This is a genomic window from Mucilaginibacter sp. (genome assembly GCF_025359345.1).
Taxonomy (GTDB): Bacteria; Bacteroidota; Bacteroidia; order Sphingobacteriales; family Sphingobacteriaceae; genus Mucilaginibacter.
Map to the genome: position 1 here is coordinate 288,358 of NZ_JANYGQ010000022.1, position 57,671 is coordinate 346,028.

52 protein-coding genes (2 of these 52 only partly in view) are annotated in these 57,671 nt (G+C 43.9%); 24 read left to right on the forward strand and 28 right to left on the reverse strand.

Going from position 1 to position 57,671, the window contains the following annotated elements; genetic code table 11:
• The 3 genes from Q0R52_RS14405 to Q0R52_RS14415 all read right to left on the reverse strand — a co-directional run.
• On the reverse strand, nucleotides 1–423 hold the beginning of the coding sequence (locus Q0R52_RS14405) for a DUF692 domain-containing protein (RefSeq protein ID WP_295795469.1). Its footprint begins 519 nt before the window's first position; only the first 423 of its 942 coding nucleotides appear in the window; it begins with the start codon at nucleotides 421–423; the stop codon falls past the left edge of the window.
• 108 nt (nucleotides 424–531) lie between these two features.
• A complete protein-coding gene (locus Q0R52_RS14410; protein WP_295795471.1) occupies nucleotides 532–1,101 on the reverse strand; it encodes a hypothetical protein in 570 nt (189 codons plus the stop codon).
• A 24-nt stretch (nucleotides 1,102–1,125) separates the two neighbouring features.
• Entirely contained in the window at nucleotides 1,126–2,502 is a 1,377-nt protein-coding gene (locus Q0R52_RS14415; RefSeq protein ID WP_295795473.1) for a ferritin-like domain-containing protein, read from the reverse strand.
• A gap of 178 nt (nucleotides 2,503–2,680) precedes the next feature.
• Here Q0R52_RS14415 and Q0R52_RS14420 point away from each other — a divergent pair, with 178 nt between their 5' ends.
• The 5 genes from Q0R52_RS14420 (at nucleotide 2,681) to Q0R52_RS14440 (ending at nucleotide 7,924) form a co-directional block, all read left to right on the forward strand.
• Nucleotides 2,681–3,574 carry a DUF3078 domain-containing protein gene (locus Q0R52_RS14420; protein ID WP_295795475.1) on the forward strand — a complete coding sequence of 298 codons (894 nt, stop codon included), beginning with the start codon at nucleotides 2,681–2,683 and terminating at the stop codon, nucleotides 3,572–3,574.
• A gap of 280 nt (nucleotides 3,575–3,854) precedes the next feature.
• The gene (gene kaiC / locus Q0R52_RS14425) at nucleotides 3,855–5,618 is read left to right on the forward strand and encodes a circadian clock protein KaiC (protein WP_295795477.1); all 1,764 of its coding nucleotides are present in this window, start codon (nucleotides 3,855–3,857) and stop codon (nucleotides 5,616–5,618) included.
• Entirely contained in the window at nucleotides 5,599–5,895 is a 297-nt protein-coding gene (locus Q0R52_RS14430; RefSeq protein WP_252794024.1) for a circadian clock KaiB family protein, read from the forward strand. Before kaiC ends, Q0R52_RS14430 begins: the two co-directional genes overlap by 20 nt.
• Nucleotides 5,896–5,897: 2 nt before the next feature.
• Nucleotides 5,898–6,224 (forward strand): circadian clock KaiB family protein, encoded by a 327-nt coding sequence (locus Q0R52_RS14435; protein ID WP_252794022.1) that lies wholly within the window; start codon nucleotides 5,898–5,900, stop codon nucleotides 6,222–6,224.
• A gap of 8 nt (nucleotides 6,225–6,232) precedes the next feature.
• Nucleotides 6,233–7,924 carry an ATP-binding protein gene (locus Q0R52_RS14440; RefSeq protein WP_295795481.1) on the forward strand — a complete coding sequence of 564 codons (1,692 nt, stop codon included), beginning with the start codon at nucleotides 6,233–6,235 and terminating at the stop codon, nucleotides 7,922–7,924.
• Between the two features lie 145 nt (nucleotides 7,925–8,069).
• Here Q0R52_RS14440 and Q0R52_RS14445 read toward each other — a convergent pair whose 3' ends face one another.
• On the reverse strand, nucleotides 8,070–8,699 hold the full coding sequence (locus Q0R52_RS14445; protein ID WP_295795483.1) for a DUF2306 domain-containing protein: 630 nt from the start codon (nucleotides 8,697–8,699) through the stop codon (nucleotides 8,070–8,072).
• Nucleotides 8,700–8,944: 245 nt separating this feature from the next.
• Here Q0R52_RS14445 and Q0R52_RS14450 point away from each other — a divergent pair, with 245 nt between their 5' ends.
• The 3 genes from Q0R52_RS14450 to Q0R52_RS14460 are packed head-to-tail and all read left to right on the forward strand — an operon-like array spanning nucleotide 8,945 to nucleotide 11,914.
• Nucleotides 8,945–10,159 carry an acyltransferase family protein gene (locus tag Q0R52_RS14450; RefSeq protein WP_295795484.1) on the forward strand — a complete coding sequence of 405 codons (1,215 nt, stop codon included), beginning with the start codon at nucleotides 8,945–8,947 and terminating at the stop codon, nucleotides 10,157–10,159.
• Nucleotides 10,160–10,185: 26 nt separating this feature from the next.
• Nucleotides 10,186–11,223, forward strand: a complete 1,038-nt coding sequence (locus tag Q0R52_RS14455) for a histidine kinase (RefSeq protein WP_295795486.1) — start codon at nucleotides 10,186–10,188, stop codon at nucleotides 11,221–11,223.
• Entirely contained in the window at nucleotides 11,216–11,914 is a 699-nt protein-coding gene (locus tag Q0R52_RS14460; RefSeq protein ID WP_295795488.1) for a response regulator transcription factor, read from the forward strand. Before Q0R52_RS14455 ends, Q0R52_RS14460 begins: the two co-directional genes overlap by 8 nt.
• Nucleotides 11,915–12,028: 114 nt before the next feature.
• Here the strand turns inward: Q0R52_RS14460 and Q0R52_RS14465 are convergent, their stop codons facing one another.
• The gene (locus tag Q0R52_RS14465; RefSeq protein WP_295795490.1) at nucleotides 12,029–12,334 is read right to left on the reverse strand and encodes an MmcQ/YjbR family DNA-binding protein; all 306 of its coding nucleotides are present in this window, start codon (nucleotides 12,332–12,334) and stop codon (nucleotides 12,029–12,031) included.
• Between the two features lie 93 nt (nucleotides 12,335–12,427).
• Nucleotides 12,428–13,060 (reverse strand): LysE family translocator, encoded by a 633-nt coding sequence (locus Q0R52_RS14470; RefSeq protein ID WP_295795492.1) that lies wholly within the window; start codon nucleotides 13,058–13,060, stop codon nucleotides 12,428–12,430.
• Nucleotides 13,061–13,159: 99 nt separating this feature from the next.
• Here Q0R52_RS14470 and Q0R52_RS14475 point away from each other — a divergent pair, with 99 nt between their 5' ends.
• The 3 genes from Q0R52_RS14475 (at nucleotide 13,160) to Q0R52_RS14485 (ending at nucleotide 17,620) form a co-directional block, all read left to right on the forward strand.
• A complete protein-coding gene (locus Q0R52_RS14475) occupies nucleotides 13,160–13,939 on the forward strand; it encodes an enoyl-CoA hydratase/isomerase family protein (RefSeq protein ID WP_295795493.1) in 780 nt (259 codons plus the stop codon).
• A 162-nt stretch (nucleotides 13,940–14,101) separates the two neighbouring features.
• On the forward strand, nucleotides 14,102–15,679 hold the full coding sequence (locus Q0R52_RS14480; protein WP_295795495.1) for a PAS domain S-box protein: 1,578 nt from the start codon (nucleotides 14,102–14,104) through the stop codon (nucleotides 15,677–15,679).
• Nucleotides 15,680–15,937: 258 nt separating this feature from the next.
• Complete coding sequence (locus tag Q0R52_RS14485) at nucleotides 15,938–17,620, forward strand: hypothetical protein (RefSeq protein WP_295795496.1); 1,683 nt, start codon at nucleotides 15,938–15,940, stop codon at nucleotides 17,618–17,620.
• A 70-nt stretch (nucleotides 17,621–17,690) separates the two neighbouring features.
• Here the strand turns inward: Q0R52_RS14485 and Q0R52_RS14490 are convergent, their stop codons facing one another.
• Nucleotides 17,691–17,966, reverse strand: a complete 276-nt coding sequence (locus tag Q0R52_RS14490; protein WP_295795498.1) for a chaperone modulator CbpM — start codon at nucleotides 17,964–17,966, stop codon at nucleotides 17,691–17,693.
• A 71-nt stretch (nucleotides 17,967–18,037) separates the two neighbouring features.
• Nucleotides 18,038–18,952, reverse strand: coding sequence for a J domain-containing protein (locus tag Q0R52_RS14495; RefSeq protein WP_295795499.1), 915 nt, complete (start codon nucleotides 18,950–18,952; stop codon nucleotides 18,038–18,040).
• 257 nt (nucleotides 18,953–19,209) lie between these two features.
• On the opposite strand from Q0R52_RS14495, the gene Q0R52_RS14500 reads away from it, so the two are divergent.
• The 5 genes from Q0R52_RS14500 (at nucleotide 19,210) to Q0R52_RS14520 (ending at nucleotide 24,132) form a co-directional block, all read left to right on the forward strand.
• On the forward strand, nucleotides 19,210–20,382 hold the full coding sequence (locus Q0R52_RS14500; RefSeq protein WP_295795501.1) for a GAF domain-containing sensor histidine kinase: 1,173 nt from the start codon (nucleotides 19,210–19,212) through the stop codon (nucleotides 20,380–20,382).
• A gap of 2 nt (nucleotides 20,383–20,384) precedes the next feature.
• Entirely contained in the window at nucleotides 20,385–20,720 is a 336-nt protein-coding gene (locus Q0R52_RS14505) for a cupin domain-containing protein (protein ID WP_295795505.1), read from the forward strand.
• Between the two features lie 109 nt (nucleotides 20,721–20,829).
• Nucleotides 20,830–21,339: a GNAT family N-acetyltransferase gene (locus Q0R52_RS14510; protein WP_295795506.1), complete on the forward strand. Its 510-nt coding sequence runs from the start codon at nucleotides 20,830–20,832 to the stop codon at nucleotides 21,337–21,339.
• A 253-nt stretch (nucleotides 21,340–21,592) separates the two neighbouring features.
• Nucleotides 21,593–21,952, forward strand: coding sequence for a DUF1493 family protein (locus tag Q0R52_RS14515; RefSeq protein WP_252794160.1), 360 nt, complete (start codon nucleotides 21,593–21,595; stop codon nucleotides 21,950–21,952).
• Nucleotides 21,953–22,146: 194 nt separating this feature from the next.
• Entirely contained in the window at nucleotides 22,147–24,132 is a 1,986-nt protein-coding gene (locus Q0R52_RS14520; RefSeq protein WP_295795509.1) for a glycoside hydrolase family 97 protein, read from the forward strand.
• Nucleotides 24,133–24,325: 193 nt separating this feature from the next.
• Here the strand turns inward: Q0R52_RS14520 and Q0R52_RS14525 are convergent, their stop codons facing one another.
• The 4 genes from Q0R52_RS14525 to Q0R52_RS14540 form a co-directional block, all read right to left on the reverse strand.
• Complete coding sequence (locus Q0R52_RS14525; protein ID WP_295795511.1) at nucleotides 24,326–24,547, reverse strand: PspC family transcriptional regulator; 222 nt, start codon at nucleotides 24,545–24,547, stop codon at nucleotides 24,326–24,328.
• Between the two features lies 1 nt (nucleotide 24,548).
• Nucleotides 24,549–25,835, reverse strand: a complete 1,287-nt coding sequence (locus Q0R52_RS14530; protein WP_295795514.1) for a DUF2851 family protein — start codon at nucleotides 25,833–25,835, stop codon at nucleotides 24,549–24,551.
• Between the two features lie 144 nt (nucleotides 25,836–25,979).
• Nucleotides 25,980–27,089: a Gfo/Idh/MocA family oxidoreductase gene (locus Q0R52_RS14535; RefSeq protein ID WP_295795516.1), complete on the reverse strand. Its 1,110-nt coding sequence runs from the start codon at nucleotides 27,087–27,089 to the stop codon at nucleotides 25,980–25,982.
• Between the two features lie 70 nt (nucleotides 27,090–27,159).
• Nucleotides 27,160–27,804 (reverse strand): HAD family hydrolase, encoded by a 645-nt coding sequence (locus Q0R52_RS14540; RefSeq protein ID WP_295795518.1) that lies wholly within the window; start codon nucleotides 27,802–27,804, stop codon nucleotides 27,160–27,162.
• 369 nt (nucleotides 27,805–28,173) lie between these two features.
• Between Q0R52_RS14540 and Q0R52_RS14545 the strand changes: the two genes are divergently transcribed.
• Nucleotides 28,174–30,012, forward strand: coding sequence for an ABC transporter ATP-binding protein (locus tag Q0R52_RS14545; protein WP_295795519.1), 1,839 nt, complete (start codon nucleotides 28,174–28,176; stop codon nucleotides 30,010–30,012).
• Nucleotides 30,013–30,592: 580 nt separating this feature from the next.
• Here Q0R52_RS14545 and Q0R52_RS14550 read toward each other — a convergent pair.
• The 10 genes from Q0R52_RS14550 to Q0R52_RS14595 all read right to left on the reverse strand — a co-directional run bounded on the left by Q0R52_RS14550 (nucleotide 30,593) and on the right by Q0R52_RS14595 (nucleotide 43,425).
• On the reverse strand, nucleotides 30,593–30,745 hold the full coding sequence (locus Q0R52_RS14550; protein ID WP_295795521.1) for a hypothetical protein: 153 nt from the start codon (nucleotides 30,743–30,745) through the stop codon (nucleotides 30,593–30,595).
• A gap of 217 nt (nucleotides 30,746–30,962) precedes the next feature.
• The gene (locus tag Q0R52_RS14555; RefSeq protein ID WP_295795524.1) at nucleotides 30,963–31,865 is read right to left on the reverse strand and encodes a hypothetical protein; all 903 of its coding nucleotides are present in this window, start codon (nucleotides 31,863–31,865) and stop codon (nucleotides 30,963–30,965) included.
• Nucleotides 31,866–32,090: 225 nt separating this feature from the next.
• The gene (locus Q0R52_RS14560) at nucleotides 32,091–33,674 is read right to left on the reverse strand and encodes a M56 family metallopeptidase (protein ID WP_295795526.1); all 1,584 of its coding nucleotides are present in this window, start codon (nucleotides 33,672–33,674) and stop codon (nucleotides 32,091–32,093) included.
• A gap of 4 nt (nucleotides 33,675–33,678) precedes the next feature.
• Nucleotides 33,679–34,080, reverse strand: coding sequence for a BlaI/MecI/CopY family transcriptional regulator (locus Q0R52_RS14565; protein WP_295795527.1), 402 nt, complete (start codon nucleotides 34,078–34,080; stop codon nucleotides 33,679–33,681).
• Nucleotides 34,081–34,293: 213 nt separating this feature from the next.
• Nucleotides 34,294–34,626 (reverse strand): hypothetical protein, encoded by a 333-nt coding sequence (locus Q0R52_RS14570; protein WP_295795529.1) that lies wholly within the window; start codon nucleotides 34,624–34,626, stop codon nucleotides 34,294–34,296.
• A 230-nt stretch (nucleotides 34,627–34,856) separates the two neighbouring features.
• Entirely contained in the window at nucleotides 34,857–35,264 is a 408-nt protein-coding gene (locus Q0R52_RS14575; RefSeq protein WP_295795531.1) for a DUF983 domain-containing protein, read from the reverse strand.
• The gene (locus Q0R52_RS14580) at nucleotides 35,257–36,144 is read right to left on the reverse strand and encodes a helix-turn-helix domain-containing protein (protein WP_295795533.1); all 888 of its coding nucleotides are present in this window, start codon (nucleotides 36,142–36,144) and stop codon (nucleotides 35,257–35,259) included. Before Q0R52_RS14580 ends, Q0R52_RS14575 begins: the two co-directional genes overlap by 8 nt.
• A 180-nt stretch (nucleotides 36,145–36,324) precedes the next feature.
• The gene (locus Q0R52_RS14585) at nucleotides 36,325–36,807 is read right to left on the reverse strand and encodes a VOC family protein (RefSeq protein ID WP_295795535.1); all 483 of its coding nucleotides are present in this window, start codon (nucleotides 36,805–36,807) and stop codon (nucleotides 36,325–36,327) included.
• A gap of 114 nt (nucleotides 36,808–36,921) precedes the next feature.
• Nucleotides 36,922–37,155 (reverse strand): hypothetical protein, encoded by a 234-nt coding sequence (locus Q0R52_RS14590; RefSeq protein WP_295795537.1) that lies wholly within the window; start codon nucleotides 37,153–37,155, stop codon nucleotides 36,922–36,924.
• Nucleotides 37,156–37,416: 261 nt separating this feature from the next.
• The gene (locus Q0R52_RS14595) at nucleotides 37,417–43,425 is read right to left on the reverse strand and encodes a gliding motility-associated C-terminal domain-containing protein (RefSeq protein WP_295795539.1); all 6,009 of its coding nucleotides are present in this window, start codon (nucleotides 43,423–43,425) and stop codon (nucleotides 37,417–37,419) included.
• 186 nt (nucleotides 43,426–43,611) lie between these two features.
• On the opposite strand from Q0R52_RS14595, the gene Q0R52_RS14600 reads away from it, so the two are divergent.
• Both Q0R52_RS14600 and Q0R52_RS14605 read left to right on the forward strand, forming a co-directional pair.
• Complete coding sequence (locus Q0R52_RS14600; protein WP_295795540.1) at nucleotides 43,612–44,277, forward strand: Pr6Pr family membrane protein; 666 nt, start codon at nucleotides 43,612–43,614, stop codon at nucleotides 44,275–44,277.
• Between the two features lie 146 nt (nucleotides 44,278–44,423).
• A complete protein-coding gene (locus Q0R52_RS14605) occupies nucleotides 44,424–44,597 on the forward strand; it encodes a hypothetical protein (protein ID WP_295795543.1) in 174 nt (57 codons plus the stop codon).
• Nucleotides 44,598–44,672: 75 nt separating this feature from the next.
• Here the strand turns inward: Q0R52_RS14605 and Q0R52_RS14610 are convergent, their stop codons facing one another.
• From Q0R52_RS14610 to Q0R52_RS14620, 3 genes are all read right to left on the reverse strand, one after another.
• A complete protein-coding gene (locus Q0R52_RS14610) occupies nucleotides 44,673–45,542 on the reverse strand; it encodes a glycoside hydrolase family 16 protein (RefSeq protein ID WP_295795545.1) in 870 nt (289 codons plus the stop codon).
• Between the two features lie 423 nt (nucleotides 45,543–45,965).
• Nucleotides 45,966–46,343, reverse strand: a complete 378-nt coding sequence (locus tag Q0R52_RS14615; RefSeq protein WP_252794102.1) for a chorismate mutase — start codon at nucleotides 46,341–46,343, stop codon at nucleotides 45,966–45,968.
• Between the two features lie 137 nt (nucleotides 46,344–46,480).
• Nucleotides 46,481–48,043, reverse strand: coding sequence for a M20/M25/M40 family metallo-hydrolase (locus Q0R52_RS14620; protein ID WP_295795548.1), 1,563 nt, complete (start codon nucleotides 48,041–48,043; stop codon nucleotides 46,481–46,483).
• Between the two features lie 124 nt (nucleotides 48,044–48,167).
• On the opposite strand from Q0R52_RS14620, the gene Q0R52_RS14625 reads away from it, so the two are divergent.
• Nucleotides 48,168–49,622: a HAMP domain-containing sensor histidine kinase gene (locus Q0R52_RS14625; protein ID WP_295795551.1), complete on the forward strand. Its 1,455-nt coding sequence runs from the start codon at nucleotides 48,168–48,170 to the stop codon at nucleotides 49,620–49,622.
• Nucleotides 49,619–50,311: a response regulator transcription factor gene (locus tag Q0R52_RS14630; protein ID WP_295795552.1), complete on the forward strand. Its 693-nt coding sequence runs from the start codon at nucleotides 49,619–49,621 to the stop codon at nucleotides 50,309–50,311. The genes Q0R52_RS14625 and Q0R52_RS14630 overlap by 4 nt, the downstream gene beginning before the upstream one ends.
• 112 nt (nucleotides 50,312–50,423) lie before the next feature.
• Here the strand turns inward: Q0R52_RS14630 and Q0R52_RS14635 are convergent, their stop codons facing one another.
• Complete coding sequence (locus Q0R52_RS14635) at nucleotides 50,424–50,897, reverse strand: endonuclease domain-containing protein (RefSeq protein ID WP_295795554.1); 474 nt, start codon at nucleotides 50,895–50,897, stop codon at nucleotides 50,424–50,426.
• A gap of 378 nt (nucleotides 50,898–51,275) precedes the next feature.
• Between Q0R52_RS14635 and Q0R52_RS14640 the strand changes: the two genes are divergently transcribed.
• Nucleotides 51,276–53,084 (forward strand): DUF885 family protein, encoded by a 1,809-nt coding sequence (locus Q0R52_RS14640; protein WP_295795557.1) that lies wholly within the window; start codon nucleotides 51,276–51,278, stop codon nucleotides 53,082–53,084.
• A gap of 342 nt (nucleotides 53,085–53,426) precedes the next feature.
• Here the strand turns inward: Q0R52_RS14640 and Q0R52_RS14645 are convergent, their stop codons facing one another.
• Together Q0R52_RS14645 and Q0R52_RS14650 are read right to left on the reverse strand one after the other, a co-directional pair.
• Complete coding sequence (locus Q0R52_RS14645; protein ID WP_295795559.1) at nucleotides 53,427–54,116, reverse strand: hypothetical protein; 690 nt, start codon at nucleotides 54,114–54,116, stop codon at nucleotides 53,427–53,429.
• Nucleotides 54,117–54,726: 610 nt separating this feature from the next.
• Nucleotides 54,727–55,032: a GIY-YIG nuclease family protein gene (locus Q0R52_RS14650; protein ID WP_295795561.1), complete on the reverse strand. Its 306-nt coding sequence runs from the start codon at nucleotides 55,030–55,032 to the stop codon at nucleotides 54,727–54,729.
• 624 nt (nucleotides 55,033–55,656) lie between these two features.
• Here Q0R52_RS14650 and Q0R52_RS14655 point away from each other — a divergent pair.
• Both Q0R52_RS14655 and Q0R52_RS14660 read left to right on the forward strand, forming a co-directional pair.
• On the forward strand, nucleotides 55,657–56,736 hold the full coding sequence (locus Q0R52_RS14655; RefSeq protein WP_295795563.1) for an AAA family ATPase: 1,080 nt from the start codon (nucleotides 55,657–55,659) through the stop codon (nucleotides 56,734–56,736).
• Between the two features lie 69 nt (nucleotides 56,737–56,805).
• Nucleotides 56,806–57,671, forward strand: partial view of a DUF6371 domain-containing protein gene (locus Q0R52_RS14660; RefSeq protein WP_295795565.1) — the 5' portion only. 115 nt of this gene lie beyond the right edge of the window; the window shows 866 of its 981 coding nt (coding positions 1–866); it begins with the start codon at nucleotides 56,806–56,808; its stop codon lies off the right edge, out of view.

Consider the following 57,671-nt stretch of genomic DNA (forward strand, 5'->3'; position numbering starts at 1 on the left):
CACCTGGTTTATCCTCGTGCAAATATGTTTTAATGATTCATCGTTTAAAACTACCGGGAGCAAATCGTGTGTGTTCAGGCTATTTACGCCAGTCCAGCACAGGTGATCACTTATCCAGAGTGGTTTTACCTCGCCGGCAAGCCGTTTCAATTTGGTAAGATATTCTTTGTTCAGCGGGTCGGTGCTGCCTATAGAAAGCGACACACCGTGCATTACAACAGGGTAACGTTCCGCTATTTGCCGCAATACATAGCGCGGCCTGCCACCCGAATCCATAAAATTTTCGGAAATAACCTCTAACCAGTCGACCGCCGGGTTAAGTTCCAATATGTGGTTAAAATGTTTGCTGCGCAGGCCAAGGCCAAGCCCGGGATCAGGCAGGCTTTTTATTATATTGATATAATTGTCCCCGGTTTTATTCATTCACTACACTGTTTGACTCCGCCTGTATTAAGCGGTGAATAACCTCCATAGCGATGGGTTTTAAACCCATCGCTATAAATGAATTTGTCTCTTTTATTCGCACATCCGCTACTCCCTCTTCCCTTCACAAAGCCGCTTGGCATTATCTTCGGGGTCATTAAAACCAAACGAACATGACTTATCGCCGCTATTACCACACGAGTCATAGCCATCCAACCACCTTACCAGCAACGCTTGGGGCGGACCGCACTTATACGGAGACGGGCCGACATTTCTGTTTGCTTTTTCCATACGTTCTTCAAACAATTTGCGGGCCTGCAACCAAACGCTTTTACCTCGTTCGGGGCCAAGCGTACGAAAACGTTCCGCCTGTATAGGCACGGCACAACTGCCCTGCCACGCACACTCATTATTTCCCGGGTTGCTTTGCGCCTCTATATCGCCATAAAGTCCGCAGCCGCCCTGGCCCTTGCAATTGTTTAACGTTTGGCAGTTATGCCTTTCGGCAGTAGCACAATTTCCAGTGCCGGCACAGTTGTTTGTCCCCAGGCGGTCGTGTCCTTTACAGGCGTTTAGCCCCATACAAACGTGCAATTCAACTGGTACTTTTGCTGGTGTTGGGGTGGGTTTAGGGCCGCCGCACAAATTTCCTTCTGGTGAATATTTTATAGTAGCCATAGTATGCTGTATTTTTTCGTGTGATTAAAAACTGTTAGTTGAACTTACATTTGGAACGTCAGGCAAGTCATGTATACGCTGCCCCAGGTATTGTATTTTAGGGAAAACTGCCACAGCTTTGTTGAACAGTTCTATCATTTGCGCTTTAGGGCGCGACTTACCGTCAAATTTGTAGTCATTAAAAGTTGGCGCCACGACATATTCCTTGCCTTCATGTGTATATTTCAGCGACATGATATCGCCGCAAATAGAGTTAAGGATAAAAATCATGGATTTATGTATCCCGAACATAAATATCTCCCACTGGGTATTGCCGCTTTGGCGGTAACAGTCCTCAATCATTACAAATATGTAAGTGTATACCGCGTTCAGCAAATTTGCCACCGGGACTACATTTGCGGGATAATGCTCAATTTTAGGATTATCTGCAACGTTTACAACAAAATAATCATACATATCAGTAACCCCTATATCCAGGTTTTTAAACCTGTCGTTTAGGCTATTGTAGGTACAGTATATCTGAACAAATTTTTCGAAGTGCGATAGCTCCTTTTTTTCAGGATCATCAAAATCGCCCGGAACAAGGGCTGTGCAATTAACACGGTCACCGGGCTGTATTAAACCTTTATCGTCAAACCCCTCGCCCTGGTCAACAATACATTTTATCGCCTTTATTGCCGATGCTTTATCATGCACATGGCAAAGATCGCCGCTATCGTCCATGTTGGTAAAGTGCGGCCTGTGTTTTTTGTCGTAATAAACTGTATCGATGTTATTTTGCGCATAAAATGCCTTTCCTTCTATCAACTGCGGCCCATCCAGGTATTTTAAATCGTTTTTTTGAATACAATCTATAATCATCTGGTAAAACTTGCCGATGGTGGTATAGTTAATGGTTTTAAGCATACGCGGGTCAGGCAAATCGGTAGGGCTTTCAATTTTCAGGAAAGTTATCAGTTGGTCCTGCGAAAGCTTTGCCAGGTTGATAGGGAACGGAGGCTGATGGCCCGCAAGTGTTGCCGGAAACACCGGCGATTTGCCAACCAGGTCCGGCATGCCGGCAAGGGCTTGTTTTAAATTTGACGACAGTGCCATGTGCAGCATCTCCTCTATCGCAACGCTCATGATTAATGCACCCGCTTTGTTGGCGAATACCACAAGTTCGGCCGATAGGTCTATGGCCTCCTCCTCTGCCTCGATAGGCGGCCTGCCTTTGGCTACCAGCTTTTCTATTATCGACGTTTTAATAGCTTCCTGGTCAGGAGATCGATTAATGGAATAATAGGTATAAAGGTAAGTGGGGATGGTGGCAATTTCTATTTCAATTGCTTGCTGAATAGCTTCGCCGAGGTTGTCGGGGGTCACCGGGTCTGCTCCTTTTGCAAAAAAGTCTTGTGTCATGATGTAATAAGGTTTATGTGATAAATTTAGAATTAAGTTCTGATATAAAAAATTAAATATTCGGAAATTTAGCGGATGTTTTTCAGTCCCACGGAAAAACCAAACGATATTTTGATTCTGCCTTTAAACGCAATTTTATAGCTTTGCAGCAGGATAAATTATTAAAACCAATACCCTTATGAAACAAACATTACTTATTGCATCATTTTTGTTGATATGCATAGCCGGCTATTCGCAGGCAACTCCACCTAAAGACACTACAAAATACTGGACCATACACGGCCAAAACACTTTGCTTATAAACCAAAGTTCGTTCTCAAACTGGGCAGCTGGCGGCGTAAACTCTGTTGCTGCCAATATTGTGCTCGATTACGATTTTAACTACAAAAAAGGCGTATGGAGTTGGGATAACAAAGCCATAGCAGGCTATGGTATCAGCAAGCAAAACGGCACCGGCTGGCGTAAAAACGACGACCGGATTATCCTTAACAGCTTACTGGGCCGCCAGGCATCAAAATACTGGTTGTACACTTTTTATATGAACTTTCAAACCCAGTTTACAAAGGGCTATAATTATGATGCTGCCGGTAACCGCACGTTGATATCAGCGCCTTTTGCGCCTGCCAACGTTACTTTCGGGCCGGGTTTTGCCTATAAACGATCAGATAACTTCAGGATAAACATCTCACCTGCTGCTGCGCGCATTACCGTTGTACAAAACGATTCCCTTTCATCAATCGGTGCATTTGGTGTAACACCCGGCAAAAAAAGCCTGTTTGAGTTTGGCGCCTCGCTTGATGCCTACTACAAAGTTAACCTGGCTACAAATATCGCTTTCGAAAACATCCTTAAGTTGTATTCAAATTACCTGAAAACACCGGGCAATATCTACATGGACTATACCGCCAACATTTTCATGAAGGTTAATAAACTTGTTACTGTAAATGCCGGCCTGGAACTGATTTCGGACCCGAATACCAAGATTCCGGTGCAGAAAAATGGTATAACGGAATATCATTCGCTTTTGCAAACCAAACAGATATTTGGCGCGGGTGTAACGTACAAGTTTTAACATTATTTGAAGCGTATTTATATATAAGCAACACTTCGATGTGTTGCTTTCTTTGTTTTTTTTTATTTTATTATTAGCAAATATTCTATTACTAATAGTTAAAAATTCCGACGATTTTGTAACATTTTCCTTAAAAATCAAACTCTTAAAAACAATTTTCCTTAGTTTTTATTATTGCTCTTATTAATATCAGAAGCAATTTTTTAAATTAATTTTTAATATAAAAATTGTATTAGAAATTAATTTAAAACTATTTTTATGCGATTCATAAATTATCGTAATGGCTAAGGAAAGTAAAAAAAATAAAAAAGCAGCCGATTATCCGCAGATTGCAAAGACGCCAACGGGTATTACCGGTCTGGATGAAATAACCGGCGGCGGCATCCCTACAGGGCGCCCAACGTTAATATGTGGTGAAGCGGGTTGCGGCAAAACATTGGTTTCGCTGGAATTTATCGTAAGGGGCGCAATTGAGTTCAATGAGCCCGGTGTATTTATGGCTTTCGAGGAGAAAGCTGAAGAACTGGCCATGAATGTAGGCTCTCTGGGCTTTAACCTGGAGCAACTGCAAAAAGATAAAAAGCTAAAAATCGATTACGTACACATCGATCGCAGTGAGATTGAAGAGACCGGCGAGTACGACCTCGACGGCCTTTTTATCCGCTTGGGCTATGCCATCGACACTATCGGTGCTAAACGCGTAGTACTTGACACCATTGAGAACCTTTTTGCAGGGCTCTCTAACCAGGGCATACTTCGCGCCGAGTTGCGGAGGCTGTTCCAGTGGCTTAAAGAAAAAGGCGTTACAGCAATAATAACCGGCGAACGTGGTGAGGGACCATCACTAACCCGCCAGGGGCTGGAAGAATACGTGTCGGATTGCGTGATACTGCTCGACCATAGGGTTATTAACCAGATATCAACCCGCCGTTTACGTATCGTAAAATATCGCGGCTCGGTACATGGTACGAATGAGTATCCATTTTTAATTGATGAGGACGGCATTTCGGTATTGCCGGTAACTTCCTTACGTCTCGAAAAGGAAGTTTCATCCGAGAGAGTGTCATCAGGCATCCCTTCGCTCGATAAAATGCTGGGCGGTAAAGGCTTTTTTAAAGGCGGCAGCGTATTAGTTTCGGGCACCGCCGGTACCGGAAAAACCAGCATAGCGGCCTGCTTTGCCAACGAAATTTGCAACCAAAAACAACGCTGCCTTTATTTTGCTTTCGAGGAATCACCAAGACAGATTATCCGCAATATGCACTCTATCAGCATGGACCTGCAAAAGCACGTCGATAATGGCCTGTTGCAATTTATGGCGTCGCGCCCTACTTTGCACGGCCTGGAGCAACATCTTGTGGCTATGCACAAACTGATAAAGCGTTTTAAACCGCAGGCGGTTGTGCTCGACCCGATTACCAACCTGATTACAGTTGGTTCGGTTAGCGAGGTTAAAGCAATGCTAATAAGACTGATTGATTTTTTGCAGGAAGAGCAGATAACTGTAATGTTTACCGCCCTCACCCTTAACACCGTAGTTACCGAACAAACGGACGAAGGTGTGTCATCATTAGTTGATGCCTGGATTTTGGTGCGGGATATAGAATTTAATGGCGAGCGTAACCGTGGCATGTACATTATGAAATCGCGGGGTATGAAACACTCCAACCAGGTGCGTGAGTTCATTATAACCGACCGCGGTATTGATTTAGTGGAGGTTTATTTAGGGCCTGATGGCGTGCTTACCGGTTCGGCCCGCGAGGCGCAAAAATTGCAGGAGCAAACCGGCGAAGTGTTGCGTAGCCACGCCATAAGTGTGAAAGACCGTGAAGTGCTGCGTAAACGTAAAGTGCTCGAAGCTAAAATTGCTGGTTTGCAAAGCGAATTTGAATCAGCAGAGGAAGAACTCAACAAAATTTATATAGAAGAAGAACTGGTAAAAAAAGTGGCCGAAGGCAACCGCCAGGAAATGTTAAAATTGCGCCGGGGCGACCAGGGAGGCAACGACAGAAAGGTAAAAAGTAATGAAAACAAAAGAATATAAGTACGAGTTAAGGTTATACATAGCCGGTAAAACTGCAAAATCGCAGTTGGCGCTGGCAAACCTGAATAAATATTGTGAGGAGTATTTGGAGGGCGAATACAAAATTGAAGTGATTGATTTATTGATTAAACCACAGCTTGCGGAGGGCGACCAAATTTTTGCGGTACCCACGCTGGTACGTAAGGTACCGGAACCCATTCGTAAAGTTATCGGCGACTTATCGAACGAAGAAAAAGTGCTGGTTGGTTTAAATATACGCCCTGCTAACAAAAAATAATAATGACGGAGCAACCACAACAACCGCCTGCAAGTATTGATGATTTAGAAACCGGTGATTTATATCGCTTACGATTATTTGTAACTGGGGCAACTCCAAATTCAACAAGGGCAATATCAAACTTAAAAGAGCTTTGTGAAACCCACCTCGCAAACAAGTACGAGTTGGAGATAGTGGATGTTTACCAGCAGCCACTAATCGCCATCAGCGAGCAGTTAATTGCACTCCCCATGCTTGTGAAACTATCACCATTGCCTCAGCGCAGGTTAATTGGCGATATGTCGGATACCGGCAAAGTGCTTAGGGGGTTAGGCTTGCCGGCTATGTAATTTTTTCTATGGACCAATTGAATAACACATATAGTGTGCTTCTAAAAGAGAACGAAGAGCTTAAAATACAGCTGGAGGAGGCAAACGATACCATCGACGCTATCCGTACCGGCCAGGTTGATGCGCTTATAGTTAATGACGGCGACGGGCATCAGCTGTATACATTAAAAACAGCCGACCAAACCTACCGTGTATTTATCGAGAAGATGAATGAGGGCGCGGTTACCATAAACCGCCAAGGCCTTATTTTGTATAGCAACTCGCGATTTGCCAGTATGGTGGGTATGCCGCTCGAGAGAACTATAGGCCTTTTATTTGAAACATTTATAGCAGATCAATCGCGGGATGCCTTTGAGGATGTAATAGCAAATGCGTGGGAAGAGGATTGTAAAGAGGAATTGCTTTTAAAAAACACAGAGGGCCACTATGTGCCCTGCCTGCTATCGTGCAATACGCTCGAATTGGATGAGGGTGTTGCCTTAAGCTTAATACTAACAGACTTATCGATACTTAAAGAAGCTGAAAATCAGCTCAAAATTAAAAACCTGCAGCTTGCCGCTGCCCGTTTAGCCACCGAAAAGCTGAACAATGAATTAGAAGATACGGTAAAGGAACGTACCAACGAGCTTTTTTTAAGCCGCGAGCACTTTAAATACCTGGCCAACAACATTCCGCAAATGACATGGACCAACCTGCCCGATGGAGAGGTTGATTATTATAACCAGCAATGGTATGATTATACCGGGCTTGACCAGCAAGACACGAAAAAATGGGGCTGGCGCAAGGTTTTACACCCAGACGACCTGCAAGCTACTATGGACAGGTTTGCTGAATCGTTAAAAACGGGTGAAATATTTGAGATTGAAAATCGCTACAAGCGCGGTTATGATGGCGCCTATCGCTGGCATTTAAACCGTGCTATTCCACTACGTGACGAAAAAAACGAAATAGTTTTCTGGGTGGGCACAGCAACTGATATTGAGGACCAGAAAAAAGAAATGGAGCGGAAAGATGAATTTATAGGTATTGCCAGCCATGAATTGAAAACCCCGCTTACCAGCCTGAAAGGTTATTTACAGCTGATAGCATCCTATAAGCGCGACGAGTTGCCGTCAGTGGTAAAACAGTATATAGAAAAAGCCAATACATCATTAAACAAACTGCAACGACTTATAAACGACTTGCTGGACGTGAGCAAAATACAAGCCGGCAAACTTGAATATGCGTTTACAAAGTTCAATATAACCGACCTGATAAAGACGTGTATTGAAAACGCTGAGCACATTCATCCCGATAACAATTTCATTATCCGCGATGGCAAGGATTATACCGTAAACGGAAACCCCGAACGCCTTGAGCAGGTGGTAATGAACCTTATAAACAATGCTGTAAAATACTCGCCTCAAAATAAGGATGTAATCATACATATTACTGACCACGCCGATTGTGTGCGTGTTTCCGTTACTGATTTTGGAATTGGCCTTTCTGCCGAACAGCAGGAACGCATATTTGAGCGCTTCTATCGCGTTGAGGATAAAAAGTACACCACCAGCGGCCTGGGCATGGGCCTTTATATCTCTGCTGAAATTATCAGCTATCACAATGGCAGCATTGGTGTAGAAAGCGAGGTCGGCAAAGGCTCGACGTTTTATTTTGGATTACCGTTAATTAGAGATTATAGGCTGGAGACCAGAGATTAGAAAATTGGAGGAGTAAATTTTATAATTCTTTGATTCAAAACGTATCAGTCCAGCTTCTCATATATTAACGGGAATACTTTGTTCAAAAATGGCATCGAAGCTTTAATCTTGACAATAAAAACAGGAATATTTTTTTCATAATTAATTAGGCGAGAGTAAGCTGACTATTTTTTCTGCGGATAACAAGTTCGGCTATAATAAGATTAGGCACCCAACACAACCAGGATATAATTCGATACGAGGTTACAAACTCCATGTGCCCCAAACCGGTGGTCAGCGGCAGCCAGATGCGCAGGGTAACGGCCGCAAATGCCAGCGCGTAATTGCGTATCATCCATGCTTCGTGCTCTGAGATCCTTAATTTACGGATGCTAGTATAAGCCATCACATCGGTATAAAGCCAAAGGAGCGCAAGCGCGCCAAACCCAAGCGAACAAATGATGCCACCGCTTGCAAACAATGCAATATAAAGCCCGGCGCAGCTACTTATAAAAACAGATAACACATATATTTTACCCACCAGGCGATGTACCCTTAAGTAACGCCCGCGCAGCTTTTTACTAAATTGCGTCCACCCAATCAGTAGGGCAAGCCCACCAAATGATATATGCAGATAAAATACGGTGTGCCAAATGGGGTTACGCAATAATTCAGCGGGTTTACTTTGAAAGAGGCCCTTGTTATGCATATCAACAAAGTAATAAATTAGCGGATAAAGGCCGATAGCTATTGCGAACAGCGCAAAAGGTATCCAGGGTAGGTTTTTAAGTTTCATATATTTTTAGTTAGAGTCAAGAATCAAGAGGTTAAGAGTCAAGATGAATCTTCAGTTGCCAGTCATTCTTCTTATCTTGATTCCTGGCTCTTGACTTCTTGATTCTAATTTACGCCATTTTGACTTCACTTACCACCTCTTAGTTACAAGCCGTTTTCGTCCGGTGGTCACCAAAAATCGTCCACTGGTCAAAATAGTTTCCACAGGTTGCACAGGTGCAGTTCCTTTACAGAAAAAACAACCAAATGGAAACTTCACAACGACAAACCTACCTTGATTGGTTACGCATAATATCAATAGCAGGCGTGCTATTTTTTCATTCGGCCATGCCTTATGTAGCCGAGGATGGCTGGCATATCAAGAACCACGAAACCAGCAGCCTGCTGATGGAATCAAACCATTTTTTGCACCTTTTTCGCATGCCGCTGCTCTTTTTCATTTCAGGTACTGTAAGCTATTACATGATGCAGCGGCGATCTACTTTAAGCTTCATCGGCTTACGTTTCCGCAGGCTTTTTATACCCTTGCTGGTGGGCATGTTCATTATTGTGCCCCCGCAAATTTATATGGAACGCTTAAACAGTGGTTTTAAAGGCAGCTACTGGGATTTTTATAAAACCGTTTTCAATTTTGTACCATATCCCAAAGGCAGTTTTAGCTGGCACCACTTGTGGTTTATCGCCTACCTGTTTATCTACGATTTATTATTTGCGCCCATGTTTGCCTGGATGATCTCACCCAAAAGTGACGCCTTTAAACAAAAACTAGCTACACTGGCAAACGGCAAATGGGTTTATTTATTGATGTTTCCCGGCATTATATGGTTTACACTGCTGAGCGGGAAATTACCTGAAACCAACGACCTGGCGCATGACGGTTGCTACTTTGTTTACTGGTTATTGTTCCTGCTGGCTGGTTTTATCTGCATATTACAACCCAAACTGATGGACAGCCTGGAGCGCAACCGCCGATTTGCTTTGAGTGCAGGGTTTTTAACCCTGATGATATGGGAATGCATGAGGTGGAATAAAGTTGAGCCGGGGTATGCAAACTGGCCATTTCAAAGCAACTTATTCAATTATTTGTTTATAGCCTTAAGGCCCACCATTGCCTGGGGATGGGTACTGGCATTGGTGGGCTACGGTAAGCATTACCTCAATCGCAAGCATGCCATACTTAATTACCTGAACCAGGCAGTGTATCCGTTCTACATCCTGCATCAAACGGTGATTGTGCTGGTGGTTTATTATATCGTGCAAACTCAAAATGAAAGTATCCTGTCGAAATATATCTATACCGTTGGGATCACTTTCTTTGTAAGTGTGCTGATCTATCACCTGTTTATCCGTCCGTATGCTTTTACAAGGTTTTTGTTTGGTATGAAGCCAAAGGACAAACCGAAGCCGGCGATGCAGGTGGAAAAGGAAGATATTAAACCTGTGGTAGTGTTATCTGCATAAATTTGTAATTTAACAATATGAATTTTTTGAAAAAATGCATATTCCCTGCCTTGTACGGCTTGCTGGTATATTTTACAGTTAGGCTGCTACATGATACCGATATCCACCAGCGCTTTTGGGAAAGGCGGTTTTACATCAATGCGGTGGAGATGACCTGCTCGGCCATTGTGGGATATTTATCCATTTATATTTTTCAAAGATTATTTAAGTATTATGACAAGCGCTGGCCCGTACAGTTATCCTACTGGGGAGTGGCGAGGGAACTCGTGATATTGGTGGGCATTAACCTGGTATTGGTCAATGTGATATTCGTTCCGATGGATATGGCCCTGCACCAGGACGACTGGAAAGCCTGGTGGATACCCTGGGCTGACGTGGCAGATATCAACATGATCCCGACCTTATATGCTATTATTTATTATGGCATAGCGCGTAGCAGCACCTGGTTAAAGGCCTATGTTAGTAATAAGGTACAGTTAGAAAAGCTAACTAATGACCACCTGCAAACCGAGCTTAAATTCCTGAAAGCACAATATCACCCGCATTTTTTATTCAATGCACTTAACACCATCTACTTCCAGATGGATGATGACATTGAAGGTGCAAAAAACAGCATCGAAAAGTTTTCGGAACTGATACGCTATCAACTTTACGATCAGCAACAACAGGTGCCTGTAACAAGCGAGATTGAATACCTGCAGAGTTTTATCGACCTGCAAAAAATACGCAGCAGCGATAAGTTGCAGCTAAACGTCAATTTCGACCCTGCGCTAAACGGGCAATTGGTTTACCCCCTGTTGTTTTTGCCCTTTGTTGAAAATGCTTTTAAATTTGTAGGTGGCGAATACAAGCTTGATATTAAAGCTGAATTGGCCAATGGTGAAATTATTTTCGCCGTTCAAAACTCGCTGCCAAATTTTAAAGCGCCCCTTGTCGAAAGCAGCGGTATAGGATTGGAAAACCTAAAACGCAGGCTCGATTTATTGTACCCCGGCAAGTACACACTGTTTACCGAAGCCGCTGCTGATACTTTCACCGCCGAACTGAAACTACAATATGAATAACATAAGCTGCATAATAACCGATGACGAGCCATTTGCACGTAAAGGATTGCAGGGCTATGTAGAAAAAATAGGCTTTCTTGATTTAAAGGGAGTGTGCGAAGACGCACTGCAATTAAGCGATATGCTGCAGCGGCAACCTGTCGACCTGCTTTTCCTTGACATTCAAATGCCCCACATTACCGGTGTCGATTTTATTCGGGCATTGTCAAAGCCGCCGAAAGTTATTTTCACCACAGCCTTTGAGCACTATGCCCTGCAAGGCTTTGAGCTGGATATAATGGACTACCTGCTAAAACCCATCAGCTACGAACGTTTTTTAAAAGCCGCCTGGAAAGCCCGCGACTACTTTGCGTTGAAAGAAAACGCGCCAGCGGCACCGGCAGTCGCCTACATTTTTATAAAAGCAAACGGCAAACTGGAGAAAGTGAATTTTGATGAGATATTGTTTATAGAGGGGATGGAAAATTATGTAGCCATCCACTTACCCGGTAAAAAACTGATCACGCACAGTACTATAAAATCCCTGGTGGAAAAATTACCGGCAGGACAATTTCTGCAGACCCATAAGTCGTTTATTGTCGCCATTAGTAAGGTGGAAGCCATCGAAGGCAACACGCTGCATATTCAAAAGCACCAGGTGCCAATCAGCAAATATTTACGGGATGTTGTTTTGGGGCAGATTGTGAAATGAATTTGATTTGAAGATTTGGCAATTTGAAGATTTGACGGTTGAACAACTTGAAAATGTGGAAAATGAACGGGTACTACCATCTTCAAATTAAAAACTCATCTTCAAATTTTCAAATCATTTCCCCTTTTCCCAAGCCAGCGTCAAAGCATCCCTCAACATACCTTCCCTCACGTTATCGAGTTCAACGAATGTTGCACCCTTTAATCCCCATTTGTTGGGTACAGGATAAAAAATAGTTGGGTCAAATGAATGAAACACCGATTGGTCTACAGGCGACAAGGTCACCATCATCCGGCGCTCGGGTATCCAAAGGGTCGAGAATATCCGTTTTGCTTTAAATGCCGGTTTGCCAAAATGGTCCTGCTCAATAGTACCAGGTAAACTTAAGGCAATTTGCCGGGCAGTTTCTATATCAACCATGTTTTTAAGTCTTAAGTCGGGAGTCTTTAGTCTTAAGTCAGGAATATCCAAGCTCCATCTTTGGGCTTTAGACTATCGACTCTTGACTTAAGACTACTTTCTACTTGTCAAAGCAATTTTAACACCCAAGCCTATTAATATAAAACCTGTAATTTTCTCCTGCATGGCCCATATTTTAGGGTTTTTGCTGAAAAAATCTTTGGTTTTACCTAGAATACAGGCAACAACAATTAACACCAGTGTGCCCTGTATCGCAAACCACAGGCCCAATACCAGCAACTGCAATTTAAAAAATGGCGATGCAGCATTAATAAACTGTGGCAAAAACGAAAGGAAAAAGATGGCTACTTTGGGATTCAGTGCATTCGTTATCGCGCCTTGTTTAAACAATTTCCAATAATCAGCTTTCCCTTCACTGTCATTCTTTGTATTTATACTTTGTTTGGATAGCAACGCCTTTACGCCAAGATAAATGAGGTAAGCCGCACCCGCGTATTTAATCAACTGGAAAAGGTATGCCGACTTTGCAATAACAATAGACAAACCCAGAACTGCAGCCGCAATATGCACCGAGCAACCGGCAAATATGCCCACCGCCGATATTACACCTGCCTTTATTCCATATGATACACTGCGGGACGCGACATAAATCATATCATTACCGGGTGCCAGGTTAAGCAATAGCGAGGCAATAAAAAACAGGTACAAGTTTTGAAAACTAAACATAACCCTAAATTAAATAAAATCAGTCATTGTTAATTATCACTGCCTGCTATTTTCGCCGGAGTTTTAATTTAAATTTGACCACCATAATCTCCAACCAATATGCCAACCATAGAAAATGGAAGTGTAACTCTAAATATAAGTGATAGCGGTATTGCAACTATCACCTTTTACCATCCTGCACAAAACTCGTTACCGGCTGCTTTGCTTGATGAACTTGCCGAAAAAATAACAGCAGCGGGCAATGATGCGCAGGTCCACGTAATAGTTTTAAAAAGCGGCGGCGACCGTACCTTTTGTGCCGGCGCCAGTTTCGATGAGTTGCTACAGATAAAGGACAAAGAGGCCGGTGCTGTATTTTTCTCGGGCTTTGCAAAAATCATTAATGCCTGCCGCAAATCGTCAAAAATTGTAATAGCACGCATACAGGGCAAAGCGGTAGGAGGTGGCGTTGGCCTCGCAGCTGCGGCCGACTATTGCCTGGCCACTGAAGCCGCGTCTATAAAATTAAGTGAACTGGCGATCGGCATCGGCCCGTTTGTGATATCCCCTGCGGTTACACGCAAAATTGGCTTACCTGCTTTTTCGCAACTAACCATCCGCGCTACCGATTTCCAAACCGCTCACTGGGCTATGGAAAAAGGCTTGTACAACGAAGTATACCCTGATATTGCTGCATTGGATGCCGCAATGGACGCGCTTGCCGAAAAACTCGCCTCTTATCATCCTGAGGCATTAAAAGGCCTCAAAGAAATTTTATGGGAAGGTACCGCCGACTGGGACGAACTTTTAACCGAACGCGCAGCTATCAGTGGGCGGTTGGTGCTGTCGGAGTTTACCCAACAATCGCTGCACGGTTTTTTGAGCGGCAAGAATAAATAATACCTGTAATAATAAGAAATTCAAAGATACCCAAAGCTGATTGCTACCAAATTTCTTGTTTGTTTTCCATATCTATTATATCAACCATATATTACTGTCCGTTACTTTTTATTCCTATTTTTACTATAGCAAATTATTCATATCCTTTTAAAGTACGCACAAATGCATTTTACCGAAAAAGTGAAAGCCGTTACTGTGACAAGTTTAGTCAGTATTTTATCAGGTTTAGTGGTTATAGCCGGTTGGTTTTTTAGTATCCCCGTTTTTCAAACCGCTATTGCCAACCAGGTATCGATGAAGTTTAATGCAGCATTAAATTTCGTTTTATTGGGTTTTGCCTTGTTGCTTACACAAAGCCTTCCTAAAAGATTTTATAATTCGGCATTTGTTATACTTTCATTAACAATTCTAATAATTGGCCTTGTCTCACTGCTTCAAACCGTCTTCCATTTCAATTCAGGAGCTGACGAGCTTGTTATTGCCGACAAGTTATCCATTAAAAGTAAATCTCTTTACCCCGGACGCATGTCGGTCAACACCGCGATATGTTTTGTTTTATTCGGGGCGGCACTCTTGGGGTTAAGCGCAAAAAGCAGGTTAATCCATATGTTGTCCCAATACTGTTTAAATATTGTTACTGCTGTTTCAGGTGTAGCCCTGATTGGTTATTTGTATGGACTCCCGTTATTTTATAGTTTATACACTATCGGATCAATGGCATTTCATAGCGCTATATTATTTTTCGCGCTGTCAATCACAGCGTCGCTGCTACAGCCTGAAGTAGGCGTTACCAGTTTATTTACCGGCAACCTGGTAGGCAACAAGATGGCGAGGCGGCTATTTGTACTCATTATGTCTGTTATTGTCATTTTCGGCATATTCAGGGAGGAATTATTGCGCCGCCAGTTGTTTTCAATACAAACCGGCATATCGCTGTTCATATTTTGTTTGCTATGTGCAGGGCTTGGGCTAATATGGCATACTGTTAACTGGCTGAACAAAATTGACATACGCCGCCATGAGGCGGAAAAGAACGTATCGGTTTTGAACAATGACCTGGAAAAGATTGTTAAGGAGCGATCGGGCAAATTAATTTTAATGTTTCAGAAATTCAGGGAAAGCGAAGAGAAATTCAGGGCAGCCTTTGAATCTTCCGCAATAGGGATGGCTTTAATTTCGCTAAAGGGCAGCTTATTAAAGGTAAATAAAAGATTTTGCGACATGATTGGATACAAGGAACATGAATTGCTTACTATGTATTTTAATGACATAGCCCATGAAAAAAATGCTACAGCCCCTGGCAATTTGTTGAATATTGCGTTAAAAAACGGCAAACCTTATAAAGCTGAAAAAAGATATGTGTGCAAAAACGGCGCTATTGTTTGGGTGTCAGTTAATATAGCAACGGTAATAAATAAAAAAGGCAGCCCTGTTTATTTTGTAAGCCAGTTTGAAAACATTACCACACGAAAAAAAGCCGAAGAAAATTTAAAAAAAGCATATGAGCAAATACAGCAGCAGGTTAGGAAACAGTCGCATCTTATACGCAGTCCGGTGGCTAACTTAAAAGGGTTAACCTCCATACTGCTGGAGGAACCCGCAAATAGTGAGATATTAAGGTACATACAGGCAGAACTTGAAAGATTAGACAATGTAATAATTGAAATGGCCGAAGATGCGGCGGCGCAGGGCGCCGTTAACATCATAGTAAAAAAACGCGCCTTTCGTAAAGTATCTTAAGCGGCGCCCGGCAATACTCTAAAATTAGACGAGTATATTTTAACGTTTCCTAAATCCATCACAATATAATAGCATAATTCAAGTAAAAAGCGGCAAGATAAAACAACCTTTACCGGCACAAGTCGTATAAATGGCTCGTTACGCGGGTATTATTTTACTTTTATTTGCAAAATTAACTATCGGTTATTGTTAAAGGTTTAATAGATTTACGTGATGATTATTGAGTATTAATTTTAACACACCTGTTATTTTCATTGTATGTTTTATTGGTTATTTACCGCCGTTGTATTAGCTGCAATTCTTATTGGTTTCTATATCTATAATTATTTTGACAAGCTTAGCACTACACGCCGAAATTTAGAGCGTATCCAAAACAAATGGGGCAGGCCGGTAAACGCCCGCCGTAACTTTAAGTTAATAGCAGCTTATTTAAATGGCTTTGATGGCCCCGGCAAAATATCGGGCGTTATAGCCAATGACCTCGACCTGAACAACGTTTTTAACTACGTCGACAGGACAAACTCAAAACCAGGAAAGCAATACCTGTATAAACGACTTTTTACACCCGATACTAATTTCGAATCGCTATTAAAATTCGATAAAAAAATAGACACCCTAAATATGCCCCGGCCGGACCAGGAACTCATTGAGCTTGAACTGGCAAGGCTCAACAGCCCCGATGCTTATTACCTGGCCGAACTGTTTTTAAAAGAGCATGAATTTTTACTGGTACCCTTGATGAGCATTTATATCCGCTTTTCGGGTGTGGCTATCATTGGTTTAATTATTTCGTTATTCATAGTGCCTACGGTGGTATCGTTTATGGTATTGATAGCACTGCTTGTTGGCAACATAGCCCTGCACTTTGGCACCCGTAATAAAATATCATCATACACGCGGTCGCTACCGCAGCTTATTATATTGCACAGTGTTGCCAAACGCCTGTCGAAAAAAATAACGCAGGAAAATGATGAGCAATTACGCGTTAGTTTAAGCCGCCTGTCAGGTTTAAACCGCACTTTAAAGTTTACCAATTTTGAGAGCAAAATAGCAGGCAATCCCGATAATTTGAGCTATGCTTTTTATAAGCTGATAAAAATGTTTTTTCTGTTGGAGCCCCTGATGTTTATATCATCAGTAAAGCGCATCAACAAATATCGCGGCGATATCGAGGTGCTTTACAAATATGTTGGCGAAATTGATATGCTGATAGCCATACAATCCGTCCGCGTTGGCTTGCCGCATTACAGCAAGCCGGTGTTTTATACCGAAAACATGAAAATGGATTTGGAGGACATGTACCATCCGCTTATTTACAATTGCGTACCAAACTCTATCCATACCCGTACGGATGAAGGCGTGCTGATTACAGGTTCGAACATGTCGGGTAAAACCACATTTATCAGGTCCATTGCTATTAATACGTTGTTAGCACAAACCATTTACACCACCTGTACAAGCGCTTATAAGGCCCCGTTACTAAAAATACAAACCAGCATCCGCACTACCGACGACCTTGGCGAGCATAAAAGCTATTTCCAAGCAGAGGCATTGTCAATCCTGGACATCATTAACCAAAGCGGCGGCGACGAGCAGGTAAAGAGCCTCATCATTATCGACGAAATTTTCCGCGGCACCAATACCATCGAGCGTATTGCTGCAGCCAAATCGGTGCTCACATATTTAACCGACAACAAAAATTTTGTTTTCGTATCCACCCACGATTTGGAATTGGCCGAGTTGCTGGATAACGATTACGCAGTTTATTCTTTCGAAGAATCGGTGAATGACACACGCCTGGTGTTTGACTATAAAATGAAGACCGGTGTGCTAAAAAACAAAAACGGTATCGCCATCCTGGAAACCATCGGCTACCCCGAAACAGTGGTGGAAGATGCCTATATTGTAAGCGAGGAGTTGAAAAGGAAATACGTATTATAGAAACAGCCACAAAAAATTGCGAGGCGTCCTACGGGGCGCCTTTTTTGTTTTTATGGATTTTGATAACGCCTTACTCCACCCTATTCCTCAGCACCCGCATCTCTTCCTGCATTTGCTCTACCCGCTCCAACAAATGTACTATCGCTTCAATACCGGCTACGTTTATTTCAAGTTCATGGTGTAGGCGAATCATCTTTTCCAGCTTTTGCAACTCGGTTTCGGGCACATAGGTGTTTCTTTTTACAATCTTAAACTTTACCAATCCCGCTTCTCTAAGCGAATCAATAAATGTGTACTCAATCCCGTGGTAGGTACATATATCGGTAGCTGCTATTAAGTTTGTCATAAAACGGTTTATTAGTTCACTGGTTCATTAGTTCATTAGCGGCCTTTCTGCCAACTTGCAACTGCCAACTCTTACTCAGGGGGGCCGCCATCTCTTATTTCTTCGAATAACTTCTTTTGTTTTTCAGTCAAATTGGTTGGCACCTGCACATCATAAGTAACATATAAATCGCCAAATTGCCCTTCTTTTTTATAAACAGGCATCCCTTTCCCCTTTAGTTTTACTTTGGTGCCATTTTGGGTTTCGGGCTTTACCTTAATTTTTACTTTACTATCTAAAGTATCAACGGTTACTTCGCCACCGAGCACGGCAGTATAAATGTCCAACTTTGCGTTGCAATATAAATCGCTGCCCACACGCTTAAATTGCGGGTCGTCGGCCACTAAAAACGTGATGAATAAATCACCAGCCGGTCCTCCGTTTGCACCGGGACCACCATGACCCGCAATCTTAATATTCTGTCCGTTTTCAACACCGGCGGGTATGGTAATGCGGATGTTTTTGCCGTTTACCGTCAAGGTTTGTTTATGCGTTTCGGCAGCTTCTTTTAGGCCAAGCTTTAACTCGGCGTTGAAATCCTGGCCGCGGTATTTTGATTGCCGGCCGCCGCGAGCGCCCCCTCCTCCTCCAAACATAGATTGAAAAAAATCTGAAAAATCATCACTGCCAAAACCTTCAAAACCGCCCGATGGCGCGCCACCAAAACCCCCATGTTGCTGACGGGTTTGTTGCTGGCGCCGGGCTTGCTCATATTCAGCGCCGTGCTGCCAGTTCTCCCCATATTGGTCGTACTTTTTACGTTTATCAGCGTCGCTTAAAACTTCGTTGGCTTCGTTAAGTTGCTGAAATTTTTTGTGCGCCTCTGCATCGTTAGGGTTAAGGTCGGGATGGTATTTGCGGGCCAGTTTGCGGTACGCATTTTTTATGTCTTTATCCGTTGCTTTTTTATCAACGCCTAAAACCTGGTAATAATCAATAAATGCCATAGTAAATGGTTGTAAAACCGAAAGTATATTAACCCAAATTTACGGTTCCCGGTTTTCATTATAAATATAAATGTTTTTAACGGAGATAATTAATGCGCAGGAAACAAACACAGAATGACATACATCACTAATTCAAATTCCTAAAAGTTGTATTAGTACTGCGTTAGCTGTCATTCAAAACCCGAACGCCCGATAATTGTTATCTTTATGGCGTTGATTAAAAATTAAAGACAGATACATTAAGTTAATACCCTGTAATGATATCAGCCAGGATCCCCGAAAATGAAAATGTCCGCCTTTCGGCACTTCACGAAATCGGCTTGTTAGACAGCCCTCAAGAAGCAGAGTTTGATGAGATTGTGAAATTTGCCTCAATGCTTTGCAATACGCCTATTTCATTGATCAGCCTCGTCGATTCCGACCGACAGTGGTTTAAGGCAAGGATAGGCCTTGACGTTGACGAAACTAACCGCGATGTTTCATTTTGCAGTCATGCCATTTTGCAGGACCAGCTTTTTGAGGTGCGCGATACCATTTTGGATAATCGCTTTGCCGACAATCCGTTGGTTGTTGACGATCCTTCCATCCGTTTTTATGCAGGCATGCCCCTGGTAACGAGCGGCGGCGATAGGCTCGGCACCTTATGTGTTATTGACCGGACTCCCGGCGAACTATCCGAAAAACAGCGCTTCGGCCTTAAGGTATTGGCTAATAACGTGATAAAAATTGCGGAGTTAAGGATAAAAAATAAAGAACTATACTATTTAACCGAAACTCAAAAACGCATCATATCAATATTAGCGCATGATGTGCGCAACCCGCTGGCATCCATTAAAAACATCCTGGAGTTAAAACAAACGCAAATTCTGGATGCGGATGATGCTACCGAGATGATAAAAATGGTAACAGGGCAACTGAACAACACCATCCAAATGGTCGATAATGTGGTAAACTGGGGAGAGATGCATTTAAAATTCGGGCAGCTGAGCCTGGTTGATTTTGATTTGCACGACCTGGTAGTACGTATTTTTGGCTCCGAAACTTTAAACAGCGTTGCCAAAGGAAACAGGCTTGTAAACAATATACCCTACGGCACTATTGCACACTCGGACGAACGGGCTTTAGAGTTCATTCTGCGTAACCTGGTAAGTAATGCCAATAAATTCACCCAAAACGGCAGCATTTCAATAGATATAAAAAGAGAGGGAATAAAAACTACTTTGTGGATAAGTGATACCGGAGTTGGCATGCCCCAAGAAAAAGCTGTAACATTGTTTATTGGCGATGTTACTTCAACCCTTGGAACAAACAAAGAGAAGGGCAGCGGCCTTGGCTTACTGCTTGTTAAGGAGTTTGTGGAGCGCTTAAATGGTTCGATAGCGGTGGAAAGCCAAATTAATCGGGGAACGACAATTAGAATAGAATTATAAATATGGATACATCCATTTTTCGCAATTTTAGCGACATCGACGTAAAAGAAATAGCCCCCGGTTTTTTTTCAAAACTGATTCACACCGATACCAATACTTTCAATTTTATCGATGTTAAAGCCGGCTGCTCGGTACCTTATCACCAGCATGTGCATGAGCAAAGTTCCTTTGTAATCGAAGGCATTTTTGAATTCAATATTGATGGCACCATTAAACAACTTGACAGCGGCACGTTTGTAATTATCCCATCGAACGTTTGGCACAGCGGCAAAGCCATAACCGATTGCAAGCTGATTGATATTTTTAGCCCCGTCCGCGAAGATTACAGAAATTTATAAATAATCCCCAGTCGCATAAGATAGCAAGTCCGTTTACCCTTGATTCCTGGCTCTTGGCTCTTGATTCTTGACTCTAGTTTCCCTACGTTTGCGCTTTCAAAAAAACATTATGCCTGTAAGCCAAGCCATCCGCACTGATGTAGCCGAATTAAATAATTTAGTAAACAGCGCCTACCGCGGCGAAACCTCCAAACAAGGTTGGACAACTGAAGCCAATTTGCTGGATGGCCTGCGCATTGACGAAGAAACACTGGACACGTATTTTGATGATGATGCAATTATCATTTTAAAAAACACCGACGAAAATGGCAGGATAAATGGCTGTGTTTACCTCGAAGTACGCGAGCCCCAATTATACGTAGGCATGTTTAGCGTATCCCCATTACAACAGGGCAATGGCATTGGGCGCGATTTGTTACTGGCCGCCGAATCTTACGCCAAACAAGCAAACCTCCACACGCTTACCATGACCGTAATCAGCGTCCGCCACGAGTTAATTAACTGGTACGAGCGTCGCGGCTTTAAAGCTACAGGCGAAATAGTGCCGTTCCATGCCGACAAAAAATTTGGTGACCCAAAACTACCGATTGAATTGATCGTGATGGAAAAAAGTTTTTAATTCTTCAATTTCGGGCGTTTTATCCATTTAAATTTCTGAATTACAGCTATCCGAAAAAAAAGATTTAAAAGCATACAATAATATACGAAAGTATTCGTATATTTATTTTGACTTTAATGACGGAGTGAATATCCTGTCTTTTTTAACCGTTTGAGATTTTGTGATAAAGATTTAAAAAAAGGGTGGATTTTATGCAACCTTCTAAAAAAGTCGTCGTCTTATAACACAAATGATAACACCACTATTAATTCAAATGGAAGAGATAAATCCTCAGTTAAAAGAATTTATAGTCAATTATTGTTCCAAGTACAAAATCAGGAAAGTTGACCCTTGTACTTTGAGCCTGGATACGAGCATCGACCTTGATTTGGATATTGTTGATATCGAGATAGACTTGTTTTTAGCCGAATTTGCTGAAACATTTCGTATTGATCAGTCCAAATTCAGCTGGTATAAATATGGGTATCCAACAGGCTCGGCAAGTGTTAAAGTTATCCGTACTGTTTTTGGGTACAAAGCGCAATGGGTAAAAAAATTATCAAACCGCATTTATAAACCCCGTTTCAGGGTGAGTAATTTACAGGATGCGGTCACCAGCGGGAAATTAGTATAACCTGCCGCACAGGTAAACCATTACGAGGTACAAGGCAAGCCCTAATGGGCCAACAGGTAATTGATCAGCTTGCAGCGATCTTTTATTTAACGGGCTTGCTGCGTACCTCGTAATGGTTTTTATATTTTAATCAGAAAACTAATCTTTTCAGCTTACATTTATGGCTATATCCAATCGCGATAAAACCATAAATTATGTTGTTGCTAAAACGCCTGCTATTTTTTACGTGCCTGTTTATTTCGGCAAAAACATTTGCAAAAACAATCATCACTGTTCAATCTCCCGATAAACAGATAAAATTCTGGCTAAGCACCGACGCTAACGGCCTTTATTACAAAGTGGCTTACAAAGGTGTTTTAATGGTTGATATTTCCAGGCTCAATATCAACTTTAAAGAAGGCGGCTTATTTAACAACAGCCTGCATATTGCTTTGGCCAAGCCTGAAAGGTTTGCCGAAGATTATGAACTGATGACCGGTAAAGCCAGCAAAATACACAGCGAATGCAACCGCGTTATTATTCCCGTTACTGAACAATCCGGTGCAAAACGAACCTTGAATATCGAGGTAAGGATATTTAACGATGGTGTTGCTTTCAGATATTGCATCCCCAAACAAGGCGGTTGGCCGGAAGCCGTCTATGTTACCGATGAATTGAACACCTTTAACCTTACTCAAAACCCTAAAGTTACCACGTTGTTGCGCGAGAGTTATACCACATCGCACGAGGGTATTTACACCAAAGCTTTGTTATCCGACTTAAAATCAGACACACTGATGGATATGCCCGCTTTGTTTGAATACCCCAAAGGCCTTTACCTCGCAATTACCGAAGCAGCACTCCGCGATTATGCGGGCATGTATTTGATGAAGCAGAATGGCGTGCTGGAGAGTCGCCTTTCGCCGCTGCCCCATCAAACTGAGTTAAAAGTTAAAGCTACTTTACCACACAATAGTCCGTGGCGGGTATTGATGATAAGCGATAAGCCCGGTACTTTCATCGAATCAAATATCCTGACCAATTTAAACGAACCAAGTAAGATAAAGGACTGGTCGTGGCTTAAGCCGGGCAAAACCACCTTCCCGTGGTGGAACGGAAATGCCATACCCGACACTAGTTTTGCGCCTGGCAACAATTACGAAACCAATATGTACTACGTTAATTTCTGCGCCAAATATGGTATTGAATACCACTCGGTGGTGGAATATGGCTTGCATGAATGGTATGTAAGCGATGGGCAAGGCTTTCAACCAGGCCCGCATTCCGATCCGTCAAAAGCGGTTCCAGGTCTGGATATGCAGCAATTGTGCGATTCGGCGGCAAAGCGGGGCGTGGGCATACGGGTATGGGTGCATTTTTATGCCTTGTACCCTAAGTTAGATGAAACCTTTGCCCAGTATGAAAAATGGGGGATTAAAGGCCTGATGTGCGATTTTATGGATCGCGACGACCAGGAAATGGTAAACATGCAGGAAGAAGTACTTCAAAAAGCCGCGCAGCATCACCTGCATATACAATTCCATGGCGCTTACAAACCAACTGGTACGAGCCGAACTTTCCCCAATGAGTTTACCCGCGAAGGCACATTAAATTATGAAAACGACAAGTGGAATGATATAGTAACACCCGATGCCGATATTAATATCCCTTTTACCCGCATGCTTGGCGGCTCAACAGATTATCATTTAGGTGGATTTGCGGCAGCCTCACCACAACAATTCAAGGTGCATTATACCAGGCCGTTTGTGTTAGGAACCCGCTGCCATATGCTGGCGATGTACGTGGTTTTGGAAAATAATCTCGGCATGGTTTGCGATGCACCTGAGCGGTACATTAATCAGCCGGGGTTTGAGTTTGTGCAGCAGGTGCCCACCACATGGGATGAAACCCGTGTGCTGGATGCCAAACCCGGCGAATACGTAGTAATAGCCCGCCGCAAAGCTGAGAATTGGTATATTGGTGCTATTACTAACCATGAAGCGCGAACTATAAAACCATCTTTAGATTTCCTGTCCGACGCTCAATACAACGCCGAAATTTATAGCGATGCCCCGGTCAGCGACCCCAATTTAAATCATTTGGTAAAAGTGGTTAAGCAGGTAAATAAACAAACTGTATTGAGCATGATTTTAACAGCAGGCGGCGGACAGGTGGTGCATTTGTATCCATTGAAGAGGTGATGTATAAATCCCACTTGTCATTGCGAGCGAGGTACGAGCGCGGCAATCGCAAACTCTGCAGGGCGAAATGAACAGTTTAACACCTGCGCAGTGGTTGTGCACGGCGTGCGGTTGCCGCGCTGCGCTCGCAATGACAATGTTTTTTAATCAAGAAATCCTAGAATCAAACAAAGCATGGTTCAGACAATCCCCCTTACAAATCTGTAACCCTGGTATGCACCCGTTTCACAAATTTGCGGATATCAAGCACAATGCCTGCGAATATGTAAAATACAAGCGGAAAGCCGACTGCTAAAAATGATGAGTATATAAAAAACAAACGAATTTTACCTATAGATACATTGAACTTTTCGCCCAAATAGGTGCAAACCCCAAATGAATAACGTTCAAAAAAAGTGAGAATCCTTTGCAACATATCAACCTAATTTTAATATTTTATTACCAACGCCGCATTGCAGGCATTTCTTATGGTTACAGTAGTTATTTTTTAACTCCAGCAATGCCTGCGATTCGAACGCGGTATTAATTTTCACCCCTAAGTTAACAAAATCTGTGATAATATTGTTCGTTTCGTTTGGCAAATGTTCCAAAAGCTTAAGGCTGCGGTTAATATAATGTTGATTTTGGTTGTGTCTGCCGTAACTGAATAGAAACAACGCCAGAGTATTCAGCAACAAAATATCGATGGATGCAGCGCCCATGTTTTTTGCTGAGGGAGCCGATTCAACGTCAAACCTATAATGGTTTTCCCAGTAGTCATTAACCTTAATTTCCGAAAATAAATTCCGCAATGCCTTTACATCCTTTATCTCCAGCACCTTCGAAAATAAATGGTTGGAATGAACAATTAATGAAGAAAACTGCGCCAGCCTTATGGTAGGGAAGTTTTGAGGGCGTAACCGCATAAATTTCCACAGGTGATTTTCAATCGGTGTTAGTTTATACTTTTTCTGCAAAAACTCGTATTCAGCTTTGAGCCTCCGGGGATACTCGTCTTTTAGCTCACCGCTTAAAAAACCTGCCTGCCCAAATATCAACGCCTCAATTTGCAGCGGATTGTTTTTATGTTTGGCCAGCGTAAGCTGCGGTATCGATTTTGCCAGTAGTTCGAACGGTACAGCATTAGTTTTAAAACCAAAGTTTGCGGCCAAAAATTGGTAAAACGTTTCTTCCCAATCGCCACGATTAAGATTTAATGCATTGATTACCGCTTCCGAACGTTTTTCAAGCCGTTCAACGAGCACCCTTGTAAGCCAATTATACATGGTGAGCCCATCAACCGCGCCAATATTTGCCTCGCAAGGAATTATGGTTTGTTCGCCAAAAATGAGTTTGTGATAACGGTTATACAAATCATCCGGGATGCGGTTTTGTAACTCCAGTGTTGGTACACGCCGGCCGTTCGGTAAAACCAGGGGCTTATCGTCTTTATAAACTACGTGCAATATAACGTTGCTATAAGAATCATCTGTGGTATGTCCATGCCTTTGCCAGTCGGACGAGGTAATATGCACTTCCACGTTGCCTGCCCAAACGGTATCTCCTATCCTGACTCTTGCTGTCTGAAAATCGGGCCCCGAATCTGAGTTGTGCATCCCTGCCGAAAGTACTTCCAGTTCTTCGCCATCGGTAGTTTGCAGCCCAGTTCGTTCAAAAAGCCTGAACTTCCACACGTAATGCAAAAAATCTTCAGGGAAAAGCATTTGTTAGTGATTAGAGGTTAAAGATTAGTTAAAAATTGGCTAAAGTGCTAACGCTTGCTTTAACGCAAGCATTGAACAAGTATAATTATTTTCCTTGAAACTAAAACAGCGAGTTGTCAAAATCTTGCACCTAATCTCTGATCTCTAAATCCTCTCCCACTTCCCCGAATCTAAGCTCCGGTAAATAGCGTCAACCACTTTCATGTCTTTCAGGCCTTCTTCGCCGGGTACGCGGCTGGGCTTGTTGAGTGTTACGCAATTGGCAAAATCATCCATTTGTGCAGCCTGCTGTACAATTTGCGGAAATTTCATGGGCGTTCCGTTTACGCTACCTTCGATACTACCGTAGCCGTAAGCTGGACCAAGTTCAAAATTGCCCATTTCGGCCTCTACTTTAAGGTAACTCCAATCGTTGTTGTAGCTCGATTTGCCCGTGGTTTTAAGTCCGCCCGGAAACTCAAGTTCCCAGAAAACGGTTTCGTCCACTTCTTTAAAAAACTGCGGCCTTAATTTTTGTTGCGTTGCTTTAACCGAGATGGGCTCCTGGCCCATGGTATAGCGGGCCCCCTGTATACTATAGATACCCATATCCATCAAACCGCCGCCACCGGCCATTGCTTTTTTAAGCCGCCATGCATTTGGGTCGCCATTATAGGTAAAACCGTTACCGGTATCAATTTTTTTAATGTTACCTAATATGTGTTGTTGCCCCAGGCGCATCACTTCCATATTGTGCGGCTCAAAGTGCAGGCGATAACCTATCGACAGTAATCGATTTGCTTTTTTGCAGGCTGCGATCATTTCTTCACAATCCTTAGCATTTAGCGCCATCGGCTTTTCGCAGATAACATGTTTGCCGGCTTGTGCTGCTTTGATGGTATATTCCTTATGCATAAAAACCGGCAGCACTATATACACAATGTCGATATCCGGGTTATTGGCTATCTCGTGAAAGTTTTGATAGTTGTAGATATTTTTTTCGGGGATATTGTACTTTTTAGACCACGATACCGCTTTTGCAGGTGTGCCCGTAACTATGCCCGCCAAATAACAGTCCTTAGTATGTAGCAAGGCAGGACCAAGCTGACCGTAACTATAATAACCTAAGCCGACTAAAGCTACACCCAGTTTCTTTTTTGCCTTTCCCGCAGGCATGGCCAGTGCCGATAAGGCCGGTCCAAGTGCCAGAGCGCCCACACCCAGTGAGGCATTACGGATAAAATTGCGACGCGAAAATTTGTTTGATGCTGCCATAACAGGTAAGTGTTTTAATCAGCATAAAAATAAGAAAAATTGCAGTGCAGGCTACGAAAAGACGATTATTCTACAATAATTCCTTCAATTCGCTAAAATTACTAATGGTTGCTATCTGCCCCTCCTCAACCTTGCCAAATCCATAATCGGCAAAAATAAACGGCAGCCCGGCTTTGGTGGCCGAGTCGTAGTCGCCCATGGTATCGCCAATATAAACCGGGGCTTCCAGGTTATGATCGTTAACTATGTCTTTAATGTTTTCGGCTTTGGGGTTGCCTTTAGTTCCGAAACATTGGTGACCAGCAAAATAGTGTTCCATCCGGCTTATCTTAAAAAACACCTCGATGTAGCCGCTCTGGCAATTGCTTACTATAAACAACCGGTATTTACCGGCAAGGTAAGCTAACGTTTCGTCGAGTGCGGGATAAAGTTCGCCGCCCCTGGTATGCAAAATTTCCAGTTCGTGCTTGCCGCAAAGTGCCTGCACCTCGGCGCGTTGAACGGCATCCAATTGAGGGAAAAGCTTATCAAAAATAGAATCGTAAGTCATGCCTGTTATCGAGCGCACCCGCTCCTGGGTCATTACCTCATCTAAATAATCAACTTCATCCAAAGCCGACTGCCAGGCCAGGGCCACATTATTGGTGCTGTCCCAAAGGGTGCCGTCAAGGTCGAAAATTATACCGTCGAATTTATTTTTTAATGATGAGCTCATACGTGCGATTAAGCGGCAAAACTAAACTATGATTTTTAGGATTAAAGGATTTTTTAGATTTTTTTGTCTTAATCATGAGTTGGCTGATTAAAGGACTGCCTCGATGACAGACACTTTCAGATTTTCAACTAAGGACATCTGGGTTTACATGGTTTACACTTATTATGGTTTACATTTATTTATACAATTCAAAATCAGATAATTACACATAATTTATCAGACATTTTGGGTTACACTGTTAACCCATTAAGGGCTGGGCTTGAGTTCCGGGACTCTTTTGTCATCAATCCCTCACAATACTTCCATTTTCAGTCGCTTAACTAATCTTTTCTTAATTTTACTTAAACTAAGATAAAAGAAGGATAATATTTGAATACCGCCCGCCCGCCAAAAAATACCCGTACCGAGCCATTAACTTTTAAAGACCGCCTTGCGGCCCTTAACAACCTGCCTGCATTTTTTAAACTGGTATGGCAAACCAGCAAATTGTTCACCATTATTAATGCCATGCTGCGCATTGTCCGCTCGGCTATGCCGGTGGCTTTGCTGTATGTGGGCAAACTGATTATCGATAACGTGATTTTTTTAAGCCGCCATCACGAAACCAGCAGCACCCATTTATGGCAGTTGGTAGGGCTTGAGTTTGGGCTGGCAATTGCCACCGATGCGCTTAGTCGTGCAATTACCCTTGTAGATTCGTTACTGGGCGACCTGTTCAGCAACCATACATCAATAAAAATAATGGCCCATGCGGCCACTCTCGATCTTGACCAGTTTGAGGATTCGGTGTTTTATGATAAACTGGAACGCGCCCGGCAGCAAACTATTGGTCGTACTATATTGCTTTCGCAGGTGATGACGCAGGTTCAGGATTTAATAACAATGGGCTTCCTGGCAGCCGGACTGATGGCCTTTAACCCATGGCTAATTATTTTACTGTTGATTGCCATTATCCCGGCATTTTTAGGCGAATCGTACTTTAACGACCAAAGCTATGCCCTTACCCGGGGGCAAACACCCGAACGCCGTGAGCTTGACTATGTTAGATATTTAGGCGCCAGTGATGAAACGGCCAAAGAGGTGAAAATATTCGATCTTTCAGGCTTTATTATCGACCGGTTTAAGCAGCTATCAGGTAAATTTTATTTTGATAACAAGCGGCTGGCTATAAAACGAAGTTTATGGGGAACCTTTTTTGCCATGCTTGGCAGCGTTGGCTACTATGCGGCCTATGTTGTCATCATCATAAAAACAGTCGACGGTACGGTTACCATAGGTATGCTCGCGTTTTTGGCTGGTTCGTTCAGGCAATTACGTAGTTTGTTGGAAGGAATTTTGAGCAGGTTCACCTCAGTATCACAAGGGGCTATTTACCTGCGCGATTTTTTTGAATTCTTCGATATTAAACCAAAGATAAAGGCATCGGCCAACCCATTACCATTTCCAAAAGTTATACAACAGGGCTTTGTTTTTGAGAATGTTGGTTTTAAATATCATAACAGCGAACGCTGGGCAAACAGGCATTTAAGCTTTACCCTGCATCCTGGCGAAAAGCTTGCGCTCGTTGGCGAAAATGGGGCAGGCAAAACCACACTGGTAAAATTGCTTGCACGGCTTTATGACCCAACCGAAGGAAGGATATTGCTGGAAGGAAAAGATTTGCGGGAATACGATTTGACCGATTTGCGGTTGAATGTTGGAATTATCTTCCAGGATTACCTGCGTTACCAGATGACTTTTGCACAAAACATTGCTGTTGGCAACATTGGCCAGGTTGATAACCGGCCGTTGATTGAGGCCTCGGCAAAACAAAGCCTGGCAGATATACTTGCGGCAACCTTACCCGACAAATACGACCAGCAATTAGGCAAACGCTTTGCACAAGGCGTTGAACTATCCGGCGGCGAGTGGCAGAAGGTAGCGTTGGCACGCGCCTATATGCGAAATGCACAACTATTGATACTTGACGAACCGACATCGGCGCTTGACGCCCGTGCCGAATACGCGGTGTTTGAGCGCTTCGCCGAATTGACCAAAGGCAAATCGGCAGTGCTGATATCGCACCGGTTCAGTACGGTACGCATGGCCGACAGGATTTTAGTGCTCGAAAAAGGCGAACTTATCGAAATAGGCAGCCATGAGCAGCTTATTCAAAAAAACGGCCGCTATGCCGAATTATTCAATCTCCAGGCCATGGGCTACAGGTAAAAATCTATAAAAAAGATTCACCTGCTATTTACAAAATTAGCCTGTGGGTAATTACGTAAAACTACGTACGCAAATTCAGTAATTATGCGCGAGCATACCTCCCTATGCGTTCTTAACTTTGACTCAAGTTATCGCGCAAGGCAGTAACTTATTTACCAGGTTATAGTAAACCGTTATTTATTTCCAGGCTTTGGTTGTATCGCAATTAAAGCAAAATACTTTAACGGTTCCATCCTTAAATTTTCAAAAATTTAAGCGACACAAACAGACTGGTGAAAAATAGTTTTTAGTTTGTAATCAAACGGTTAGTTGGTTAATTAGGGAGCAGGCAGTTGTTACGAAAAGTAGCAGCTGTTTTGCTTTTTGTACCCATTCCATCTACAGTTTTACGGCAGCCTCGCGCTGCAAAATCAATAGTATTATTATTTATTATTAGCCGATTTATATTATTATCATATCTACGTACCTGACTTTATCAAAACTATACACCAGGTGTTGGCAGTGGTAATTTTTAGTATCGGCACCGTTAGCTTTATTAGTAAAGGATAACAGCTGTGTGTTAAATTTCTTTTGGGATTGTTTAGTAAATGATGTGGCGTGCGCCTATCAAAAATACTGTGATCAATGGGATAGCTAACATAACAAATACGCGTGCCATTTGAATTGGGTTAGCATTGCCTTCAACAAAAACGTTGTGCAGATCAGTTTTCAGGGTGTTTAATTTGTGTTCCATGATTTGGGTGAATTAAATTTTTAGTAATCAATTAATTTATCAGTAATATAATTTATCAAATTATGTCCTCTTGTACGGTGTCTAATTTCATAAGGTTACATGTTTGATTAAAATATTTATAAAAGGATTAAAATATTTTAAAATAAATAAGGGGAATACTGCTCCTAATAGCTGCATTCCCCTTATTTCCGCATTGCTTATAAATACCAGGCTACATTTAGTTGTCTGTACGGTTTATACTAATCCCCCTTGAATTACCTTCGTTATGGTAGCGAATAGAACTGCCCGAGAACCTGGCGTATTTGCTTTTGTACTTACTGTAAACATCGGCGCTCATTTGTTTTCCGTTCACTTTCATACCGTCTGTTGATATTGTTAACTCGTGCAGGCCTTTTTCGTCGGGTACAATTCCATCTTTTACCAGGTCGCTAATCAGTTGCTTCATCAACTCCTGGTCTTTTTTCGCTTGTATTTGATCCCGCCTGGCTTGCTCCTGATCGCGCTTTGCTTGTTCCTGGTCGCGCCCTGCCTGCTCCTGATCGCGTTTGGCTTGTTCCTGATCGCGAGCGGCCTGTTCCTGGTCAAGCCTTGCGCTGGCCTGTTCTTTTACAGCTTGTTCCTGGTCGCGTTTGGCCTGCTCCTGGTCTCTCCCTGCTTGTTCCTGGTCGCGTTTGGCCTGTTCCTGGTCTTTGCCTGCCTGTAGCTGGTCGCGACTGGCCTGTTCCTGGTCACGCTTTGCCTGTTCCTGGTCGCGGCGAGCCTGGGCCTGGTCGAGCAGGGCCTGCGCCTGGTCTTTCTTAGCCTGTATTTTATCTCTCTTTATTTGCTCCTTCATTCGGGCTATAAAATCGGCATAGTCACCAAACTTGCTTTCCGGTATTTTTTCACCATCAACATATAATTCCGTTAATTTGCCGTTCACCAGGGTTAATTCATAATCTTTTCCATTCTCGTCGGTCCTGATATGCTCTTTACCATCGCCATTTTCGCTCGAATACATATTACTGTAGCCATAGCTGGTATGAGCTTTTTTAGCGGTTTTTTTTGTTTGTGCACCGGCGGCTGTTGTAAATGCAACTGCGGCTATTAGTGCGCTGTATTTAATAAAGTTGGTTTTCATTTTAATTTGATTTTTTTAAAGTTTAAAAATTTGGCAATACAATAGCCGCCCTGCCTTTGGCGGGTTTTAAAAATATTGCGGTCTGTTTGGTTTATTTAGCCACGACTATGGTATTACAGGTGCGCAGTCTGTAACAGTAGCCCTGGTATATGGTTCCCGGGATATACTATCCCGGCTTTTGGTATTGTGCTATTTAATATGTCTGGTATCTAACATAGGCATCCGTTAAATATTAACATTCACTTGCTGTTTTGTATTGGCTGCTTGTTCCTTCTTAGCCTGCTCCTGGTCACGCCTGGCTTGTTCCTGGTCGCGTTTGGCTTGCTCCTGGTCGCGGAGTGCTTGTTGTTGGTCACGCAATGCCTGCTCCTGGTCTTTTCTTGCCTGTTGCTGGTCACGCCCCGCCTGTTCCTGGTCTTTCTTTGCTTGCAACTGGTCACGCATGGCCTGCTCCTGGTCGCGCATGGCTTGCTGCCGGTCTAATTCCGCCTGGCGCCTGTCCGCATCCGCGGCTTCCTGCTCAGTAGCATTTTGTTTAACAGGTAGCGTAATTGCGGCAATCCTTTCTGCCGGTAGCATTTCACGGTGCTGGTCAGCACGCTCGGGCATAGTATACGAAATTTCTGCAGTTAACTTATTTAGCTTGCTCTTTAAAGTGTTATGCATTTCCCTTGCGAAAGCGGCTTCTTTTTTAATAACTGTTTCCGAAAAGCCCACAGTATGTGAAGTAACACTTACAGTATGTTGCTCTTTGTTTTTAACAATATCCTTTACCTGGGCTACAGTAACTGTGGCAACCAATACCAAAAGGATAAGCACACTGAATCCGAAAAACACCTTTTCGCCGGTACCAAAGGTTTTGTTTTTGTTATTTAAAAGTCTTACCACCCGGCGCATCAGGTAGTTCTTTTTACCGGGGAAAGCAGTGGAATAGGCCGCCCCGTAAAGTTCATGTTCCTTGAAACTGATAAGTGCCTGCACAAATTCAACCCGGTTATTGGTATGGGCTACAGCAATATCATCGCAGCAATTCTCGCGCTCTTCTCTCAATACCGATGATATCCACAGCAAACCCGGGTTAAAGAAAAACACGGCTTCCGCAATATTCTGTAAAAAGTTAACAAAGTAGTCGTTACGTTTAATGTGGGCAATTTCGTGCAGTAATATTGCCTCTACCTGCTCGGCTGGTAAGCCTGCCAACAGGCCAGCCGGAATCAATATTATAGGCTTTAAATGGCCTACTACCCCCGGCACTTTTATATAACCCGACTGCAGTATTTTAACAGCCTTACCTATGTTCAATTTTTTAGAATAGCTATTTACCTTATCAACCCAGTATTTTGATGGCTGGTAAACCTGGTAGTTTTTAATGCGTTGGTTATAAGCAATGCACGAAATCATCCTTACACTTTTAAACAGGAAAACCATAAACCATATCAATATGATAAATGGCGCATTCGCAGAAAAATAGCCGGTAAAGCTGCTAACCAATTGCTTTACACTATGCGCATTAAAAAACAGCGACGATGCATTAACGGCGATATTCCCTGCTAGCGGCGTTAAGGCGGCAGGCGCAGTTGCTGCCGTCCATTCATAAACAAATGTTAAACCACAGGTAATAATAAACATCAGGAATAAAATAAACGCCAGATTATACCTGTATGCTGCAGATGCCTTTTTTGCAATTACCAATGCCACCCCGGCAATAATAGCCAACAATAACCCCTGCCACAACGAATGAATAAGCATCCAGCTAAAAGCTGTGATTATTTTATTTAGTGTGCCGCTTATAAAAACGAGGTGTGCCATAAAATTATTTATTTTCCAGTTTGCTTAACATCTCTTTTATTTTTTGCAATTCTTCGCCCGATGTTTTGTCGTTATCAAGCAAAGCCATCATTAAATTACTTGGCGAACCGTTGTACATCGAGTCGACAAAGCGGCCCAACATATTGCCTTTTACCTTTTCTTCAGCAACTGCTGCGCTGTAAATATGCTTCATATTGGTTTCATCCCGGTCAAGCATCCCCTTTTCTTTCATCACCTGCATCAGCTTCAGAGTTGATGTGTATTGCACAATCTCTTTATGTTCATTCAACTTATCATGCACAAAACGGACCGTTTGTGGTCCGTACTGCCATAGCACCTGCAACACATCCATTTCGGTCTTTGTCGGTACTATTTCCGAGGCCATATCCTTCTTAAATAACATCATGAATCAAAGGTATGTATTAAAAACGTACGTTGCAAATATTATGTTGGATTTTTAAAAAAAAAAAAAACAACGTGGAACTTCTATTAATAGAATATAGAAAGGCAGGAATTATGAAAAGAAGGAGCAACGCGAAGCTCCATTTTTAAAAAGATGTGATAAAGGTTTGTGGGGGATCACCCAAATAGACTAAGGCGCCTGGACTGTAATGGTGTTCTACTGAAAAAGCAGGGTTTGCTCTGCAGCCAAACTTTTGCAGGCAGCAAAACATTCATTGCGGATAACTGCCGGCAGTTCGTCTTCATTTTTGAATTTAAAAGCTGCAATGCCGCCTTCGAAATGGTAGTGTATGTGATGTTGCAGTTTATCGTGCCGGGCAAGCTTATTTTTTGCGTTGCGGCCATTAAACCACGACGAGTAGATGCGCTCTATCTCAGCCAGCTTACTGTTAAATTTCTCAATAATTTTTATGCAGGCACGAGATTCGTCGCCTATGTATAAAATATTGTTAAAACGGTTCCAGTTTGTTAGGGTCGCACTGTTCATCATCAATAGTTTTGGGGCAAGGTAGCCAGCTATTATGAAATTGTAATGAAACAGTGAATAACTTACTGTTAAATGATGTTAAAATGAGAAACGGGGTTCAAGAGCCAAGAATCAAGAGTCAAGATTCAAGACAGCTTCACAACCGTAAACTGTTTAATTTTGAATTATTTATACTTTACTTGTCACTATCATGTAAACGGTTATTCTTAATTCTTGGCTCTTGATTCTTGATTCTAAATCTCCTTATCCCCGCTTGTTTCGGGCTGATAATGCAAACCAGGTGTAAGCCAATGCAATAACATAATACGCGAATACCTGAAGTTGAAAGGTGATAATAAAACGCCTACCGATATAATGATAAGTACATACAGCCATGGGTTGTTACTACCGGTTAGTACGTGTATTGCTACCGCCAAAGTCACCATTTCGGCAACAAACATTGCGTAACTTACCAGCATAGCCACATAAAAGTAACCTGGCTCGCGTTCAAAAACCATCCCGCAATGTGGGCAGGTTTTGTTCATTATCTGGGCCTTAAAGCTGTACATCGGTGTCGCAAACATATCGCCCCGACGACAGCGCGGGCATTTTCCGTGAACGATTGCAGGCCAGGCGGGCAGGGCCTTATTTGGGTTATTCATGATTATTTTGTTTAAGTATGTTTTTTCTGAACTCTTCGGGTGTTATTTCTTCCGTTTTCCTGAAAAACTTGGTGAAGTATGAATTATCATTAAAATTAAGTTCGAGCGCAATTTCTGTAATAGTTAGTTTAGGATTCGTAAGCAAACGCTTGGCTTCCAGTATTATCCTGTTACGGATAATTTCACCGGCTTGTAAACCCACCAAATCTTTACAAACTGCGTTTAAATGATTGGGGGTTATGTACAATAGCGAGGCGTAGTCTTTAGGCAGTTTCAGTTTTTTATAATGTACTTCAACCAGCTTTTGAAAGCTTTTTAACAATGTTTGGTTGTACGATGCCGGGCCTTTATTAATACCATCGGTGCTAACCCGGCTAACCAATATGAACAGCTGCAACATCAATACGCGCATTAAATCGGTGGTTTGCGCAGGCGAGTTTTCCCACTCCCTAATTATATCTTCAAAAAGGGGCCTGATTTTACCGGCTACATCAGCAGGCAAGTTAATTACTGCGTCGTGCACGTTGCCGCTAAAAAATCCGAAATTTTCGCAGTAAGCCGCATTCAATAAAAATGATTGAAAAAACGAGTCGGAAAAATTGATGATATAACCGTCGGTAAAACCCTCAAAGGCCCAGGAATGTACCTGGCCAGGAATCATAAAATAGATTTGATCAGGCTTTACACTAAAATCCTCAAAGTCGATGTTGTGGCTACCGGCGCCATCGGTAAAAAATACCACATGGTAAAATGTATGCCGGTGTGCTGCATAGAGGTTTTTGTGATGTTCGAGGTATGGGGCAAAACGGCTTACCAATATATCGTCCTGCCTAAAGTCAGACAAGCTGCAAATATCAAATATCGGTGTGCTTTGTAACATCACACAAAATTATACACAAATACACCATAAACAGTGGTATTATTTAACGTTTTTGTGGTATTAATTATGGATTTGAGAAAAATCAAAAGAAAAGAGGCAGAAATCAAGAGGAAAAAGCGAATGGATTATCCTTTCTCATGTAAATATGCATCTTCCTCGTCCTGATTCCTGACTTATAATTTATTTCGCGTCATTAACTTCAACCCAAAAGCCATCAGGATCCTGCAGGTAAATTTGCTTTACCCCGTCAGCGCGAAGCTGTATTTTTTTAGGTTGTTTAGTCCAGTTAACGTAACTTACGTTAATGGCATCCAGGTGTTTTATAAAAGCATCCAAATTTGGCACAGCGAAGCAAAGGTGAACACCGATATCGGGTGAGGTTGAACAATTACCTTGTATAATGTGCAACGCCAACCCCTCGCCTACTTTAAGCCAAACATGCACGGTATCATTAAACGGGTGTTTTATTTCCTGCAGCTGAATAACGTTACGATAAAAGTCGGCAGTCTTCGGCAAATTCTTTGCGCACAAAGCCATATGGTTAAAAACCGGCTGGTTGGCGTTTTGCGCCTTGCTTAGCTGCGGCAAAGCCAGCGCAAAGAGGATAATAAATAAACCGCTACGGATTAAATGAATAAAAGGTAATTTAAAGGGATTGCTCATTTTAAGTTTTTAAGTACTAAACATAGAAAAATAAATGCCACTTACATAGTACAGTGGAATGTAATTTCTTCAATACATTAAAGCCCGATAAAAAATAAGCAGTAATTAAGGTGGTTACCAGGCCATCATTGGGCTCCGGTTAAAGTCGATAGAAGCTGAAGTAATGGTATTGTGGCGGTTCCAGTCGTCGATATCAATTAAACCAGGCATGGTTTGGTAATGGTTATCGTTTCTTGAACATTTAACAACATAGCCAATTTCTTCAACCCTGGCAATTACCGGCCGCGCTCCGCACTCCTTACACAATTTGCAGTAAATTGATCCCGGTATATTTACATAGCCCTTCATACCGTGTTATTACGTCACCAACTAAAAAAAAGTTGTGGGAAAATTGCTTTTTTATTACAACAAAATAGAAATAAATCCAAAAATGGCCCTGGTGCTTCAGAAAGCCATAAAATATTGAATATCAAACAAGCAAATAATTTTTTTGAATATAGATTGACGCAGTAACTGGCCGGTATTTAACAGTAAAAATGCTTTTATCAACACCTATTTACGATATACTTTCAACCAAAGGCGATCGCGAATTATTGTATTCTATGTAAACTACCTTAAAATAGTCACCGAACCCGACATAGGCTTTTTGCCATTTTTCAGATCGAGAATATAATAATAAGTACCAACTGGCAGGTTGCTCCCACTTGTTGTGCCATCCCATGGTTTGCCATAACCAATAGAGCGGTAAACCACCGAGCCGTAGCGGTTAAACACCGAAAGGCTGCAGTCAGGGTAATATAGCAATGCCGTAATATTCCAAAGGTCGTTAATGCCATCGCCATTGGGTGTAAACGTATTGGGTACAACAATAATGCATTGGCTTAGCGGGTTAAAGGCAACCGTTATCGCATTTGAGGTAGCTGTTGGGTTTACCAGGCATTTTCCATCGCTGGTAATTACACAGGTAACAATATCGCCATCGGCCAAAGTCTTAGTGGTAAAGGTAGCGCTGTTGGTACCTGTGTTTGCACCGTTAACCTTCCACTGATAATCGGGCTTAAGCGCCGGCAAGCCAGGTGTTGCGGTAAACGTAATTTCGGCGCCGGCACAAACAGGGCCTGTTAGCGATGATACTATGGTAACAGAAGTTGTAACCGGTGGATCTAAAACAAAAGTCGCTTCGTTTGAAGTTGCAGTCGCGCTGGTTACACAAACCAGGCTGCTGGTGAGTACGCAGGTTATCTTGTCGTTATCGTTTAATGTGGTGCTTGTAAAGGTCGCAGCATCAGTCCCGCTGTTTTGCCCGTTAACTTTCCATTGGTAATGAGGTGTGGTACCACCATTTACAGGGATAGCCGTATAGGTAACCGATGCTAACGCACAAGCATCCGGCGAAAGTGGCGATATAGTAACAGATGGTACCAGCGCCGTGGTAACTGTTAATATTTGGGGGTATTTCGACCTGCCATCATCGGCCGTAATGGTGGTTGTCCCTGCACCCACGATATGAATTTTTCCGGATACAATGGTCGCCACGCTAAGGTCGCTACTGGAGTATATTATAGGAGTTGAACTGGTAGCGCCCGGGTCGAAATCAACGTCACACACTGTTTTGTCAGGTATAGGCGCAAATGTTATGGTTTGCCCGTCAATTACCTCGATACTCACCTTGGCCGTAGCACTACCATAAATATTATAGGCTGTTATAGTATAGATTGTAATTGGCGATACAACATCAGGTTTGCCACTAATAATACCGGTAGTGCCATCAAACACCATACCCGATGGCAAAGGCTTATCAATGGTATATCCAAGCGTATAAGCTGTGCGGATTTCGTTATTAAACGAATCGGCAATGTATAATTTCCTGCCGGCATCCAAAGCGAGCCCCTTGGGGCCGGCAAAACTGGCAGCCGTACCAGTATTGTTCAGACTGCCCGCAACGCCATCGCCCGCCAATGTAATCACATTGCCCGCCGGGTCAATCATCCGGAGAATGTTGCCGCCAAAATCCGAAACAAACAAGTCGCCTATATCATCAACCGCAATGCCGCTTGGTTTGTTAAAGCTTGCAGAAAGTGCCGGGCCATTATTGCTGCCTGCCGATCCGCTACCGGCATAGGTACTAACATCGCCCGATGGGGTTATTTTACGAATGACATTGTTGCCCAAATCGGTTACAAAAACATTTCCGGCAGCATCAACTGTGAGGTTTTGAGGCATATTGAACGATGCACCAGTACCATTGCCATTATTATTGCCAGGCGCACCGCTACCTGCTAATGTTGAAACTGTGCCATCGGGTGCTATTTTCCTTATTAAATTGTTAAAGGTGTCGGCAACATAAAGGTTCCCGGCGGCATCAATGGCCAGGCCTTCCGGGGTATTAAAACTTGCTGACAAAGCAGCGCCGTTTGCCGAACCTATCGTTCCGGTACCGGCAAAAGTTGTTACTACAGCACCAGGCGTTATTTTGCGGATTAAACTATTGTTGGAATCGGCAACGTACAAGTTCCCCGCTGCATCAATTACAATACTGCTGGGTTTGCCAAATACTGCTGTTGTACCTGCGCCGTTTGAAAAGCCAATATCGCCGCTGCCAGCAAATGTTGTGGATATACCGGCGGGAGTTATTTTGCGAATTAAATTATTCAGATAGTCGGCTACATATAAGTTGCCTGCTGCATCGAAAGCAACGCCCGATGGTTGTTTGTACGTTGCCGTTATAGCATCGCCATTTGCACTGCCAGGCGTTCCTTTGCCGGAGAAGGTTAGTGTTTGGCCAAAATTTATAGGCGGTACAGCGCCGCCTGACGATGTTGGTGCCAGCGGGGCTATAGTTTGATTGATATTGTAGGTTTGAGGCGACTGGTACGATATAACCGGCGGACTTCCCGGGCTATTACTCTTTTTAACCTCAATAATCAAGGTTGCTGTGCTACTTCCTGCAGCATTAATACCGGTTATTTTATACGTTGTAGCTGGCCATAATGAGGTTGGGGTTCCGCTTATTGTGCCTGTTTTGGCATCAAAAGTCAATCCCGGCGGCAAATCCTTGTCAATAACGTAGCCGGTAGTAACAATTTCTCTTACTAAATTATTCTGCAGATCAGTCACCAGCATATTACCGTTGCTATTGATAGCCAGCCCGTGCGGAAAGTTAAACGATGTGTTAATACCATACCCATCTTTATAACCCGCAATGCCGTTCCCGGCAAAAGTTGTTACGACGCCATCAATGGTTATTTTCCGTATAAGGTTATTACCAGAATCGGAAACATACAGGCTGCCGTCCTCTCCAAATACAATTCCCTCGGGACCATTAAAGGTCGCGGCCGAGCCTTGTCCATCCTGTTTCCCTTTAACGCCTGTACCGGCAAACGTGGTAACAACACCGGCGGGGGTTATTTTCCTTATTTCGCTGTTATTATAATCTGCCAGAAAAATATTTCCTAAAGCATCTATCGCCATGTAGCTTGCTCCGCTAAATCGTGCATTAGCACCAACTCCATCCGTGTTTCCCTTAGCACCCTGCTTTCCCGCTAAAATGGTAACAACACCGCCTGGGGTTACTTTTTTAACTGTATTACCCGCATATTCAGACACAAACAAGTTACCGGCAGCATCAATTACGATGCCATTTGGTTGACTTAAACCAGACACGAAAGTTGAGACGGAGCCGCCAGGGGTAACCTGTCTTATCGCATTATTATTCGAGTCGACAACATATATCTTACCATCCGGACCAATAGCCATGGCAGCAGGTGCGTTAAACTTTGCCGAGGAACCTAATCCATCCTGGTAACCGATGTCGCTTCCTGCAATAGTGGTTACATTGCCGCCGGGCGTAATTTGCCTAATAAGCCGATTGTTATCCGTTATGTAAACAGTTCCATCGGAAGCGACTATAGGGTAATTGGGAAACGAAAACCCAGCTGTTGTCGTGGTACCGTCTACCACTCCCCTTAGGCCGTTACCGGCAAATGTTGTTACCTGCCCATAAATATTGGGAGGTACTGCCCCGCCTGTATTGGTTGGCTGTAAGGCCGTGATAGCAGTATTAGGTGCATAAACCTGTGGCGTTATATAGCTTATGTTTGGCGGCGCCAAACCGGGAATAACCTGGTTTTTTATTTCTATATCAACAGTGTTGGTGCTATGGCCGCCTTCGTTGTAGGCCGTAATGGTATAGGTGCTAAGCGGTGTAACCTGCGCGGGTGTGCCGCTTATTATGCCTGTTGTTTGGTCGAAGGTTAAGCCCGGCGGCAAGGGTTTATCAATGGTATAGCCGGTGGTTGGTATTTTTGCAATGGTGCTGTTACCCGGATTAGTGACATAAAGGTTACCAGATGCATCGACCGTAAGGCCCAGCGGAAAACTAAAAATGCCCCCGGCGTCTGACAGTATGCTTTCTCTACCCGTATTCGCCTCTACTTTAATAATCCTGCTATTTCCCGAATCCGAAATGTATAAGTTACCCAACAAGTCAACAGCCACCCCGGTTATTCCCTGGAAACGGTAATAAATATTGTCTTTTATTAATGTGCTTACAGTGCCGTCAGGAGTAATTCCGCGGACCTTGTTATTGCCCTCATCGGCTACGAAAATATTGCCAAATGCATCAATCGCCATTTTTTTCGGATTTTTAAAACTTGCAGCAGCACCTTTTCCGTCAGCATATCCTGAGCTGCCTGAACCGGCAATTGTTGTAACAATACCTGCAGCACTTATTTTCCTTATATTCCCGCTTCCAAATTCTGATATATAAATATTGCCGCCATTATCAACAGCAATACCCCAGGGCACTGCAATTTTTGCAGTAGCGACGGGGCCGTCAACCTCACCTGGCCCATTCAGACCTACTATGGTTGAAACCAACCCCGTTGGCGTTATCTTCCTTACCGCATCGCCATACGAATCCACTACATAAATATTATCACTACCATCAATAGTTATGCTGGTAGGGCCTTTAAAGCTGGCAGCGGTTCCCTGCCCGTCGGTAACCTGCGATGTCCCGTTGCCCGCAAAAGTGGTTACCTGCCCGGTAGGCGTTATTTTTCTTATCAATGAATTGTCCCTGTCGGCAACATAAACGTTTCCTTTCGAGTCTGTGGCGACATCGGTTGGGAAATTAAAGCTTGCATCAGTACCTATATTGTCGTTATTGCCCTTCGACCCATTGCCTGCAAACACGGTGGCCTTGCCGAATGCTGTTTGCGGCACCGGGCCGCCAGTGTTGTGGGGCGTTAACGGAGGTATGGGCGTACCCGGGGGATAAACCTTCGGACTATCATAACTGATTTGGGGCGCTGCCGGCAGCGGCACTGCCACAACATTTACTGCAATACTTACAACCGTTGCATAATTGCCCGCCGCATTATATGCTGTAATCGTATAATCAGTTGCCGGCGATGCGGCTGTTGGTGTGCCGCTAATATCTCCGGTATGCATATCGAACACTAATCCTGGCGGCAGCGGCTTATCAATCGTAAAAAAATCAGCTGCTATTTTTCTTATCGAATTATTATTGGTATCGCCAATGTAAAGGTTGCCGTTTGCGTCGATAGCTATACCGAAGGGGGTATTAAAGGTGGCTGTACCCAAATCGCCATCGGCTGCGCCTAAGGTTAATTTACCGGCAACGGTCGTAACTACTCCTGCAGATGTTATCTTTCTTATTTTATTGTTTTGTGCATCGGTTACGTATAAATTGCCGTCAGCATCAATCTTCATCCCGATCGGGTCTTTAAAGGATGCCGCCGCACCCGTGCCATCAGCATCACCTTGCGCCCCGCTGCCTGCAAGGGTGGTGACCACTCCGGTAGTGGTTATTTTGCGGATTAAATTGTTGTAACTATCGGCCACATACACATTCCCCGCCACATCAACCGCTATACCTATCGGTCCGTTAAATGAGGCTGCTGTACCTGTGCCGTTGGTACTACCGGTAGTGCCGCTGCCGGCCAGCGTAGTCACAACACCCAATATGCTTATTTTACGGATAAGGCTGTTGCCCGAATCGGCTACATACAAATTGCCGGCAGCATCGATGGCAATGCCCGATGGCAGCCTAAAAGTTGCCGCTGTGCCTGTGCCATCAGCATGGCCTACGGTGCCATCGCCTGCAATAGTGGTTACCACACCTGCAGACGTTATTTTGCGGATACGGTGGTTATTGGCATCTGCAACATATAAATTACCGGCGGCATCAACAACCACATCAGCCGGGTTATGAAAAAATGCCCCGGTGCCCATACCGTCAGCAAAGCTCGCAATTCCGCTTCCGGCAAATATAGTGACGATGCCCCCGGGAGTTATTTTTTTTATCAGCGAGTTGGCTTCATCGGCTACATAAACATTACCGTTGTTATCAACCGTTAAGCCTTCGGGGCGATTAAAATTTGCACCGGCACCTGCCAGGGTAGTAACGCCCGAAAAATTGCCCTTGCCAATCGGTCCGCCAGAGCTAACCGGCGACAGCGCAACTATAGCTGTATTTACCTGGTAAACCTGCGGTGTGGGATAACTTATTTTGGGAGCCTGCGCATAACAAACACCGTTCCTGAAAAGGAACGAAGCCAGCATCAGAAATAAACACATCCATTTATTGCGCAGCATACTCACTTTCATTTCTTAAATACCGCAACAACAATGTGGTATATTTAGAGAAGTATTTTTTATCAAATTTTAAAAAAAAGCACTTATCTTGATTTTATCGCAATAAATAGCCTACTAAAATAACTTTTTGATTTGATATTTAATGACTTGTTTTTCTGTAATTTAGTAAACACTTAAACATTATTGATGACAAATACTACCGACAACCAAACATCAAACAAAATAAAATGGGCATACACCGCTTTGGTGGTTATTATTACCTGGTTTGCGTTAGTGTTGCAGTTCAGTATATCAATACCTGAATATATGCACAAAGGTTGCTCGCTCAGAAGTGCGCTGATACAACTTTTTAGCTTTTATACCATATTAAGCAATCTACTGATGGTTGTTGGGTTAACCACCATTTTAATAGCCGCAAAGTCGGCATGGGGCAGGTTCTTTTCAAGGAATACCGTGCTAACTTCTATCGTGCTGTACATGACCACTGTTGGCCTTATTTACAACGTAGTGTTGCGTAGCGTATGGCACCCTGAAGGCTTGTTTAAATTGGCTGATGAACTGCTGCATGTTGTTAACCCCCTGTTATTTATAATTTACTGGCTTGCCTTTGTGCCAAAAAGCGGCCTGAAATACAGCAATGTTTGGCCATGGTTATGGTTCCCGTTTCTTTACTTTATTTATGTGTTGATACGGGGCGCCATCAGCGGGAATTACCCATACCCATTCCTTGATGTCGCAAAATCAGGATACCCGCAGGTTTTACTCGCTGCTGTTATTTTGTTGCCTATTTTTTGGGGACTGGGTGCATTGTTTGTTTTTATTGCCCGGCAGATGAGTAAGCCTGTTTTGTAGTCAAATCAACCTTATTAATATACACTTTTCATCCGGGTTTAATCATGCTTCCAGCATTTTAGGCCTACGCAGCCCTATTCACCTATTTTTCACACATGGCACTGTAATTGCCTGTATACTAACATCTATCTTAAAAAATAAATAGTATGAAAAAGTATATTTTAGGGGTTGTTGCGTTGCTTATACTTGCTTCTGCCACCCTGCCGGGCTGTTCAGTTGAATACCGTGAACGCCATGGCCGTGGGCACGACAATGGAAATGGCCGCGGCCACGACCACGATAATGGCCACGGCGGTGACCATCATTACAGGAATAACTAAATTTCAGTTCGATAATACAACAAGGCCTCGCGGGATTTTCCAACGAGGCTTTGTTATTTTATGGCGATAAGCCTGTTAATTGGCGATTTTAGTTACCAGTACCCAATCAACCACCACTTTTGCCTGACCGGCTTTTATTTTGTTAACCGTGTTTTGCGACATGCCGAAGTAAGGCTCCTTCACTTTATTCACCCCGTTTGGATAGCCGCCACCCAATGCAAAATTCAGGATAATAAATTTAGGGTTGTCAAAAGCCCAGCGTCCATATTTCTCTGCCATGGCACGGGTTACTGTGTAAGTTACTTTGTCATCCACCTTAAAAACTATGCTGTCGTGCGTCCAGTCGGCCGAATAGTTGTGCCATTGGGTAACATCGGTACCGACAGGCAAAAACGCTCTATAGGCTAAAGGCGTGTCGCCAAAGTAACCGGGGCCATGCAGTGCGTTGCTTGTCCAGCTGCTGTCGCCAACAGTTTCCATTATATCAATTTCCCCGCAATCAGGCCAGCGACCATTGCCAAGCAGCCAAAAGGCAGGCCATAAACCGGCACCCGAGGCCATTTTCATGCGGCAGGTAAAAGTGCCATAGGTAAACTGCATTCTGTGTTCAGTATTTATCCTGCCCGAAAGGAAATCGTACTTTTTATTTTCCTTGCTTGTATAGCCCGGGTGATAAACCGCATTTAATATCAAAGCGCCGTTGGTTGCACCTTCCCCGGCAGCGTTATTCATGAGGTAAATAGTCGATGCTGAATCAACATAAGCCTGTTGCTCCTGGTTAACGGTGTTGCCCGTAACTTCAACGTTCCATTTGCTGCGATCAAGGGCTTTTTGGTTAAAATCTTCAAAAAATATGGTATCGCCTTTTTTAGGCTGATGTTGCTGGGCTATGGCAGCGGTTATGCTAAGCGTTGCAGCTATGGCTGTAAGGAAGAAAAGTTTCATGGTTGGGTTTTATTGGGTGGGATAAAAATAGGATTTATCTTGCTGAAATAATATCACGCTCGTCATGGCGAGGAACGAAGCCACCTCTACGTAGGACAATCACGAACCTAACTGTTTGTGAAGACCTAAAAGCGGCAGATAGGTAACCACAAAGTTTTTGTTTCGTTGATTAGCATGTGCAGTCCGCCAGCTGGCGGATCGTTCCTCGCAATGACGTGGTGGTGAGATTGTTCTGTATCACCACCTTGCCCGACACACCGATACAGTGCGATACAAATTACTTGCAATAAGTACATTTAAACATTTGCGGCAACGCACGTCAGCATAAAAACCGCCGAAAGTAATCCTGTAAATCCTTTTAATCCTTTAACGACGAAGTCCTCTTGAACGCCGTTAAAAACAGACAAAAGTGAAAAATCGTGTTTATTCGTTATGCATCGCCGCAGGCTCTTCCAGCTTCAAACTTTCTTCGTGTATGGCGTTCATCAATTTCTCAATAAACTCTGCCGACAAGCCCTCCTTTTTACCGGCTTCCTTGGCCTTTTCAACCACTTGTTGGAAACGTGCGGGCTGTAAAGGTGCAATATGGTTTTTGGCTTTATAGATGCCTATCTCGCGTACTATCCGCTCACGAAAGCCAATAGTTTTTATCATCTGGGCATCCAGCGAATCAATTTTAGCACGGCCAGCATCAAAATCAGCTTTGGTGAAGATGGGTTTGGTTTGGGCCTGGCAATTTGCCGTACCGTATGTTATGAGTGTGATGGCGGTTACCGATACAATCGTTTTTAGGGTATTCATGGTGAAATATATTGATGCGGCTAAAATCAACATAAAAAATGAATTTTCTTTGATGGTGTAAAGCTATCACTGTAAAAAAACAGCCCGCTTTGGTATAAGCGGGCTGGATATTCTGGTGTATTTATATCGTTTTAACCCTACAATCCATCAAACAAAAAAGTGTCCTTAATAAACGGCTTCCTGGGCAAAAGCTCAGGGCGGATAGCGCTTTGATAAACAAAAGACGCTACAATTATTGCTGACTGTTTTAAATCCTCAATCGCCAAATGGTCGTAGTCATCCAGGTCGGTATGGTGTGTCCTGTCCTCGTCAAGCGGATCCTGGATAAACTGGAAACCGGGGATACCTGCCCAATCGAACGACAGGTGGTCGGTAGACCCTGTGCTCTTTATGGTTACCGTTGTTGCGCCCAGGTCATGGAATGGCGCAAACCACTGTTCGAATATTGGTTTGATAGCCTTGTTGCCCTGCGCATAGATACCCCTTACCTTCCCGGTTCCATAGTCCATATTAAAATAGGCCGATACTTTGCTTTGCTCGGCATTAGGTGTACCATCAGCCTTCATAAAATGATTCTTTACATAATTAAATGAACCGTAAATTCCCTGTTCCTCGCCTGTCCACAGCGCTACCCGGATTGTTCTTTTTGGTTTAAGGCCAAGCGAATCAAGCAGGCGCATAGCCTCCAGCACCACAACGCAGCCTGCAGCATTATCAGTAGCACCGGTTGATGACTGCCACGAATCAAGGTGACCGCCCAGCATCACCAATTGCGCTTTCAGCTTAGGGTCTGTTCCGGGTATCTCGCCAACCACGTTGTAGCCTTTAGTATCGGCGGTGGCGAACCTGCCCTGTATATTTATTGCCAGCTCAACCGGGTGGCCCGACTGGATAAGGCGTTTAATGCGCTTTCCATCCTCGTACGACATGCTTATCTTCGGGATGCCTACCGGGTCGGTGAGTTTGTAGCCTATGCCTGCCTGTACGTGTATGGTGCCGTTCACGTTATCGGGCGCAGCCCAGATACGGCCCAGCACACCAACCTGTTTTAATATGATATCTAATCTGATACGTGCTTTCTCCCTCGCTATCAGTTGCTCAACCATTGCGCGGGTTAATGCATGTTGCTCGTCGATGGTATCCAGTGCACGGTCAGTAAGCCGTTCAGCTCCCGGGCGAAAATCCAGTAATGTCGGCAATGGACTAATCGCCAACAAAATAAATTTCCCTTTAATTTCGGCGCTATGGCTGAGCAGGTAAGTTGTATCGGCGGCCTGTTTTGGGGTGAGCAGCACTACGGTGCCCTGCTGTACACCGTTGGTATTGCCGCACCATGGCTCCGGGTAGGCCCTGAGCGGTTGATAGTAGGGCACTTTTAAAGCAATGCTAAATTCTTCCAATTCCCATTGTTTGCCAAATTCGCCATAGGGCTCCATTGCGGCATTTGCCAGGCCCCATTTTTTCATGGTGGCCACGGCCCAGGTAGCCGCCCGGTTAAAGCCCTCAGATCCCGGCAGCCTTGGACCCGAAACATCGGTTAGGTAATGGGCAATTTCGGGGATGTGCGAGTTGGTTAGTTCAGCATTCCTGATTTTTGCGAACGCGGCTTCATCTATTTGTTCCTGCTGTGCAAAACTTGTTGCACCTGTTGCCATCGATAAGGCTAATAACAGGCAGAGCTTTTTGTATATCATTTTCATGTTTGTTTATTTTTTAAACAAAACTATCCCGCCTGTTCCTAAACGGGGGTTAATTACAGTTAAATAGAGTTAAATCGTATCTTAAAGCGGTGATAAACAGCTAAATTTTAAGGAACTTCACCTCATGAAAAGGCTCAGGTCAAAATATACAACCATATTGATAGTGCTTTCGCTGGTGCTGAGCGCAGGGTTGCAGGCTGTATGGCTGCGCCAGCTTTTTTCGGCGCAGCAAAAGCAGCTGAAGGATGATATAGAGCACTTTGTAAGCACCACCGCCCAGGCGCAAATGTACCGCAGCGTTACTTCGTTCGAAAAACCTAAGAACCTTCCGCGTGTTAAGCAGCTTTTTCTTTCGCCGCAATGGGCCCAGCTGCGGCAGGCGTTCGACAATATGAAAGCGCTCGGTATTTCGTATAACTTCCAGATCAACAGCGACGACGACAGTACCTCGGTATCCATGAATTTCAGCCTGAAGGATAAACCTGCAAAAGAAAGAAACAGGGGCCCGGCCACCACCAATACCGGGCTTACGGCGGCGCAACTAAGCATGGTTGACAGTTTATCGCTTATCGCCATGAAAAAGGAAGTGGCTGCCGGCCTGCAGCAAATGGGTATCACCTCCGCCATTTACTACAACCTTTACAATTACAGCATGACCGGTCTGCGTGGTGGTGATGTACCTAAAGGCCTGGCAGCCGCCTACGCCAGCAAAAAATACCTTTATGGCATACAGGAGCATTACCGCTACCAATTGATATTATCCGCAATTAATAATGTGGTATGGTACCGTATGCGGTACTACGTGGCTTCCTGCTTGCTGATGCTATTGCTTACCTGCGCCGCCTTTTACTTTATAATGAGACTGTTGCGCAATGTTCGGCTGTATGCCGATGCCAAAGCTGATTTTACCCGGAACATGACCCACGAGTTTAAAACACCTATTGCAACGGTATCCCTAGCGCTCGAATCGATCCAAAAATATAACCTGGCGGAGCAACCGGAAACTATGCAAAACTACCTCGACATCAGCCGGCACGAATTGCAGCGGTTAGATTTGATGGTGGAGAAGGCCCTGAACATCGGCAATGAAAAAGATGCGGAAATACCGTTTAACACCGAGCTTTATGATGTGCAAACAGGCTTGCAGCAGGTAATTACTTCCATGCAGCTGCAATTGTTAAACAGCGGGTCGGAAATTGTATTCAAGCCCTCTGCCGAGCCATGCTTTGTATTTGGCGACCCTGTGCATTTAACCAACATTTTTTATAACCTGGTCGAGAATGCCATAAAATATTCAGGCACCGGTTTGGTTTTGGATATTAGCTGTGCGTGCGATGATAAAACGGTAACCATTAGTTTTAAAGATAACGGCCCGGGGATTGATAAAATCTACCATAAAAATATCTTCGATAAGTTTTACCGCATCCCGGCTGATGGCAATACCCACGACATTAAAGGCACCGGGCTGGGCCTGTATTACGTTAAACAAATGGTTGAAAGGCATAATGGTACCATTAAAGTTAAAAGTGAAACTGGCAACGGCACCTGTTTTATTATTACCTTACCCGCTGCATCATGAACCTGAAAGTATTATACGTGGAAGACGAGCCGTTCCTGTCGCGCATTGTAAGCGACGGGTTGAAAAGCAGCGGCTATTACGTGCAGGCTGTCGCCGATGGTAACCTGGTGATGGATGCTTACGCTTCTTTTAAACCCGACATCTGCATACTTGATATTATGCTGCCTTCGAAAGATGGCTACACGCTGGCAAAAGAACTTCGCAAATTCCAGCCTGATTTGCCCATCATATTCCTGAGCGCAAAAGTGTTAACTGCCGATGTGGTGGAAGGCTTCAAATCCGGTGGTAATGATTACCTGAAAAAACCCTTCAGTATGGATGAACTGCTGGTACGCATGGAGGCTTTATTGCATCGTTTCAAAAAGCAACCGGATGCTATAACTAATGAAAATCCAAAAGTATATTCCTTTGGCAATTGCCGGCTGGATACCGTGCAGCAGCGGTTAACAACATCATCCGGAGAACATTCACTATCATTTAAAGAATGCGCACTATTGAAAATGATGATCCTGAAAAAGAACGACGTGCTGGGACGCCAGGAAGCCCTGCTTAAAATATGGGGCGAAGACAGCTATTACAACACCCGCAGCATGGATGTTTTTATGACGCATATCCGCAAGATACTAAAGGACGAACCGGGGATTCAGATTATGAATTTGAGGGGATTGGGGTTTAAGTTGATTTGTTAGGGGAGGAAAGACGCGAAGCATTTGCATTAACGCCGCTTGCAGAGTTTACTCACCCGGTCGACGCTTCGCTGGACCTCCCTCTCTTCGCTGCGCGTAAAGAGGGAAGAGGAAATTAAAGGTTCGAAAGTGTTTTTAGGATAGTGTGTAATACATCTTTGGTATTGTTAATTATCTCATCGTTTTCAAATCTTAGAATTTTCAAGCCTAATGCAATTAATACTTCCTCCCGGTTTTTGTCATATTCCTTTTTAAAGTTATGAATAGGTCCATCGGCTTCAATAACTAATTTCGCTTTATGGCAATAAAAGTCGGGTATGTAATAAAGATTTCTTCCGAATGCAAATTGAACACAAATAGGATATTGGCGTAAAAACTTATGTTCGAATAGTTTCCTGTTTCTTAAATGAAACCACAGAACCTTCTCGGCAGGAGTTTCCATTTGCCGCAATTCACGGCACAAATCAACAATTGACGGCATCTTTAAAGATAAGATTTTTTTTGCCCTCTTTCCGCGCAGCGAAGAGAGGGCCGACGAGCGAAGCAATGTCGGGGTGAGTTTACCCGCCATGCATTTACGCCAGTGCATTTGCGTTAACGCCGCTCGCAGAGTTTACTCACCCGGTCGACGCTTCGCTGGACCACCCTCTCTTCGCTGCGCGTAAAGAGGAAAGAGAAATTAAAAGTTGGAAAGTATTTCAGGATAGCCGTTTTTGCCCTCTTTCCGCGCAGCGAAGAGAGGGCCGACGAGCGAAGCAATGTCGGGGTGAGTCTACCCGCCGGACAGGTCGTCACCATACATCTCTCCCTTTCCCCCATGAACTATGAACCATCAACTATGGACTCCCTCGGATAAAAACCCGCTACAACCTGCCAATTTACAGTTAGTAATCCCCGCCTGCCCCGCCTATTTTTATCCTGTAGTAATTTACCCTATATTTCACCCGCCAAAACTAATACACTAAGTATGCGCGTCAACAATCTTTACCAGCAATTTAAAACTATCATTAAACCGGCTTTTATATTTTTCATCCTTTTTGGGTTGATAAAAACCTCATCTGCCCAAACTGCGCCAGCCAAATCGCCGCTGTATGAGCAGGCCAGCGAGGTATCCGGACTGGTTATACAATACGGACAGGATATAGATGCCATCCGCAGCTTTTATTCGCCGTATACTGCTATCGACGGGTATAACAACCAATCGGTTCAAACATCGCCCGAAGAACGCAAACGACTCATGGATATCGGTAACGATTACCTGGAAAAGCTAAAACAACTTGATTTCGACAGTATGAGCATTTACGGCAAGGTGGACTATACCCTGCTGAAAAAACAAATAGTGTACGAGCTTGGCGCTGTAAAGCTTGATGACGACGAGTACAACAAAATAACCACCTACATCCCTTTTGCGGATGAAATTTACCAGCTGGAAAAGAAACGCCGCCGGGGCATCACTGTCGACGGGCAGGAAGTGGCAATGGAACTGCACAATATTTTAAAGGAACTTAATACAGCGAAGACATCATTCGTTAAGCTGCAAAGCCTGGATATGCCATTGGCACGCAAGGGCAAGGCTGCACTGCTTGGTTTAAAAAGCCGCCTGAAAAGTTTCTACGATTTTTACGATGGCTACGACCCGAATTTTACATGGTGGACGCCCAAACCGTATAAACTGCTCGACTCGGCGCTAAACGTTTATGCCGATTTGGTGATGAGCAAAGGCAAAATAAACACCACCCAAAAGCCCGACAGCAGCGGCATAAAAGGTGTGCCCATCGGTCATGATGAATTGATGCGCCAGCTAAAGGCCGAAATGATACCTTACACGCCCGAGGAACTGATCAAGCTGGCCAACAAGGAATTTGCCTTTTGCGATGCGGAAATGCTGAAGGCCAGCAACGAAATGGGCTTCGGTAACGACTGGCACAAGGCTTTGGAAAAAGTAAAAAACAGCTATGTGCCCGCAGGCCGCCAGCCCGAAGCCATCTTAAAATTGTATAACGATGCCCTCACCTTTATAAAGGCCCGCGACCTGATTACCATACCGGCCCTTGCCGAAGAAACCTGGGGCATGACGATGATGACACCCAAACAACAACTGGTAAACCCCTTCTTTTTAGGCGGCAGCGAAATCATTATCAGCTACCCGACCAACACCATGAACGAGGCCGACAAGCTGATGAGCATGCGTGGTAATAACCCTTATTTTAGTCGCGGTACGGTGCAGCACGAGCTGTTGCCCGGCCACAACATGCAATATTTTATGAACAGCCGCTATAAAAACTACCGCGGCATGTTTAACACCCCGTTTTGGATTGAAGGCTGGAGCCTGTACTGGGAACTGCTGCTGTACGACCAGGGCTTCGCCAAAACACCTGAAGAACGTATAGGCATGCTGTTTTGGCGCATGCACCGTTGCGCCCGTATCATCTTCTCGCTCAACTATCACCTTGGCAACTGGACGCCGCAGCAATGCATCGACTTTTTGGTCGACCGTGTAGGTCATGAACGCGCCAATGCCGAGGGCGAAGTGCGCAGATCGTTCCAGGGCGGGTATAGTCCGTTGTACCAGGTGGCCTACCTAACCGGCGGTCTGCAACTCATGAGCCTTAAACGCGAACTTGTGGACGGCGGTAAAATGACCTACAAGCAGTTCCACGATGCCATAATGAAAGAAAACGCCATGCCGATTGAGATGGTAAGGGCAACGCTGATCAATCAACCATTAACGAGGGATTTTACCACGCAGTGGAAGTTTTATGATTTTGGGAAGTAGAGGTTGGTGAGTGGTTGAGTAGCGAGTGGTGAGTGGTTTTTGTTGCCGTTTTGCTTCACTGGATGCTCATCCAACACGCCCTTTCCACGCGTTCCCCCCGCACGTCATTGCGAGGAACGAAGCAACCTCTACGTATGCAAATCAATGAAGCAAAAGCCTTGTGGTGACCTAAACGCAGCTGAAAGGTCACCACAAAAATAAAGGTCCGTGAATGTCCTTCGTAGAGGTTGCTTCGTTCCTCGCAATGACGTGGCGGTGAGGTTGCTTCGTTCCTCGCAATGACGTGATGGTGGGTTGCTTCGCTCCTCATTGACGTGGTATTGAGGACGATGTGGCGAACCCCTACTCCTTCACCTTATCCCAGCTATCCCGGTTAAAGGCCAGCACTTTGGTAACATTGCCGGCGGCATCTTTGGTAAATTTCAGCGGGAACATAGCCTCTTTATTAATAAACTCGTTATCGGCTACATTAATAAAGCTGATTTCCTTATTGTCCCAAAGTTCTTTTAATACCAGGCCATCGGCGGTAGCGGTTATGGTTAAGAAGGTGCCTTTCCGTTCCTCAAATTCATATTTGCCCTGGTAGGCTTTTAGCTGGTCGGCGGTGAGTTTGACTGCTTGCACGGGCACGTAGTTTTTTACCCTTGTTATTTCGTCCTTATCGCCCACCGATGCGCCGGTGATTTCGCCTGCCGGGTTTTTAACAAATGTGATCGGGATATTTTCGTCGCCATCACCGTCGAGGGTTTCAAAAACAAGATCGCTTTTGCGGGTTAACACAAATTGTTTGTCGCCCTCCATTACTTTGGCGAGCAGGGTTTTATTTGCAACAGTAATTTGCACATGGGCATACTGGTTGCTTTTCATCTGGTAAATGCCCTCGAAGGCCTTCATAGCAGTGGTATCAGCAACGGTTTTACTAACGGCGACAGCTTTTGCATTGCCGGTAAAACAAAGGCTCAACAGTAAAAATGGCAGCACCAACAGGTACCTGTAAAGCCGTTTTGCGGGGGTAGTTTTTAAATTGGTCATGATGATCAGGTTTTGTTTGTTTGATAACGTAGCATTTAGTTATTAAGTATTTAGGGATGTATCGTGTATCACTGTATTGACTCCATTGGTGATACAAGCGTTACAAAAAACCTCTCCACGCGTCATTGCGAGGAACGAAGCAACCTCTACGCATGCAAATCAATGGAGTAAAAGCTTTGTGGTGACCAATCAGCGGCGTTTAGGTCACCACAAACACTAAGGTCCGTGAATGTCCTATGTAGAGGTTGCTTCGTTCCTCAATGACGGGTTGGTGGGTTACTTCGTTCCTTACAGTAATGACGGGTTGGTGAAAATGCTGTATCGCCTGTATCACTGTAGTGACTCAGTTGGTGATACAGTGAAACAAAAACACCCTCTCCACGCGTCATTGCGAGGAACGAAGCAACCTCTAAGCTATGCAAATCAACGAAGCAAAAGCTTTGTGGCGATTTATCAGCCGCATTTAGGTCATCATAAACATCAAGGTCCTTGAATGTCCTATGTAAAGGTTGCTTCGTTCCTCGCAATGACGTGGTGGTGAGATTGCTTTGTTCCTTGCAGTGTTGGTTACGTTGCTTCGTTCGTTATAGCGTTGACGTGATGATTAGTATTATTCTTCCATCAACTTATCATACAAGTCAATCCAATCCGGGTTTAACTCGTTAATCAATTTGATTTTGGTTTTCCTGTTACCTCCTTTTAATGCTTTTTCAACTGATATGGCTTCTTCAATACGAGAATAAAAAGAGTAATAAACAAGCTTTTCACATTTGTATTTGGAAGTAAAGCTATCAGGATAAAAATGTGTTTTATGCTTCCAAGCCCTATCTGCAATATCAGAAGTGACACCAACGTATAAAACTGTATGCAGCTTATTCGTCATAATGTAAACACAGCCGCCCTGTATAAAAACCATGTTGCAAAATAAAAAATTATCTTATATTGTTTACTCTCTCCAGGCAATGACGTTGTGGTTGGTCGCTGTATCGCTGTAGTGACTCAGTTAGTGATACATATGATACAAAAACACCCTCCAGTCGTCATTGCGAGGAACGAAGCAACCTCTACGTATGCAAATCAATGGAGCAAGAACTTTGAGGTGACCTATCAGCCGCATTTAGATAACCATAAACACTAAGGTTCATGAATGTCCTGTGTAGAGGTTGCTTCGTTCCTCGCAATGACGTGATGGTGAAAATACTGTATCGCTTGTATCGCTGTAGTGACTCAGTTGATGATACACTGACACAAAAAGAATTATCCTTATCATACATAAAAAAATATAATTATAACTTTTTCTCCACATTTTCTTTACCAATCCAGAAATAATCCCTACCTTTACCCCTGTTGCTTTTCTGCAATTATTAAGCGGGCCTTATCCCCTGCCAATCCATCAACATAAAAAAATATTATAGCTGTACTGTATCACTGTACCATTCCGTGTGCCGATACAAGCGATACAGTACAAGCCAAACCTTACAACAAATTATGCCATTTAGCATACTATACATAATCATAATTCTTTAAAACCTCTTTATTTATGTCACATCCTCAAAACTTCCCGCTGATCAGCGGACAACAAGCTATCAATGCCGGTTCTATCCGCCGTGAGCTTGACCGGTTGCTGCAATCCAACGCAGCCCAGCCCGACCAGGGCAACCAATTATTCCGCCTGCGCAGCGCCTCCGACTGGATGGAGCAAGCCAGTAAACGCCCTATCCCCAAAATGCTTTTCGGTGAGCTGTGGTTCCAGGGCGAGCAGTGTATCATGTTTGCCGACAGTAACCTGGGCAAGTCAATCCTCGCCGTGCAGGTGGGGGATAGCATCAGCAGGAATGAGCCGCTTGGGCCGTTCAGGCTGGAGGCCGGGCAACAACGCATTTTGTATTTTGATTTCGAGCTGGCCGATAAACAGTTCGAGGCGCGGTACTCGTCAAATTACATCCACCACTACCCTTTCACCCACGATTTCCTGCGTGCCGAACTCGACCCTATGGCCGATGTGCCTAAAGACTTTGGCACCTTCGAGGACTTTTTGAATCACCAACTGGAGAACCTCGTCGTTACCACCGGCGCAACCGTGCTCATCATCGACAACCTAACCTACCTGCGCAGCGAAACCGAACGCGCCAAGGACGCCCTGCCGCTGATGAAGCACCTTAAAGCGCTTAAAACCAAGCACAACCTAAGCATACTGGCGCTGGCACATACACCCAAACGCGACCCTGCACTCCCCATTACCCGCAACGACCTGCAAGGCAGCAAAATGCTGATGAACTTTTGCGACAGCGCCTTTGCCATTGGCGAGAGCGCGAAGGACAATACCATCCGCTATATTAAACAGATAAAACAGCGCAACACCGAAGAGATTTACGGCGCCGGTAACATCTGCCTGTTTACCATCACCAAGCCTTACAACTTTTTGCAGTACGAATTTATGGCCTACGGTCGCGAATGGGAGCACCTGCGCCAACCCGATGATGTAGACCGCGAAGCACTAAAAACACAAGCCACAGAGCTTAAAGCCCAGGGCAAATCCCTCCGCGAAATTGCCACCGAAATGGGGATTACACATACCAGGGTAGCGAGGTTGTTGAAGGTGAAGGAGGAAAGTCAATAGTCCATGGACCATAGACCATAGTAGGTAACGGAAGGCCTACAAACAATGACTCAATGACATAATGACCCAATGACCAATCCACCCCGTTACACCCTGCAACCTTACAAAGGCATATGGAGCCGCTACACCTGTCCGCAATGCCTTCGGCACAAAGTATTTAGCCGCTATATTGACATTACTACTGATGAGCCTATCGCCGATGATGTGGGCAGGTGCAGTCGCGAGGTGAATTGTGGTTATCATTTAAAACCGTCGGAGTATTTTAAGTCCATAGACCACAGACCATGGACCATAGCCGGAAATGGAAACGGTTTTGGCTACCAGCCACTTACTTATAAGGATTTTGAGCCGTCATACCTGCCTAAACGGGTGATAAGGCAAACGGTACGGCATTATGATGATAACCATTTTGTGCAATACCTTGCCGCTAAGTTTGGCCGGGAAGTGGCATACTCGCAAGCCAGGCTTTACCTGGTGGGCACCTCAAAGCACTGGCCGGGCGCCTGCATCTTCTGGGAGGTCGACAATGCCGACAGGGTACGAACCGGCAAAATAATGCTCTACAATGCCCAAACCGGCAAACGCGTAAAGGAGCCGTTTAACCATATTGCGTGGGCGCACGTTTTAAGTCAAAAGTCGGGAGTCTATAGTCAGAAGTCAGAAAAGACTAACGACTCAAGACTTTGGACTAAGGACTTCAACCTAAAGCAATGCCTGTTTGGCGAGCATCTGTTACAATACTATCCAAGGATGCCGGTTGCCATTTGCGAGAGTGAGAAGACGGCTATTATCGCCTCAATTTATTACCCCGAGTTGCTTTGGCTGGCTGCAGGCAGTTTGCAGGGCTTAAATGCCGGCAAGTGTAAGTGCCTTGAGGGACGTACCGTTATTTTGGTGCCAGATGTTAATGCGTATGAGCAATGGGTAACCAAAGC

What these genes read in the sequence shown, in the direction of transcription:
- Q0R52_RS14505 (WP_295795505.1), top strand. Translation starts at nt 20,385, where the DNA reads ATGGATACATCCATTTTTCGCAATTTTAGCGACATCGACGTAAAAGAA.
- kaiC (WP_295795477.1), top strand. Translation starts at nt 3,855, where the DNA reads ATGGCTAAGGAAAGTAAAAAAAATAAAAAAGCAGCCGATTATCCGCAG.
- Q0R52_RS14640 (WP_295795557.1), top strand. Translation starts at nt 51,276, where the DNA reads ATGCGCGTCAACAATCTTTACCAGCAATTTAAAACTATCATTAAACCG.
- Q0R52_RS14495 (WP_295795499.1), bottom strand. Translation starts at nt 18,952, where the DNA reads ATGGCATTTATTGATTATTACCAGGTTTTAGGCGTTGATAAAAAAGCA.
- Q0R52_RS14560 (WP_295795526.1), bottom strand. Translation starts at nt 33,674, where the DNA reads ATGGCACACCTCGTTTTTATAAGCGGCACACTAAATAAAATAATCACA.
- Q0R52_RS14430 (WP_252794024.1), top strand. Translation starts at nt 5,599, where the DNA reads ATGAAAACAAAAGAATATAAGTACGAGTTAAGGTTATACATAGCCGGT.
- Q0R52_RS14435 (WP_252794022.1), top strand. Translation starts at nt 5,898, where the DNA reads ATGACGGAGCAACCACAACAACCGCCTGCAAGTATTGATGATTTAGAA.
- Q0R52_RS14475 (WP_295795493.1), top strand. Translation starts at nt 13,160, where the DNA reads ATGCCAACCATAGAAAATGGAAGTGTAACTCTAAATATAAGTGATAGC.
- Q0R52_RS14470 (WP_295795492.1), bottom strand. Translation starts at nt 13,060, where the DNA reads ATGTTTAGTTTTCAAAACTTGTACCTGTTTTTTATTGCCTCGCTATTG.
- Q0R52_RS14450 (WP_295795484.1), top strand. Translation starts at nt 8,945, where the DNA reads ATGGAAACTTCACAACGACAAACCTACCTTGATTGGTTACGCATAATA.
- Q0R52_RS14510 (WP_295795506.1), top strand. Translation starts at nt 20,830, where the DNA reads ATGCCTGTAAGCCAAGCCATCCGCACTGATGTAGCCGAATTAAATAAT.
- Q0R52_RS14595 (WP_295795539.1), bottom strand. Translation starts at nt 43,425, where the DNA reads ATGCTGCGCAATAAATGGATGTGTTTATTTCTGATGCTGGCTTCGTTC.
- Q0R52_RS14585 (WP_295795535.1), bottom strand. Translation starts at nt 36,807, where the DNA reads ATGAGCAATCCCTTTAAATTACCTTTTATTCATTTAATCCGTAGCGGT.
- Q0R52_RS14490 (WP_295795498.1), bottom strand. Translation starts at nt 17,966, where the DNA reads ATGACAAACTTAATAGCAGCTACCGATATATGTACCTACCACGGGATT.
- Q0R52_RS14535 (WP_295795516.1), bottom strand. Translation starts at nt 27,089, where the DNA reads ATGGCAGCATCAAACAAATTTTCGCGTCGCAATTTTATCCGTAATGCC.
- Q0R52_RS14600 (WP_295795540.1), top strand. Translation starts at nt 43,612, where the DNA reads ATGACAAATACTACCGACAACCAAACATCAAACAAAATAAAATGGGCA.
- Q0R52_RS14565 (WP_295795527.1), bottom strand. Translation starts at nt 34,080, where the DNA reads ATGATGTTATTTAAGAAGGATATGGCCTCGGAAATAGTACCGACAAAG.
- Q0R52_RS14445 (WP_295795483.1), bottom strand. Translation starts at nt 8,699, where the DNA reads ATGAAACTTAAAAACCTACCCTGGATACCTTTTGCGCTGTTCGCAATA.
- Q0R52_RS14615 (WP_252794102.1), bottom strand. Translation starts at nt 46,343, where the DNA reads ATGAATACCCTAAAAACGATTGTATCGGTAACCGCCATCACACTCATA.
- Q0R52_RS14580 (WP_295795533.1), bottom strand. Translation starts at nt 36,144, where the DNA reads ATGTTACAAAGCACACCGATATTTGATATTTGCAGCTTGTCTGACTTT.
- Q0R52_RS14480 (WP_295795495.1), top strand. Translation starts at nt 14,102, where the DNA reads ATGCATTTTACCGAAAAAGTGAAAGCCGTTACTGTGACAAGTTTAGTC.
- Q0R52_RS14625 (WP_295795551.1), top strand. Translation starts at nt 48,168, where the DNA reads ATGAAAAGGCTCAGGTCAAAATATACAACCATATTGATAGTGCTTTCG.
- Q0R52_RS14655 (WP_295795563.1), top strand. Translation starts at nt 55,657, where the DNA reads ATGTCACATCCTCAAAACTTCCCGCTGATCAGCGGACAACAAGCTATC.
- Q0R52_RS14515 (WP_252794160.1), top strand. Translation starts at nt 21,593, where the DNA reads ATGGAAGAGATAAATCCTCAGTTAAAAGAATTTATAGTCAATTATTGT.
- Q0R52_RS14650 (WP_295795561.1), bottom strand. Translation starts at nt 55,032, where the DNA reads ATGGTTTTTATACAGGGCGGCTGTGTTTACATTATGACGAATAAGCTG.
- Q0R52_RS14575 (WP_295795531.1), bottom strand. Translation starts at nt 35,264, where the DNA reads ATGAATAACCCAAATAAGGCCCTGCCCGCCTGGCCTGCAATCGTTCAC.
- Q0R52_RS14555 (WP_295795524.1), bottom strand. Translation starts at nt 31,865, where the DNA reads ATGAAAACCAACTTTATTAAATACAGCGCACTAATAGCCGCAGTTGCA.
- Q0R52_RS14530 (WP_295795514.1), bottom strand. Translation starts at nt 25,835, where the DNA reads ATGCTTTTCCCTGAAGATTTTTTGCATTACGTGTGGAAGTTCAGGCTT.
- Q0R52_RS14630 (WP_295795552.1), top strand. Translation starts at nt 49,619, where the DNA reads ATGAACCTGAAAGTATTATACGTGGAAGACGAGCCGTTCCTGTCGCGC.
- Q0R52_RS14420 (WP_295795475.1), top strand. Translation starts at nt 2,681, where the DNA reads ATGAAACAAACATTACTTATTGCATCATTTTTGTTGATATGCATAGCC.
- Q0R52_RS14460 (WP_295795488.1), top strand. Translation starts at nt 11,216, where the DNA reads ATGAATAACATAAGCTGCATAATAACCGATGACGAGCCATTTGCACGT.
- Q0R52_RS14605 (WP_295795543.1), top strand. Translation starts at nt 44,424, where the DNA reads ATGAAAAAGTATATTTTAGGGGTTGTTGCGTTGCTTATACTTGCTTCT.
- Q0R52_RS14520 (WP_295795509.1), top strand. Translation starts at nt 22,147, where the DNA reads ATGTTGTTGCTAAAACGCCTGCTATTTTTTACGTGCCTGTTTATTTCG.
- Q0R52_RS14610 (WP_295795545.1), bottom strand. Translation starts at nt 45,542, where the DNA reads ATGAAACTTTTCTTCCTTACAGCCATAGCTGCAACGCTTAGCATAACC.
- Q0R52_RS14620 (WP_295795548.1), bottom strand. Translation starts at nt 48,043, where the DNA reads ATGAAAATGATATACAAAAAGCTCTGCCTGTTATTAGCCTTATCGATG.
- Q0R52_RS14590 (WP_295795537.1), bottom strand. Translation starts at nt 37,155, where the DNA reads ATGAAGGGCTATGTAAATATACCGGGATCAATTTACTGCAAATTGTGT.
- Q0R52_RS14465 (WP_295795490.1), bottom strand. Translation starts at nt 12,334, where the DNA reads ATGGTTGATATAGAAACTGCCCGGCAAATTGCCTTAAGTTTACCTGGT.
- Q0R52_RS14440 (WP_295795481.1), top strand. Translation starts at nt 6,233, where the DNA reads ATGGACCAATTGAATAACACATATAGTGTGCTTCTAAAAGAGAACGAA.
- Q0R52_RS14525 (WP_295795511.1), bottom strand. Translation starts at nt 24,547, where the DNA reads ATGTTGCAAAGGATTCTCACTTTTTTTGAACGTTATTCATTTGGGGTT.
- Q0R52_RS14645 (WP_295795559.1), bottom strand. Translation starts at nt 54,116, where the DNA reads ATGACCAATTTAAAAACTACCCCCGCAAAACGGCTTTACAGGTACCTG.
- Q0R52_RS14635 (WP_295795554.1), bottom strand. Translation starts at nt 50,897, where the DNA reads ATGCACTGGCGTAAATGCATGGCGGGTAAACTCACCCCGACATTGCTT.
- Q0R52_RS14540 (WP_295795518.1), bottom strand. Translation starts at nt 27,804, where the DNA reads ATGAGCTCATCATTAAAAAATAAATTCGACGGTATAATTTTCGACCTT.
- Q0R52_RS14570 (WP_295795529.1), bottom strand. Translation starts at nt 34,626, where the DNA reads ATGATGAACAGTGCGACCCTAACAAACTGGAACCGTTTTAACAATATT.
- Q0R52_RS14550 (WP_295795521.1), bottom strand. Translation starts at nt 30,745, where the DNA reads ATGGAACACAAATTAAACACCCTGAAAACTGATCTGCACAACGTTTTT.
- Q0R52_RS14485 (WP_295795496.1), top strand. Translation starts at nt 15,938, where the DNA reads ATGTTTTATTGGTTATTTACCGCCGTTGTATTAGCTGCAATTCTTATT.
- Q0R52_RS14500 (WP_295795501.1), top strand. Translation starts at nt 19,210, where the DNA reads ATGATATCAGCCAGGATCCCCGAAAATGAAAATGTCCGCCTTTCGGCA.
- Q0R52_RS14410 (WP_295795471.1), bottom strand. Translation starts at nt 1,101, where the DNA reads ATGGCTACTATAAAATATTCACCAGAAGGAAATTTGTGCGGCGGCCCT.
- Q0R52_RS14415 (WP_295795473.1), bottom strand. Translation starts at nt 2,502, where the DNA reads ATGACACAAGACTTTTTTGCAAAAGGAGCAGACCCGGTGACCCCCGAC.